The following is a 56,506-nucleotide window of genomic DNA, read 5'->3' on the forward strand; positions in this document are numbered from 1 at the left end:
CTGGGTGTCTCGCACGCCGTCGACTACCAGCCGGTCTACCACGAGGAGAGCGCGCTGGGCCGGTTGATCCGCTCCGCTGACGCCGTCGTGCTGCCCTACGACTCTCGGGAGCAGGTCACCTCCGGCGTACTCGTCGCGGCGGTCGCCGCCGGAGTCCCCGTCGTCGCGACGCCCTTCCCGCACGCCGTCGAGTTGCTCACCGACGGTCCCGGCCTGCTCGTACCCCACGAGGATCCGGCGGCACTGGCCGCCGCCATCCGACGGATCCTGACCGAACCCGGCCTGGCCAGCAGCCTCGCCGATCGCACCCGCACCAGGAGTTCGACACTCCGATGGCCTGCGGTGGCGGCCCGATACCACGCCCTCGCCGAGCGGCTCCTCACCGACAGGGTCCGCGCCGGTGGCTCGCCTGCCGTGACCGCCGCACCGGCATGACCGCAGCCGCATCCCGCGTGCCTGTGCCCGCGCCCAGTTTCGCGCACCTGGCCCGGCTGACCGACGACACCGGCCTGTTCGAACATGCCCGGAATGCCACCGTACGCCGCGAGCACGGCTACTGCACCGACGACGTCGCCCGTGGACTGGTCGTCACCAGCCGCGAACCCGATCCGCCCGACGCCGTACTGCAACTCGCCGAGTGCTACCTGACCTTCCTCACCCACGCCCAGGACGACAGCGGCGCCTTCCACAACCGGCTCGGTCACTCGGCGGTGGAGATCCGTCCGTAGAACGCGAACCGCAGGAGACCGACAGCAGGTGGTGATCGGTGCCCTCGCACTTTGGGCTGGGCTTGCGTGGTGTGCAGCCACCCGACCAGGAGATCGGGCTGATTGACGCTCGCCGCACCGCCCATGGCAATCACCTCGATGCAATACCTCACCCTGTCCAACGAACCAGGAAGATATCGATGACGTGGCCGGACCAACCAGACCGGGGGAACATCAGAAGCTCCATGAAGGCGGGGGTAGCTCATTGGGGCCCGTGACGATACGGCTGCCCCGTTTGATGAAGCCAAGCTCGCCGATCAGCACGCTGAGTTCTTCATGTCGGTTGCGCAGCACCCAGTCGCTGCGGACGTGCCGAACGAGCTCCATGGGCGTGTAGTGATCGTAGGCCGTGATGGGTTGGCCTGGCGTGAACGATGGACGTGAGTGGGTGCGCCTGTTGGTCGCAATGTCCAAGACGCCCTGTGCGGCTTCTCCTCGATCACGGTGGTCCTGGGTGGGGAGTCGGCAGCGAGGGCGGCTTCGTAGGCGGCGACGGCCGCGGCGGCTTGGCCTGCCGGGTCGTTGAAGCAGTCGGTCGACCAGATGCGATGGGACCTCCAGGTGCGAGACTCGGGCAGTCACTTGACGGCTCCTTGCATCAGCGCCTTGACGAAGTTGCGCTGGAAGATCAGGAAGATCACCAGCGAGGGCAGGATGATCAGCAGGGATCCGGCGCAGAGCAGCACGATGTCGGTGCCGTACTGGCCCTGGAAGGCGCCCAGCCCGCCGGCCGCGGTCCGCTTCGTCGGGTCGTCGACGAGGACGAGGGGCAGCAGGTACTGGTTCCAGCTGGCGAGGAAGAAGAGCACAGATAGTGCGGACCACGCCGAGGTGGCGAGTGGCAGGTGGATGCGGCGGAACGTCTGCCAGGTGTTGGCGCCGTCGACTTTCGCGGCTTCGGTGAGCGCGGGCTCGGCGCCGAGAAAGTGTGCGCGCATCCAGAAGACGCCGAACGGCATGAGCAGTCCGATGAGCGGCAGGACGATCGCCAGCCGCGTCCCGAGCAGTCCCATGCTGCGCAGGTCGTAGTACAACGGGGTGATCAGCGCCTCGAACGGCAGGGTGAGTCCGACGAGGAGAAGACCGTATATCGCCTTACCGAAGGGCACGTTCAGCTGAGCGAGGGCGTAGCCCGCGGCGGTGGCCATCGCGACCGTGGCCGGTACGACGCCAAGCACGATGAGGGTGCTCGAGCGGAACAGCGCGACGAAGTTCGCCGCGCTCCACGCGTCGACGAAGTTGTGCCAGTGCGGGTCGCTCGGCCAACTGAGGCCTTGTGGCGTGCTGCCCGGCGCCGCCAGTGCCGTGGTGAACATACTCAGCAGCGGCACCACGGCGAACAGCATCAGCGCGAGCAGGATCCCAGTGCGCGTTACTCGATGGGCGAAACCTGATGTGGTCATTTCTCCCTCCCGAGACGCTGGATCGGCCAGATGACCACCAGCACGACGACGGCCAGGAACACCGCGAGCGCCGAGGCCTGGCCGACGTGCTGCTGCAGGAACGTCAACCGGTAGATCTGCACGCCGGGCACCATCGTCTGGTAGCCGGGACCGCCTTGCGTCGCGATCTGGACGACGTCGAAGCTCGCCAGCGCGGCGATGATCGTGAACGTCGTGCACACGACGAGTTCGCGCCGCAACCCGGGCAGCGTCACGGCGAAGAACTCACTGACCGGCCCGGCCCCGTCCAGCCGGGCCGCCTCGTACAGCGCCGGGTCGATCTTGCCGATGCCCGCGAGCAGCAGCACCGTGCAGAAGCCGAGCATGACCCAGACCCCGATCACACCGACCGCGGGCAGAGCGAAAGTGAAGTCACCGAGCCAGGCCCGCGTGTACTGATCGAGGCCGACCGCGCGCATGACCTGATTGACCAGGCCGTCCGAGGAGTACATCCACGTCCACGCGACACCGGCCGCGACCAGCGGAAGCACCTGCGGGACGAACAGTACAACCCGGGCGGTGGTGCTGAACGCGCCGGGCTTCAGTTCGCGAATGAACGACGCGGCGACTAGACCGAGCCCGACCGGCAAGACCGTGTAGAACACGACGAGGACGAACGCGTGCACCACGGATTGCAGCAGCTCCGGCTGGGTGAAGATCGCTTTCCAGTTGTCCAGTCCGGCTGGCGTCGCCGGCCCGATGCCGTCCCAGTCGTAGAACGAGTACTGCACGGACTGGAGCATCGGGAACAGCACGAAAACGCCGTACATACCGAACGCTGGCGCAACCCAGAAAAGCGCGCTCCAACTCCGCCGCCGGCGTGCGGATGGGCGCCGTACGGCGGGTTGTCGTGCCGCAGGAACGCTCGACGGGTCGGTCGTAGTCGAAGCCTGCCGCATCGCCTCCGGGGTCGGGACGCACGGCACCACACCACCCCTGGGTCGGCTCGCCGCGATCATCGCCCGAGATCGCGCTCGTAGTCGGACTGCACCTTGGTCGCGAACGCCTCGGGCGTCGTCCTGCCGGCCAGCAGCAGCTGCGTTTGCGGTATGAGGCTGTTGACGTGGATCGAAACCGTCGCATCAGCCATGAAGCCGACCAGCCTGTTGCTCTTCAGCAACTCCTGGAACGCGCTGACGGTGGCGGCGACCGCCGACCCCTCGGGCGCGGTCGGAGCTGGCGCGTCCGACGGGCCCGCCGGCACCAGCCCGCCGAGGGTGACCGTCTCCTGCCGCGCCTGCTGGTCCGTCTGCACGAAGTCCAGGAACGCGGCCGCCACGTCTGCGTTGGGTGACTTCGCCGGGATCCCCAGGTTGGCGGCGGCGGTCATCGCGTACGACGGCCCACCGGCAACGCCGGGCGGGAACAGGAAAAACCCGAACTGACCGGGTCCGGTCTTGTCGAGTCCCGGAGCCTGCCAGTTGCCGCTCGGGAAGAACACGCCGTTGCCCTTGACGAACTCGGCCGGTGCCCGGGTCTGGTCGATGTCGTTCACGTCGGCCGGCAGATACCCCGCCTGTCCCCAGCGTTGCAATGTCGTGCCGGCCTTGACCGTCGCCGCGGTGTCGATACTCGCGCCGGGCTTGGTGTAGTTCCAGTCCTGGACGGCTTGCGCGTCACCGGCGTACGACATCACCAGGTTCTGCAGCGGATAGACGCTGCCGCCGTCCTTGCCGTTGGTCATGATCGGCTGCAGCCCGGCGTCCTTCGCGGTGGCGAGCAACTGCTCGAACTCGGCGACGGTCGCCGGTGGCCGCGTCATACCAATCCGCTGCGCAAGCGCCTTGTTGTAATACACCCCGGTCAGGCCAAAGCCAGCGCCCGCAGCGTACAACGAGCCTGTCCCCCGCTGTGTGCCGTCCGGGCCGACACGGGTGGAGTCGAACTGCGACTGCGGCCACTCGTTCCACCCATACGCCTCCGCATACGGGTCAAGGCTGATCAGCAGGTGGTCCTTGGTCAGGTTGCCGAGCTGCGGCACGCGGACGAGGTCGGGCACGTTGTTCCCGGCGAGAGTACGCGCAATGGTCGTGGTCAAGGTGGCGTAGTCCTGGTTCTCCACCTTGACGGTCACGTTGCTGTACTTGGCGCGAAACAGCTTGCCGAGAGCGGTGTAGAACGGGACGTCGACGCCGCTGGTGACGAGCAGCTTCAGGGTGACCGGTTCGCTGCCGAGACCGGTGGAGACCGGCTTGGACGGCACCGGGCCGGCGTCGGAGTTGCCGCCGGGCGCACAGGCGGCCAGCAGCAGGGCAGCCGCCGCGGCGACGCCGGCCGCCCGTAAGGTTCCGCGGCAATGGGTGAGCGATCGCACGAGAAGTCCTTAAGGCTCGATGGTGTGGGTTGACTGGAACGCGCGGCGTACGGCGTCGCCAGCCTTGCCAACGGCGTGATGCGCGTCGGTCATCACGGCGAACATCTCGAAGAAGCCATGGATCTGCCCCGCGTACTCGGTCAACTCGACCGGCACGCCGGCCGCCTCCAGACGCCGGGCATAGTCCTCGGCCTCGCGGCGGAGGAAATCGTGTTCGGCCGTGATGATCGTCGCAGGAGCGACACCGCGCACGGATTCAGCGTGCAGCGGGGATACATACGACGCCTTGCGGTGTGCTGGGTCGGGAACGTACGTCGCCCAGATGTACTGGAGCCGACGGTAGCTGTTGGAGCCGAGACCCGACTGGCCCGCGAAGGTCTCGTACCGCCGCCGGAACGCGACCTTGTAGTCGGTGTTCTCGACGCTGTCGAGTGCCGGGTAGACGAGGAGTTGGGCGGCTAACCGAACGCCTTCGTCACGCGCTTTGAGCGCGGCCGCCGCGGCGAGATTGCCGCCCGAACTGTCCCCACCGACGGCCACGCTGCCGAAGCGGTGGCGTGCCCAGGTGACGGCCGTCCACGTGTCGTCGAAGCCGGCGGGAAACGGGTGCTCGGGCGCGAGCCGGTAGTCGATGGACAGGACCCCGCACGCGGCCCGGTTCGCGAGTGCCCGGGCGACACCATCGGCGGTGTCAAGGTCTCCGTGAATCCAGCCGCCGCCGTGCGCCCAGACCAGCACCTCCTGTTCCGCGCCCGTGGGCAGGTAGAGCCGAGCCGGTACGCCGTCCGCGTCAACCGGCTCGACAGCGGCCACCGGCGCCGGCTCGCCAGTCACGGCCAGGACCTTCGCGCGTGCGTCCGCCCGCACGGCCGCGATGTCGGCGGCCCACGGGTCGGGTGATGATCCGGAGCTGTCCAGGAAGGCCTGAACCTGCTCGTGCGGCCGCAGCGGAGTGTCTTCCTCGCGGACGACCGGGGTTCCCCGCTGGAAAGCTGCACTCATTCGATCGCGCCTCTCGCCACAGTTCAGACTGAGCACTCAGTCTGTTTCGCAGAGGTTACCGAGTACTCAGTCTGTTGTCTATGCTTGACGGCGCCCCGTCCCCACCATCGCGAGGAGATCAACCGTGTCCCCTGCCCAGAAGCCCAAGACCTCAGCGAAGGGCCTAGAGACACGGGACCGCATCGTCGACGTCGCCGTACGATTCATCGCCCGCAACGGAGCGCGCGGCACCAGCCTCGCCGACATCGCGGCCGAGGCCGGCGTGTCACAGACCGGGCTGCTCTATCACTTCCGCAGCAAGGAGGCCCTGCTCAACGCCGTCATGGATCGCCACCTGGCCTTCTCCGAGGAGTGGCTGTGGGGCGACGGACCCGACCCCGGCGTCAAGATCGTCGACATCATCGCCAAGCACGTGGCCAACTGGCCCAGCCAGCACGACGGCAAGGTGGCCAGCCTGCTCGGCATGAACATCGTCGTCCTCGGCGAAAGCGTCAGCCCCGACACCGACCTCCACCCACGGCTGGTCGATGGCTACCGAACAACGATCGACCGCGTGGCAGCGACCCTGCGGTCCGCACAAGAGCGCGGCGAGATGCGGAAGGACATCGACCCGCAGCTCAAGGCAATGGAGATCATCGCTTTCTGCTACGGCCTCGAGGCCGCGTGGTTGGTGGACCCGACGATCCCGGTCGCCGCGGCGGCCGCCCAATGGGCGGCACAGCAGACCAGGCAGTTGGCGACCGGGTCGGCGACGTCCTGACGGCACGCCCCCGGAGTCCGGCACTCATCGAAATGTTCACGGGTCCGCGCTGCCGGCGAGCAATGTCCCCCTCTGCCCTCCCCGGCTGCGGCCCGTGCAGACTAGTCCGGTCATCTGTGCAGGCGGATTCGGACATCGACATCGCCTGTTCGTACCGCCTGGACCGGCTGTCTCACGAGTTCGTCTCGGAACCTTACTTCCGAGACGCACCTGAGACGCCCGGCGGCTGGACGACGACCGAGATCGTCTCGTCATCGGTTCCCCGAGGTTCCTCGTCATCGGTTCCCGAGGTTCGCGGTGTTTGCTGAGGTGCATGAGCCAGCCAGCCGACGAACCGTGCGACGAGGTCGACGAGCGCCCCGAGGGCGATGACGATGCTGTCTGGGAGACCATCGCGAGCGACATGACGTCCGAAGACTGGTGACGCCGCTCAGCCGAGGTCGGTCCGGCCCATGGCGACGGCACCAGGCAGGAAGGATGCCAGGATACCGGCGCCGAACAGGTAGGCACCCCTCTGCGTCAAACGGCCGCGGCGGGGGTTGTTCTAGGCCGGGGTGTGGCGGGTCCGGGAAGTGACTTTCCGAAGTGTCGATCTCGGGGTTCGGGTCGGCCGCGCTGGATTGCAGAGTCGTCCCCACGTGTCCTCCCGGACCCGTCCCGAGCTGCTTGGCGTCGGCGACCATCTGCCGGTAGACGATGTCGGACAGACGCCGCTTGAGTGCCCGTAGGGCCTCCATCGGGGTCTTGCCCGCAGCGAGTCTGCGGCGGTAGTAGCGGCGGCCTTCGGTGTCACGGCGAAGCTGGACGATGGCCATGATGTGCAGCGCCCGGTTGATGCGCCGGTTCCCGGCACGAGACAGACGATGGCGTTGCTGGTCGCCGGACGAGGCGTCGATTGGTGCGGTGCCGTTCCAGGAGGCGAAGTGGGCCCGGCTGGTGAACCGGGCGATGTCGCCGATGTCGCCGAGCAGGCGGGCGGCGTCGGACGGTCCGATGCCGGTCAGGTCCATCAGCCGGCTTGCGGTGCTGTTGACCAGGTCGGTGAGTTCCTGTTTCGCGATTTTGATCTTCTTGTCGATGACGACGAGTTTGCCGATCAGCTCGGAGGCCAGCCGTCGGCGGGTCTTGCCGACCACGTCGCGCGGACGAACCGGGCCCAGCAGGGCGCGGGCCTGCTGGGCGGAGAGGAACGCGAATGGGCGGTACTGCAATGGTCGGCCGAGTTCGCCGACCACGGCAGCGCACTGCAACACGCCGAACGCATGGCCACCCTATGGCTGGGCATCAAGCACGACTGCAACCAGGCCATCAACGCCGAGGTCAGGCAAGAACTCGGCCACAACGACCTCGCGACGCGGTGCCGTGCGCTCGAACTGCCCGTGCTGATCATCGACGGAACCGACGACATCCGTCCCCGTTGGGCCGTCGACTCGCTGCATCAAGCGTTGGCCGACAGCCAACGCATGAGCCTCGCCGGATCCGGTCACTTGCCATGCGTTCTGCACCGCGTCGAAGCCAATCGCTACGCAGGGTGAAAAGGCTCAATGGCATGTTCGGGCGACTGCGCCGGACCGGCTGACCTTCTCGACCGGCCGTACTCGCCGACCAAGCCGCCGTGCCGGAACCCGCCTCCGGCACGGCGGCTGCCTGCCGGCAACGGTAGCCCGGCTCGGCCGCCCTGGCTGACCGGCGGCTCAGCCGAGCGAGCAGGGCGTCCCGTTGAGGGTGAACGAGGACGGGCTGCCGGTGCCACCGGTGTGGGTGGCCACGAACCCGATGGCGATCGCGGCGCCCGGCCCGATGATGACGTGGTCGTCGAGGCCACGGGCCGTGACCTCGCCGCTGAACGGCGCGTACACCGCGTTCCAGCCGCTGGTGATGCGTTGTCCGGCGGGCAGCGGGAAGTTCAGCACCCAGGAGGTGATCGTGGTCGCGCCGGTGTTGGTGATGGTGATGCTGCTCGTCAGGCCGGTGTCCCAGGTGTAGACCGAGTAGCGGACGTTGCATGCGGTCCCGGTCGGCGCGGCGGTCCCGGTCGGCGCGGCGGTCCCGGTCGGCGCGGCGGTCCCGGTCGGCGCGGCGGTGCTGGCCGGCGGAGCCGTGCTGGCCGGCACGGTGGCCGGCGCGCTGGCACCGTCCAGGGCGGCGGTCAGCGTTACGGCCGCTGCGGCGACACCGAGAAGGCTGCTCTTCAGTCTCATGGTGGCTGCGATTCCTCCGGAGATCGGCGTACAGCAGCGCGGCGGAACGAGGGGCGCCAGTCGCCGCTGATCGTCCGGTTCGCCTCGCGAGCACCAACGCTAATCGATCATCTTCGATTGTCAAGCCTTGCGACCCCCGCCTACCCGTGCTGACCTGCAAGATCAGGTTGGAAAAGGCTCACTGCTGGCACCGTTTCGTGTGGGCTTACGGTATCGATTCGGACACATTAACCCCCATCAAGGGGTTTCACGTTTGGTCAGGTGTTCGCCTCCTGCCTTGTGAGCATTCCTTTTGGCATGCAGATGATCGCCCAGTGGGTGGCGCGGAGCTGGTTACAGTAACCGACGCGCCGTGTCCGGGACCCTGTCGAAGCTTCGTGAGGATGACGGCGATAGCCCTTCGGGTGGGGAGGCTCGAGCAGGTTCAGGTGCTGACATCAATGGTCGCGCTGGCGCCGGTCTACGTACAGGTCGACCGAGTCCGAAGGGCCGTGCGAGAAGCAGATCGCGCCGTCCGTAGCGCGCTACCGGTCGCTCCTGCCTGGTTCACCTTGGCGCACATGCCTGCTCCTCCTCGACGTCGTCATCGGACCGGCCGTCCCGGTCGGGTTCCATCGACTGCGTGCCGACGACGGTCAGCAGCGCCAGCTTGTCGGCGGCGTCGGTGCCGGCGGTCGGGGTGAACCAGAGCAGCCGCTGCCGGCCGTCCTCGCTGAACAGGTTGAGACAGTTGAGGTTGAGCAACCCGACCGCCGGGTGCAGAATCCGTTTGCGCTCATCCCGCCTGACCGCCACGTCGTGCTCGGCCCACAGCGCCGAGAACTCCGGTGATCGCTGGAGCAGCTCGTCGATCAGGTGCGTCGCCTCGGCGTCGCTGGGACTGCGGCGCCCGATCGCTGCGCGCAGGTCAGCGACGAAGGAACGGGACTGTCGCGCGTGGTCCTCCTCCGGATAGACCTGCCTCGACCCTGCGTCGATGAACCAGCGGTAGACGAAGCTGGCCGAGCGTCCCCGATGCACCGATCGTCACGGTCGCCGTCTCGAGCAGCTCGAGCGGGTCGCCATCACACATCCCGGCGAACCTGCTCGGTCCGATCTGGATGGTCGGAGAACGTCGTGCAGCTGCTGCCACGCAGTGATTCCGGGACTCTGCTCGCGGCAATGGACCGGGCCTGTCCGACGGCGTACGCCGTCAGCTGCACGACGCGCCCGGCAACCCGCTCGACCTGATCGAGGAGCCATCCGCCGAAGCGCCGGTGGGCGCTCGGCGCCGCCGCCGGATGCCTTCGTCGATGCCCACGGCCGCCGTCTGTGGCCGGGGTTCATCCGCCGTCGAGATGCCCCTCGACCGGCGGCGACTGCCGGGCATGACGGCCCTGACTCGCGACCAGCACGTCTTGATCACGCGACCGCAGGCGCCCGGCATGGCTGCTGGTTCGCACGCGGCGGGATGGACCTGGTCGCGACGGGAGCGAAGGAGGGGATGTCATCCCCTCCTTCGGGAGCAACTGTTACCGCATGCGGCCACACCGCAGCGTTGATGGCATGACCGCATCACAGACCAGTTCAGGCGGCGCCCAGCGCCTCGCCGTCATCACGAGCGGTCTAGAGAGGAACGGCCGCCGTGCCGTCGCCCCGCGCCGTGGTGAACAACAGACCTCGTGACCGGCAGCTCCGGCGGCGTCGGCCCGGTCCCGCTACGAAAGGCGAGTCATGGAAACCCCCAGTGACGAGAATGCCTCAGCCCTGACAGACGGGGAAGCCGGCCGCGAAAACGGGGACCTCAGCCGCCGCACGTTTCTCATGTCCGTCACGGCGGCCGCAGCGGGTACGGTGGGGGCAACAGTGGGACCCATCGCGAGTCCGGCTGTCGCCGGAACATCGCACGCCACAGCCGCCCGGGCGTACCCCGTCGCCGCCGGCGCGTCGGCCGAGATCACCCTGTCGGTCAACGGGCAGCGCCACACGGTCACAGTGGAGCCGAGAGTGACCCTGCTGGACGCGCTCCGTGAACGCCTCCACATGACCGGCACGAAGAAGGGCTGTGACCGGGGCGAGTGCGGCGCGTGCACGGTGCTGTTGGACGGTGAGCGAATCAAGTCCTGCCTGACCCTGGCGGTCATGACGCAGGGCGCCGAGGTCACCACCGTGGAAGGACTGGCGCGAGGCGACGACCTGCACCCGGTACAGGAGGCGTTCATCCGTCACGACGCGCTTCAGTGCGGTGCGTGCACTCCCGGTCAGATCATGTCCGCCGTGGCCTGTATCGACGAAGATCACACGGGTTCCGAGGCCGAGATCCGGGAGTGGATGAGCGGAAACCTGTGCCGGTGCGCGGCTTACCAGAACATCGTCGCGGCTGTCGCCGACGCGGCAAAGGAGATCGGGCGGTGAGGGCATTCGGGTACACGGTCGCGGAAGATCCGGCCGACGCGGTACGAATCGCCGCCAGAACACCGAACTCGACGTTCATCGCCGGCGGCACCGACCTGCTCAACCTTATGCGGGACGGAGCGGAGGTTCACGACCACTTGGTGGATGTGAGCCACCTGGACATCAACCGGATCACTCTCGACTCCCGGTGGCTGCGCGTTGGTGGCCTGGCCCGGATGCGGGAGGCCGCCGAGCATTCCGGGCTGAGGGGGGGCGTTCCCGGTGTTGTCGGAGGCGCTGCTGGCCTCGGCTTCCCCACAGGTACGCAACATGGCCACGATCGGCGGGAACCTGTTGCAACGCACCAGGTGCGGGTACTTCCGTGACCCGGCCTCACCGTGCAACAAGCGTGCTCCCGGCAGTGGCTGCCCGGCGGTCATCGGGTATAGCCGCGGGCATGCGATTCTCGGTTGCAGTGACCACTGCATCGCTACGCATCCCTCCGATCTGGCGGTGGCGCTGACGGCGCTGGACGCGTGGGTACGTCTGCTCGGCCCTGACGGAGCCCGGGCCGTCCCCATTTCCGACTTCTACCTCCTGCCCGGGTCGACCCCGACGAAGGAGACGGTGATGCGCAGCGAAGACCTCATCACCGGGGTGGACGTTCCACGCACGTCCCTGGCCACCCACTCGCGCTACCTGAAGCTGCGCGACCGGGCGACCTTCGAGTTCGCTGTGGTGTCCGTGGCGGCCGCGCTCCAGTTGAGAGGCGGTGTCGTGCAGGACGTGCGACTGGCGTTCGGCGGGATAGGCACGCGTCCGTGGCGGGATCCGCGCGTCGAGGCCGCGCTACGAGGCCGTCCGCTCACGGAGGCGGCGATCGACAACGCGGGTCGGGCCCTCGTCCGGGAGGCCAGGCCGTACGAGGACAACAGGTTCAAGGTCCAACTCGTTCAGCGGGCGCTGGCGAGCATCCTCAGCGATCTCGGAGGCATGCGATGACCGAGCTGGTCGGTCAGGGCGTGGAGCGGGTGGACGGCCGGGTGAAGGTCACCGGCGCGGCCCGTTACGCCGCGGACAACGAGTTGACCGACGCGCTGCACGGGTTCATGGTGATGAGCACGATCGCCCGGGGGGAGATCCTCGAGATCGACACCCGTGCGGCGCTGGCCCACCCCGGAGTCGTGGCGGTCCACACCCACCGCGACATGCGGAGGTTCACGGTGCCGGCATTCCCGTACACCAAGGGCTTCGTGCCGATGCAGGATACCCGTATCCACCACAACGGGCAGCCGGTCGCTTACGTCGTGGCCGAAACCCTGGAGCAGGCACAGGAGGCCGCCAATCTCGTGCGCGTGCGCTACCGCGCCGAGGAGGCCGTCGTACGGCTGGCAGACGCGATGGACGAAGCGTTCCTGCCGCCCGCGTTCCGTGAAAGGGAGAACGAGTACGTCCGCGGTGACGCCGAGGCAGCTTTCGGGCAGGCGCCGGTCCGGATCGAGCGGTCCTACAGCAGCCCGATGCAGCATCACAATCCGATCGAGCCCACACCACCACCGCCGTCTGGAAGGACGACGAGCTGACTCTCTACGAGAGCGCACAGGGCGTCGTCTTCACCCGCATGATCGTGTCTCAAGCGTTCAACATCATCGATCTGACCAAGGTCCGGGTGGTCTCGCCCTACCTCGGCGGAGGCTTCGGCGCCAAGGGGCCCGTCTATCCCCACACCCTGCTCACCGCGGAGGTGGCGAGGCTCGTCGGACGCCCGGTAAAGCTGGTGCTGTCCCGGGCGCAGATGTACACCTCGAACGGCCACCGTTCCGAGTTCAGTCGCCGGCTGCAGGTCGGCGCGACCCGGCAGGGTGTTCTGACCGCGATCGTCGACACCTCGACGCAGCAGCTGAGCCGCACCGAGAACGGGGTCTACAACTCCAGTGATTCCACGATCAACCTTTACACCTGCCCGAATGTCCACGTACGGCAGATGGGCGTCAAGCTGGATCTGCACACGTCCAGCTACATGCGCTCACCCGAGACGACTGCTCACTTCGCTCTTGAGACCGCCTTTGACGAGCTCAGCTACGAGGTCGGCATCGGCCCCGTGGAGGTGCGGGTACGCAACCACACCACGATCGACCCGAGCGACCACCTGCTGGAGTGCTACCGGATGGGGGCCGAGGCGTTCGGCTGGGAGCGGCGCGATCCCCGGCCGGGGTCCATGAGGGTTGGCGACGAGTACGTGGGCTGGGGCATGGCTACCGCGTTCCACAGCTTCAACTCGATCGAGTCCTTAGCCTCGCTCACCGTCGGGCTGGACGGGCGGGCGACCCTGCGGACCGCGAGCCAGGAGATCGGCACCGGCACCTACACCGTGCTGACTCAGGTCGCTGCCGATGGGCTCGGCGTACCGCTCAACCACGTCACGACGCTGCTCGGCGACACCGAGTTTCCCCGTGCGTCGATCTCGGCGGGTTCGTCCACGATGCCGAGCGTGGTCGGTCCGGTGGATCAGGCAGCGAGGACCGCGCGAGACACCGTGGTACGTCTCGCCGTCGCCGACCCCCATTCCGATCTGTATGGCGTGCCGGCCGAGGAGGTCGTCGTGGAGGACGGTCGACTGTACGCCCGAGGCGACCGCCGTCGCCGTGACACCTTCCGTGGCGTCATGCGTCGCCGTGGCAGTGTGCTCGAGGTGCAGGGCGAAAGGCGGAACGTACCCGGACACACGTCTGGAGCAGTGTTCGTGGAGGTCCGGATACGGCCACGGGTCGGCGCGTTGCGGGTGAGCCGCGTCGTGGCCGCCTACGACGTAGGGCGGGTGCTCAACCGCCGGACCGCGCGCGGACAGGTGATCGGCGGCGTGACATGGGGCCTGGGCTTCGCGCTGATGGAGCAGACGATGGTGGATCCTCACACGGCCCGGGTCGTCAACCCCAACCTGTCCGCCTATCTGGTCCCGGTCTGCGCCGATGTCCCGTCGGTGGAAGCCCTGTTCGTCGATCGCGCGGACGACAACCACAAACCCTCACTTGGCGCACGCGGCTTTGGTGAGACTCCTGGAACAGGGGTGCCCGCGGCGATCGGCAACGCGATCTACCACGCCACCGGCCTCCGCCTCCGGGATGTCCCGTTCACCCAGGACAAACTCCTGTGACCGACCCTCATATCAACGGAGTGGCCATGTCTCTCGGCTCTACGCCGATCCTTTTCCTGCCCGGTTCCTGGCATGGGGCCTGGTGCTGGAACGAGGTCATCGCCCACCTCGTGCCGGATGGACGGCCGGCTCTGGCGGTTGACATGGCTGGACACGGGTTGCGTGCCCGCCGGCCCGAATGCCTGACCATGCGTCCGTTCGACCCGGCGGCGCTGGCCACCGAAGTCTCGCCAGTAGCCACTGTGGACCTCGACCACGCGGCCGATCTGCTGGGTCTCCAGATGAAACAGCTCGGACGTGGCGGTCCGGTCACGGTGGTGGCCCACAGCATGGGCGGCCCAGTCCTGACCCGGGTGGCGCAGCAGGTTCCCGAGTTGGTGGCGCACGCGGTGTACGTCGCCGCGGTCATGCCAGCGTCGGGCAATGCGCCCGGCCCGTACTTCACGCTGCCAGAGAACGCGGAGGCGCTGGTCCTGTCCGCGCTTCGAGGCGATCCCGACCTGATCGGGGCGCTGCGACTCGACCTCGCCTCGAACGACCTCGCCTATCGTCAGCAGCTTCGCGACGCGTTCTACGGCGATGTCGCCCCGATCGTCGCCGACGCCGCCCTGGGCCTGCTGACCCCGGACGCCCCGGCCAGCATGATGCGCGGCACCACCGAGCTGACCCGTGACGGCTGGGGTTCCGTACCCCGTACCTACGTCCTCTGTGCGCGTGACATGGCGATCCGCCCGGCCCTCCAGCGGCTGTTCATCGCGGAAGCCGACGCCGCCTTCCCGCAGAATCCGACCTCCGTCGTGACGCTGGATTCCTCACACGCGCCGTTCCTGTCCATGCCTGCCGAAGTAGCGAAGATCGTCGGAAAACTGGGCTGAGCCCTGGGAGCGATTGGGGAAGCGTTCAAGCGTGCGGGTGGTGGTGCAGCAATGGTTGTCACCCGCCTCACCACCCGCCGCCTCACGAACTGGCTCGTATCACTGGGCTTACTTGGAGTCGACCCGTCCGATCGCGTTGGCTCCGGTCGTCAGCGCGTCACGCGCCTGCTGCCAGGCGGGATCCCGGCGGTCGAACGCGGTGCGCAGGTAGGTCGAGGTCAGCCGCCCGACCGCGGCGACCCGCTGTGGGTTCTCGTCGGTGGTCAGGACGGAGTCGTATCCGCAGATTCCGCCGAGTTGGTGCTCCCCGTCGAACACGGTGAGCAGCGACTTGGGACCCGGCGAGAGGAAGTACGCGTCCATCCGCCAGCTCGCGCCCAGGTCGGTGAAGGTGGTGGAGAGGTCCCTGTCGCCCGCGACGACGAGTGCCGGCGTCCGCATCGTGGAGAAGTCTGGGGCGTTCAGAGCGGGGTAGAGCTCGGCCACCTGGTCGTGCAGCGCATCGCCGCCCCGGCCGGGCGGGGCGATCAGAACACCCGTTCTGATGCGGCGGTCGGCGAGACTCACCCTCCGGCCGCCCTGGGACGGATCGTCGAACTGCATGCCCAGCAGCAGGGCGGCCGTGTGCCCGCCCAGCGAGTGGCCCACCGCGGCGACCTTGTTTCGGTCCAGGCGCCCGGCAAGCTGCGGCACGGCCTTCTCGATCGCGTGCAGCTGGTCCAGGATGCGGGACATGTCTTCGGCCCGCGCCCGCGCGTACAGGGGCGCATCTGGGTCATCGGCGTCACGCAGGCCCAGCGACATCGCGTCCAGGAAGGTGGGCTGGACAACCACGAAGCCGTGCGAGGAGAAGTAGTCGACGATCGGACCGTAGCCGAGGTGGGAGTTGAGGAAGTTCACCTGACCGTGGCCGTGGGCGAAGAGGATGATCGGCAGGTTGCGTCCGGTCACCGGGGCGGAGACCCGCACCTCCAGAGGCGCGGCACGGCGGGGCGCTGGCAGCGTTACCGGGCTGACCGAGATGATCCGACCGGGCCCGCCGGGATGACCGGCGCCGAACCGATCGGTGCCTACCGTCGCCTCGGCCACATCGGCCCCGACCGCAGCTACCCCACCGACCGTGACCAGACCCATCCCGGCCGACAGCACCGTTCGCCGCGACATCCCGGCCGGCCCGCCGACGGAGTCGGCCGGATAACTCGATTCACTCATGATGGTGTTCCTTTCACAGTTCTAGGCCGCAATGTCGCAAGTCGGTCAGGCTCGAACGCTGGTCAGCGAGAGGCTGTCGTTCCACAGGTCGTCCGCGCGCACGGTGTCGTAGGACTCGTCCGACGAGCGGATTGCCGTGCGCCCGGCGAAGTACTGACCCGTGGTGCCGGCCAGTTCCGGCGCGGTCGCGAGCCAGGCAAGCGCACTGCCCGACTCCGGCGCGGAGTAGATGTGCGGGGTCACCGCCCGGCGCAGTAGCCACGTCAGGTGGGGCAGGACGTGCCGGGAGACGAACCGCACCGGGGTGGGCAGCGAGCGTCCCAGACTCGTGCCCAGGACCATGCCGGGGTCGAAGGCGTTGGCGGTGACGCCGTCGGGCAGGCGGCGGGCCAGGGCGTAGGTGAAGTAGATGTTGGCCAGTTTGGAGGTGCTGTAGCGGCGCTGACCGGCGATGAACGCGTTGTCGCCGGCGGCCGACGGCGCGAGGATGCCGCGGGCCAGGGCTTCCGCGTTGCTCCACGCGGGGGCCGGGCCGACCTTCAGGGCGGCCGGGTCGTGGGTGCCGCTGGAGACCACGACAACCCGTGCGGGCGCCTGCAGCACCGGCAGCAGCTCGTTGACCAGCACGAAGTGGCCCAGGTGGTTGACCCCGAAGGCGGATTCGAAGCCGTCGGCGGTCAGGGTCAGGCGGGTCCCCATCTGTACGCCGGCGTTGCACACCACAGCGTGCACCCGGGGGATCTCGCCTGACTCCACGCGGGCGGTCAGCCCGCTGGCGAACGCCCGGACCGAGGCGAGCGACGACAGATCCATCGCCATCGCCTCGACCGTGTTGCCCGCTGCGGCGCCGGCGGTCAGCGTCTCGACGGCGACCTGGCCCCGGCCCGCGTCCCGGACCGGCAGCACGATGTGCCACGGCCCGTTCGCCGACCTCAGGATCGCGGTGGCGGCTGCGACGCCGATACCGCTGGTTGCGCCGGTGATGACAGTCGTCCGGGATCCGTCCATGAACTGATGTGACATTCGAACCGACTCCTCGGTCTGCCGACGCGGCGTGGTTCCAGTCTGGGCAACCGTTGCTGGACGCTGAATACTTGTCCGTCCATACTTTTTGCGCGAGAGTGTCACCATGCGGAATGACCAGCTGTCCGAGGTGTTCGACCTCGTCGAGATCCGAGGTGTCGTGGCCGGCGGGTTCGCGGCGCGTGGCCCGTGGGTGGCGCGGTCGCCCTGCGTGGACTCGCTGAAGCTCATCGCCATGGTGTCCGGGCACGGCCGGCTGCTCACCGACGGCGTCGACGAGCCGATCGAACTCGCGCCGGGCGACGTCGCCATTCTCACCAACCGGTCATGGCTGCAGCACGAGGGCGGCACCGGCACCGGACCACCCCGGCAGATCGGGCCCGAGGAGAACTTCACCGGCCTCACCGAGGCCGACCGCAGCACCGACGACATCGTCATCGGCACCGCCGTGGACATCAACCCGGCCGGCCGCGAGCTGCTGCTGCAGACAATGCCGCCGGTGGGACACGTCCGGGCGTCGGCCGCGACCAGCATGCGTGGCCTCCTGGACCAGCTGTTCGACGAGATCGCCGGCAACCGCACCGGCTCCGCGTTCGCCATCCGGCAATACGCCCAGCTCCTCGTGCTCTCAGCCCTCCGCGCCTACCTCGACCAGGCCGAGGCACCGCCCGGATGGCTCCGGGTGCTGACCGACGAACGGCTGCGCCCCGCCCTCGAACTCATGCACTCCGAGCCCGGAAAGCCGTGGGGCCTGGAGGACCTGGCGCGCGCCGCCGTGATGTCACGCTCCTCGTTCGCCCGGCATTTCCGGACGGTGGCCGGCGTCCCGCCGCTGACCTACCTCAGCCGCTACCGGATGCTCCTGGCCCAGCGCGCCCTGCGCGGCGCCGACGTGCGCGTCGGTTCCCTCGCGGTCGACCTGGGCTACGCCTCCGAGGCCGCATTCAGCAACGCGTTCAAACGAGAGACCGGAGAATCGCCCCTGCGCTACCGGCACCGCGCACGCACCGAGCGCCCCATCCCCCACGGCGCAGCCGTGTAATCAATCACTCGGCGCACGGGTCACCATGCGCCGCTCGGCGGAAGGACCTCTCGCTCCGACGTTGACAGCTACGTACGTCATCGCAAGATTTGCGCCTCGCCGGCTGACCGGTCATGCGGCGGGCCTCGGCGTGCCGGCGGTGTGCCGGACCGTGCTGATCGGCGTGCGATTGGTCCGGCTCTGCCCTATGGAGCGGCAAGCCGGCCGGAGCGCCAGGTACCGGGCTGGGCAAACTCGATGATGTTGTTGCATAGCTGTGGCACCGATCTTGGTGATGGCGGCATCCCAGCGCCCGATCAGAGCATTGTCGGCCTTGCGGCAGTGACCGTACCGACGGTCGTAGGACTTACCGCGCGGTGCATAGGGATCTGATCCCTACGGACAGCTTGCGGCTCCAGCCGCAGCCGCCATCACGCCAGATCAGTCACGACAGCCGCCTGTCTATCGGTCCGATGGGAAATCAACCTCGCTGCTCGCGCCAGCGGCAACGACGTCATCCTCGACGCCCTGCTGCTGCGTCTGCACACCGAGACCGCCTGCCGCCGTGGCGGCGCACTCGGGCTACGGCCGGCTCAACCCAGCCTTCGGGATCTTCAGCCTTGGCAGACGGTATCGTCGACGTCCGCAACGTGAACACCGTGACTCTCCACGGGCACGGGCACGGGCACGGGCACGGGCTATTGTCATCGAAGATCAGGTTTGTGGCGGCAGCCCAGGAGTAGGAGGATCATGACGGAATCCACGACTTCCGGTAAGGCCGACTTCAGTGGAATTTACAACGAGATGGATGCCCTCGGGTACTACCCGGCTCTGCAGGCGGTGCAGTACGAGATCCCGCAGCATGGCGCCGATCTCTTCAGCCGGTTGGTCGACGTCCGCCACCACGACGACGGACGCCCGCCCACCATCCTCGACGTGTGCTGCTCGTACGGGATCGGGGGAATGCTGGCGAAGACCGATCTCACCCTGGACGAGGTCTACCAGCACTATCAGGAGGCAGCTGGCAAGGGCCTGACCGGCGACCAGCTGATCAGAGAAGATATCGAACTGTTGAGCCGGCGCGGGCGCCCCGGCGCGCCGCGGGTGATCGGGCTGGACGTGGCCGAGAACGCGACCCGATACGCCAAGGCGATCGGAGCAGTCGACGAGGCGTACGCCGAGAACCTGGAGACATCCGAGCCCTCGGCCGACCTCGCTCGACAGATGCGCGACGTGGACATGATCACGACTACTGGCGGTGTAGGCTACGTCACGGAGCAGACGTTTGGGCGCCTTCTCGACTCCTCCGAGCAGACGCCGTGGGTCGCCGCGTTCTGCCTGCGTGCGTACGACTACGAGCCCATCGCGCACGCCCTCGCCGAGCGCGGCCTGGCAACCGAGAAGGCCAGCCAGAGCTTCCCACAGCGACGGTTCGTCGACGAGGCGGAGCAGCAGTGGGCGACTACGGAGGTCGCCTCACGCGGCCTCGATCCGGCCTCAATGGAATCCGACGGACGCTACTATGCGGACTTCTATCTCTCCCGCCCAGAGCGCGACGTGGCTCAGTATCCGCTACGCAAGCTGGTCCCCCGGACAGCGGATCCGTTTCCTGACTGAACAGGACAAGGCCCTGGCAACGTCGTGAGGCGTCCGGATTAATCGGGTTGGTGTGGACCCACCCTCGTTGGTGACGGCAAGGCGGGCATGACCGGTTCAGAAGATCATCGAGGTTCCGACGCCTTGTGATCTGTCCGAAGTGAGTCATGCCCGCGCTGCCGCCATCGCTGATCTCATCGTTGTCGGCCACACCGATCGACTGTCACGTCCCCGAAAACTGCCGCTGGGCTGCTGGCTGCTCCGGAGAAGATGCCCGATCCTCATGCGCGCCCGCCGGGTTGGCAGCGCGGACGGTGGTGGTGACCGTGGCGGCGTGCCGTGGTCGCCGGGGTGCCGCTCGTACGCCCGCTCGCTGAGTGGGCCGGCGATGGCCCAGCGCGACCACGCTCGCGCTGGGCATCGCCCCACACCCGCGCCCATCGGAAGTCGTGATCCGTCGATTGCCGCGAGCCGTGGACCCGGACCTGCGGACCATGTTCTCGTACACGTCGTGGCAGAGTTGTCAGCCGATGTAGCCGTTCTGTGTCAACCAGGTCTTGGCGACATCCGCCGGATCCTCACCATCCACGTCGACCTTCGCGTTGAGCCCGACCATCGTGGCGTCGTCGAGCGCCCCGGCGATCGGAGCGAGGATCTCCTTGATCTCAGGGTGCTCGCCGAGCACCTCGGCCCGGACGTTCACCGAGCCGTTGAAGGGCGGGAAGAACTTCTTGTCGTCGGTCAACACGGTGAGACCGAGAGAACTCACCCGGCCGTCGGTGGCGAAGATCGAACCGAAAGCGCAGTCGCCCTTGTCAACCTGGGTGTAGACAAGGGCGTCCTGCACGTTGGAGACGTTGGCCGGCGGGAGTGTGAAGCCATATGCCGTCGCGAGCCCGGGAAGGGCGTCGGGCCGGGTGGCGAACTCGCCACCCGCGCAGAAGGTCGCGTCCGCGGGGTTACGTGCGATCAGCGCGGCGAGGTCGGAAATCGAGGCGACACCGAGCCGCTCGGCGGTCTCGCTGCTCGCCGCGATCGCGTAGGTGTTGTTGAACGGGGCCGGCTCAAGCCAGACGACACCGTTGACGGCGTCGGCGTCGCGGACCGCCTCGAACTGTGCTTGGACCCCGGGGATGCCTTTCTCGTTCTGCAGGTACGTGACCCAGCCGGTGCCGAGATACTCCCAGTACAGGTCGATCTCGCCGGAGGTCAGAGCCTTGCGGACAGTCGTGCTGCCCTGCAGTCCGATCTGGTCCTCCACCTCGGCACCGGCGGCGGTGAGCGCGAGCTTGGTCAGGTTTCCGAGGATGAGTTGCTCGGTGAACTCCTTGGAACCGACTGTGAGCGTCGTGCCCGCGAGGTCGAACTTCTCCCCGATGCTTCCGGTCCCCGCGACGTCGCCGTCGTTGCCGTCGCTACTGCACGAGACGACAAGCATCACCAGCGCGAGCGCGCTGGCGAGCACCGGCCATCGGCCTCGCTTCTTCGCGTTCCCCATGCTTTCCTCCTAGATAAACGGTGACATCAGACGAAGCCGCAAAGGTCAAAGACCCTTGGGGCGCAGAACGTCCTCGACAATGCCGGCCACCCAGTCAAGGAGCAGCGCCAGAACTGCGGTGAGGACACTTCCGGTGATGAGAACGGGCATTCGGTCGAAACGGATCCCCTGGTCAATGAGGAAGCCGAGGCCGCCGGCACCGACGAAAGTTGCCAGGGTGGCGGTGCCGACATTGATGATGAGTGCCGTACGGATGCCGGCGAGCACGACTGGCACGCTCAGTGGTAGCTCGACGCGGCGGAGCACCTGCCAGCCACTCAGACCCATTCCCCGGCCCGCCTCGATCAGCGTGCGATCGACCTGGTTCAGACCGACCATGGTATTGCGGAGGACCGGCAGCGCGGCGTAAATGACCAGGGCGTAGACGGCCTGGTCGAAGCCGATGCCGGCGGTGATCGCCATCAACACCAGTACCCCGATCGACGGCGTCGCCTGACCGATGTTGGCGACGGCGAGCACTGCCGGGGAGAACCTGCGGATCCCTGGCCGGGTCAGTACCACCCCCAGCGGCACTGCCAAGAGGACGACGATCAGCGTCGAGACGAAGGTGAGCTGCACATGCTCGATCAGCTTCTCGCGAATCGTGTCGGCGTTGAGGCTCGCCTGGGAGATCCTGTCGAGCTCCTGGGTCCGCCCGTAGAGATACAGCGCCACGCAGACGGCGGTGAGCAGCGCCGGGGTGCCCAACCAGCGCCAGAACCGGGACGGTCCGCCCAGTTCGGCGAGGAGGTCGTTGGCGTTGGGTGCGGCCGCGTCGGTCCTGCCCCCGAATCCTGGAACGGCCACCTAAGCCGCCTCCGCCGGCCGGCCCGCCGCGTCCCGGTCCCGGGCTTGGGCACTCTCCCGCATCTCGTCGACGGCCCGCATGACCGTGCGCATGTCGACGACGCCCCGGTACCGCCGCTGGCCGTCAACGACGATGGCGCACCCGACCCGCGAGGTGACCATCTCGTTCAGCGCGTCGTGCAGCGTGGCGTGCGGCTCCACGGTAGCCGCCGCAGGGAGCCCCACCCGGTCAAGGGATTCGTCCGTCCGAGCCAGGTCGTGGCCGGTGACCCAGCGCACCGGCCGCTGGTTCTCGTCGAGCAACAACAGCGACCCGTGATCACTGTCGGTGAGCGCCTGGCGCAGGTGCGCTCGATCGTCGCCGAGCCGACCGACCGCCCACTGGTTGAGCTCCACGTCCCGGACCCGGCTCAAACTCAGGCGCTTGAGCGACGCGCCCGAGCCGATGAAGTCCGCGACAAAGTCGTCGGCCGGAGCCGTCAGGATCGTCTCGGGTGTGTCGTACTGTGCGATCTTCGACCCCTTCGTGAGGATCGCGATCCGGTCACCGAGCTTGATCGCCTCATCGATGTCGTGGGTCACGAAGACGATGGTCTTCCGAATGTCGCTCTGTAGCCGGAGGAACTCGTTCTGGAGGCGCTCACGGGCGATCGGGTCGATGGCGCCGAACGGCTCGTCCATCAGCAGCACCGGAGGATCGGCGCCCATCGCACGGGCGACCCCGACCCGTTGGGCCTGACCGCCTGACAACTCCTTCGGATAACGCCCGCGGTAGGCCAACGGTTCCATACCCACCAGATCCAGCAGTTCGTCGACACGCCGGGCGATCCGGGGCCGGCTCCAGCCGAGCAGCTTGGGCACCAGGCCGATGTTCTCGGCGATCGTCATGTGCGGGAAAAGGCCGATCTGTTGGATGACATAGCCGATCCGGCGGCGTAGCTGATCCGCGTTGACGTCGGTTACGTCCTCACCGTCGATGAAGATGCGTCCCGCGGTCGGCTCGATGATCCGGTTGATCATCTTCAGGCTGGTGGTCTTGCCGCAACCGGAGGGTCCAACCAGAACCACGATCTCGCCAGCCGCTATATCCATGGTGAGGCCGTCTACGGCCGGTTCGGCCTGCCCCGGGTAGCGTTTGGTCAACGACTCGAGGCGGATGGATGCCGCGACGGTCCGCTGTTTGTGCTCGGTCATCACAGCCCCTTCGATGTCGTCAACCTGGCGACCACGCCGAGGACGCCGTCCAGCAGCAGCGCCAGCATCGCGACAAATAGAGTTCCGCTGAAGGCAAGGTTGAATCCGCGCTGGGTGCCGATCGCCGAGAGCCCCTGGAAGATCGGACCACCGAGGCCGGGGCCGTTGACGATCGCCGCGATGGCGGCGATCCCGACGATCATCAGTGTCGACACGCGTATGCCGACCATAATGACTGGCCAGGCGAGCGGCAACTCGATGCGGAGCAAGCGCTGGCGGTGGGAGAGCCCCATGCCCTGTGCCGATTCGACGACAGCCGGATCGACCGAACGCAGTCCGGTGATCGTGTTGCCCGCGATGGGAAGCAGCGCGTACAGCACCAACGCGACGACCGTGGGCACGGCACCGAGACCGAAAATAGGTATGAAAAGTCCAAACAGGGCAAACGACGGGATAGTCAAGAAGGTGCCAGTCACCGTAAGTACAGCCCTGACTCCGTTCGGATTGCGATAGGTTGCCAACCCGAGCCCGAGCCCGATAACGGTCGCCAGCACGATAGTGACAAGGACCACCAATACATGCTCGAAGGTGAGCCCGAGCAGGTCAGGCCACTCTCGTTCCAGGTATGCGGGCAGGCCGGAGATGTAGTCAAGGAAGGTCATTGGGGCGTCAGTATAACGGGTGGCGTTTCACGCTTTGACGAGCCCCCTGGCCAACGGCCAGATCGATGATCACCCAACTGGCGACGGTGCTCCCGGTTTAATGGCAGCAGTAACTGATTTTTTACAAAATCAATCAGTGGTCCACAGGTCTTTGTTTGGCAAAGTTCGTACTCGACTGTTGGTAACAGCCGCACGGCAATCGTGTTTGCGGTCCGGATTTCCCGTGAGCTTGTGATTAACCCGCGCGTTGTTTCCCAGCGGTGATACTCAAGGCATCGCGCTACCGGTCCTCGACGCCGACGTCGGCGCCGTCAAGCAGTCGAAGCCTGAGCGGTCAGATTGCCCGGGCCGAACGCACCACGCCGGTTTGGTGCCGGATGCGGATCCGCCGACCGCGCTGGTCGGGCTCTGCGGGTGGCAGGGGGCGCGGCACTGGACGGGGTGCAGGTCGATGCTCCGCCAGCGGGGCGGAAAGCCAACCGCACGGTGATGCACAGGCTGCTCGCATTCCAGGCAGTGATCGTTGAGGTAGCAGTGGTGAACGGGGAAAGTCAACCAAACCGACTCCACCAAACCCGGGGAACATCACTTCCATGCAGAACCTACGACGCGGCCACTACGAACTCACCGTCGATGCCCCGCCAGCCAAAAGGGTCGCTGCCGCGTTTACCGAGCTGGCCCACGCGATCTGACCGCCGGACCCGTAAGGTGTTCGGCATTCCCCTTGATCCCGTAACGCAACAGCGCCCTACGAACTCACCGCCGGCAATCCGGCCGAGGCTGCCAGGCTCTACACGGAGCTGCTCGACCGACCCCAGCAGGTCAACGGCAGCGAGACGGTGACCGCCCTCGCCAGGCTGAGCGACGCGCTGCAACGGATCCGCCGCATCGACGAAGCCATCGAATGGCAGCGCAAAGCGGCAGAGCGCTACGAGGCGGACGGCAACTATCGGCGGGCTGCCAAGTCCTGGCGCAAGATCGAAGCCTTACGCCAGCAGGCCCCTGCACAGGGCTGAGCCGCACCCCACGCTGTGCCGCCTGCTCTCCGGCCCGCTCGCTGTCAGGTGAGTCGTGATAACCGGGGCGTCCGTGTACCCCTACGACGACGCGGGTGGCCCGACGAGGCTGGTGTGGTGCTGGTAGCGGGCACCGGCACCGGTGTCGCCGCTGCCCACCTGTTCGAGGATCGGCTCGATCACCTCGGCGATGTGGGACACCGCTTCCTCCTCGGAGGCCCACTCGGACAGCAAGAAGACGCTGGTGCCGTCGACACTGATGTGGAAGTTTGCGGCGATGGCTCCGGGATAGTCCCGTTCCTCGCCCTCGGTCGCCTCCTCCGAGGCGAGCAGGCCGTCGACCCATCCACGCGCCGCCTCGTGGTTCTCCATCTTGAAGATGGCGGCCGGGAAGCACCGGGCCACGGGGGCCGGGCCGGTGATGGCGCCGCCACGCACCACCCGGTATAACCGGTACCGCTGCGGCTCGGGGGACCGGACGCCGGGGATGCCCCATCCCGGTGCGGGCGGCCGCGAGACACTCCCCTCGTCCCGCAGCGATGCGCTCAACGCCTCGTCCGACGACCACTGGGCGTAAGTCAGCACCGACTCGCCGTCGGTGCTGACGAAGCAGTTGAGCGAGATTAGGCGGGACGGCCACTGAATGGCCTGCCAGTGCGCGACGATCGCCTCGGCCAGGGCCCGCTGACGTTCGGGCCCCCCCGTGATCACCTCGGCGACGAGCACGGTGGTGACATCGGGGCGGTTGATGACCGGCTGTACGGCGGGCGGGTTGGACATCCTCGACTCCTCGGGTGTGGTGGCCGGATTCCTCGCGGTGCACGACGTACGACGACCCTGGCGGTCAGCGGTCCTTGTGGCCCACGACCAGCACGTCGTCCGGCGTGTTCGTGAGCCCGACCGTCTCCGGGCGGAAACCCGCCTTGGCCAGCCAGCCGTGGCACTCCTCAACCGAGTACTCGCGGCCGCCCGCAGACCAGACCAGCATGCTCAGGCTCGCCAGCACCGCGTTGAGCGGTGGGTTGTCCCCGCCGACCATCGGGTCGTAGACGAATACCGCTCCCCCGGGCTTCACCGCCTGGTACGCGTTGTGCAACAGCCGAATCCGGTCCTCCTCGCCCCAGTTGTGCAGGATGTGACCGAAGATCAGCACATCGGCCTCGGGCAGCGGGTCGGTGAAGAAGTCCCCGCCGACGAACGAGACCACGTCCGCGGCGCCGAGCCCGGCCATGTGCCTGGTGAACGCCGGCTCCAGCGGCGGCAGGTCGAAGACGGTGGCGGTGAGGTGCGGGTTCCTGGCCACCAGTGTCCGGGCGAAGTTGCCCCGGGCACCTCCGACGTCGACGACCGAGTGGTACGGGCTCCAGTCGAGGTCGCTGATGCACAGCCCGATCGGGGTGTTGAACATGTCCATACTGTCCAGGAAGGCTTCGGTGGCCGCCTCGTCCCGGTACAGCGAGTCGTACGGGTTCCCCTCGACGGCGGCGCGGTTCTGCGGCTGTCCGGTACGCAGCGCGGTGGCGAGGCCGTCCCAGGCGGGGTTCAACTCGCTGGCGCAGAACCGCAGGTAGCCGCCGATGTATCCGGGCCGGCCACGAACCAGGTATCCCTCGGCGGCGGGAGAGTTCCGCAGTCGCTCGTCCTCATGTTCGAGCAATCCCAGGTTCGCCAGGGCGAGGAGGAAGTCCCGGGCACCCGGCATCCGGAATCCGAGGCGTTCGGCGAGCTGCTCCGGGGTCGCCGAGGTACCCGACAGCTCGCTGAACAGGTCGGCCTCCACGGCGGTGACCAGGATCTTCGTCTGCCAGTGGCCGGTCACGATCGCCATCACCGGCCCGGGGCCGACGGACATAGGCGGCTCGGTGTGCGCGGAGTTCATGTGGTTGACGCCTCCTCGGGACAGGTCGGGGCCATGCGGAAGATGCGGGAACCTGGCGACGGCTTCGCCTACCAGGGGTACGGGGTGCCGTCGTAGTTGCGAAACGTCCCGGTAACGCCGTCGCCGGACAGCGCCAGCCGGACGATGCCGGCCGCTCCCTCGGCGGGATCGGCGGCGCCGGGTGGGGGTGGGCCGCCGCCGAACCCTGTGGCGCGCAGTCCGGGGCAAACCACGTTGACGGTCACGCCGGTGTCGCGCAGCTCGGTCGCGTAGAGCACGGTGACGGCGTTCAGCGCCGCCTTCGACGAGCGGTACGCCAGCGGAGTGAGGGCGGCCCAGGGCGCTGCGGGGTCCGTCATCGTGTGCATCGCGCCGAGCACGCTGGTGACGTTCACGATCCGGGCCGACGGGGCACGCCGCAGCAGCGGCAGCATCGCGTTCGTGGTCGCGATGACGCCGAAGACGTTCGTCTCGTAGGTGGCGCGGACGTCGTCGACGCCCGCCTGGGACGGCGGCGCGAACCCGGCCGCGATGCCCGCGTTGTTGACCAGGATGTCCAGCCGGCCGGTGGCGGTCTCGATCGTCTTCGCCGCCGCGGCCACGGAGTTCGCGTCGGTGACGTCAAGCTGTACCAGTTGGACGGTCACGCCGTCGGCGGCCAGCGTGTCGACTGCGGCCTGTCCGCGTCGGCTGTCCCGGGAGCCGAGCAGGACGTGCACGCCGGCCTCGGCGAGCTGCTTGGCGACGTGGTACCCGATTCCCGTGTTGGCGCCGGTGACCAGCGCCACCTTCGCCGCTACCACTGCACGGACGACGTGAGCAGGGCACGCGGAGCACACCTGGTCCGGAGGCGCACCTCACCGCTGGCGAGGATGAGTCGCGGTTCCGGCAACCGCCGGTCCCTCCGTACCTGCCGGGATTCCACCTGCGGGGACTTCATGTGGTGCGAGCCTCCTCGGGATCATCGCCACCGGGGCAACGAGAAGAGCCCTTCCTGGGACGCGAAGGGAGTGGTGAGTTCGGCGGAAAAGCCCTACGTCCGACCCGGACGCCTTCGATGCTATGTGTTCGAGAGGTCGGGCCCGGTCAGGACACATAAAGGGACTCGTCAATTCTTTGTGAAGCGTCCCGCGTCAGCGGGACAGCAACTCCTTGGTGATGCGGTCCAGCCGCAGCGCCTTGTCCCGATCGAAGCCGCCGCCCTCGATGCCGATCCGCCGACCCTCGACGATGGCGCTCAACGGTTCCGGCGGCGGCTCGTCCAGTGCCGCGACGATGGGCACGATGCTCTTCGCCACCGGCTTGCCGAGCCGCCTCATCGACTCGATCTGCGCCGCGGTCGGCGGGTCGTACTCACCGGCGAAGCTGGTCGCCGTGCTGCCGGGGTGGAGCAGCACGTACCGGATGGGGCTGCCCGGGTGCCGCTCGGCGAAGGCGACCCCGAGCAGGTCGTTGAGCCTTCCGCCCTGCATCAACGCGTTGACGCCCTGATAGCCCCGGGTCATTTCGAGGTCGTCCCACTGGATCTCGACGGGGTTCGGGCCGGGCCCGGCCACGTTCATGATGACGGGACTGCTCGTCTCCGCCAGGGTGTCGGCCAGGCCGTGTCCGAGCAGGAACCGGCTCAGGTAGAAGAGCGCGAACGTGTGCTCGAATCCGTCGGCGGTCACCGTGCGCCTCGAATTGAAGTAGCGCGCGCAGAGCACCAGCGCGTCCACCGTCGGGAACTTCGCCTTGATCTCTTTGACGACCCGATCATTTTCGCCGATCAGGCTCAGGTCCGCAGGGACCACGAGCCCCTCCCCGCCGATATCTCCGGCGGCGTCGAGAACTTCCACCCCCTTCGCCGCGTCCCGGCCGACGATGACGACGTTGTCGCCGCGGCGTCGATAGGTGACCGCGAGCGCGGCACCGATTCCGTCGGTCCCACCAGTTATCACGATGGTCTTCACGGACGATCTCCTTGAACGGCCTGAGTACGCAACCCGGTCGGTACGTGCACGGGCATCCTGGCCGCCGGCCGCGAACGTCCACACGCCAGCATCGTACCGGAAGGCTCAGAAAACTGTACTAATAAGTTCAATGTTTCCGGTCTATCCGCGTCCCGTCACGCTTCCGTGCAGGTGGTACCGCTTGAAGCCGATCGGGCGCACGCCCGGCGTGGCGTTGCTGATCCGCAGCGTCGTCGCCCGGGTGGACCCGGCGAGGAACACCTCATGTGCCTCGTCCGAGGTCCACTCCGCATAGTTGAGCACCCGACTGCCGTCGGTACTGACGTGGAAGTTGGCGGCGAGCAGGCCCCGGTTCCGGTCGGGCGGCGCCTGCTCGATCGAATCGGCGATGGAGTCGATGATGTGCTCCTGCCGGTCGGGGCCGTCGACGTCGAACGTCGCGATGACCACACAGGTGGGCGGGGTGCCGTCCCGGACGACGCTGCGCCCGAGTCGGTACTCGACCGGGCCCGCCCCCGACGCGCCGTGCAGCGACCGGATCGTCCTCCGGTCCGACCCGTCCAGGCAGCGGGTGTACGCCAGTACGGTGTCCCCCCGCACGTCGAGGAAGCAGCTCGACGAACGGATCTCCGCCGGCCACGTGGTACCGGACCACCGTCGCCCGAGGCTGTCGAGCAGGCGGCGAGCCGCCTCGGCGTCCGGCACGTACCAGGTACTGACGAAGGCAACCGGCGCGTCGGTCCGGCGTACGTCGGGCATGGCGGTCGAGATCGGCAGAGTCACAGGTTCTCCCGGTTCGGTGGAGGGCGGCCGGCGTGGTGTCCGGCCCGGTGTCAGCGCCGGTACGGGCGCCTCGTCCGTGCGTCGCGCAGTGTCACGGCCCACCAGTGCACCTGGTCCAGCAGGGCCTTCGCTGCGGCCTCGCACTCCTCGGTCCGGTACGGGCGGCCGTGCCCGTCGAACCGCGTCCACGCGTCGTGGAAGCTGACCGACTCGCGCACGGTCACCGCGTGCAGTTCGGCAAAGACCTGTCGCAGGTGTTCGACGGCGCGCAGACCACCCGACATGCCGCCGTAGGAGACAAAGCCGACCGCCTTCGCCGCCCACTCGTCGAGGAACCAGTCGAGGAGGTTCTTGAGCGCGGCCGGGAAGCTGTGGTTGTACTCGGGTGTGACCACGACGAACGCGTCACCGGCGGAGAGCCGGGCGGAGAGTGCGTCCCGTGCCGTCGCGACACCGGTGGCCGGCCGCTGGCCACTTGCCGGCATCACCAGCGGCAGCGGGTGGTCGAGCAGATCGACCACGTCGACGGCCATGTCCGCGCGCGACATGACCTGGCCGACGAACCAGTCGGCCACGGTCGGGCCGAGCCGACCGTCCCGGACGCTGGCGATGACGACGACGAGCTTGATCGGGTTGTCCGTCACAGTGGGACCTTTCGTCGGATCGGAAGGGGTCGTCGATGCCGGATCCCGGTCAGCGCGACGAGCAGACCTGCCGCGCCGACCACGGTGATGAGCAGCAGCGCCGGCCGGTCGCTGCCGAAGGCCGTCCGCAGCAGCGCGACGAGTGGCAGCACGACGACGGCCCCGATCTGGACAGCGGCCTGGTACAACGACACCGCCCGCGCCCGGTTCTCGACCGCGACACCGGCCGTGGCCTGCATGTTCAACGCGGCGAAGGAGAGTACGAACCCCGCCTCGACCAGCAGCAGGGCCGGCAGGGTCGTGGTCGGGTACGCGTCCACCCACGGCCGCCAGAGGTAGTAGACCGGGGCGAGGAATGCCGCGAGCGCACCGAGGGCGATCAGTCGGGCGGCGCCGAACCGGGCGACCATCCGTCCGGCGAACGGAACGGTCAGCACCAGGGGTACGCAGGCCGGAAGCAGTGCCAGCGCGGTCTGCCAGGGCCGCCAGCCCAGTTCGTCCCAGATCTGGAAGGTGACGAGCAGCAGCAGGCTCTGGTACGTGCCGTTGAGCGTGGCCGCGCCGAGTGCGGACCGCACCAGCGCACCGTCCCGGACCGCAACCGTCCGGGGTACGACGTCGCGGGGCGGGTCGGGTGGGAGTACCCGCAGGCCGAACAGCAGAAGCACCAGCGCCACCGGGGCGGGGAAGAGGAACGTCCAGTGCCAGCCCGCCTCCAGGAGCACCGCGGACAGCAGCAGGCCGACGGTGAACCCGGCCGCGCCGAACAGACCGTAGATCGACACCGCGCGGCGGTGCTGCGGCCCGCCGGCGAAGGTGGTACCGATGATGGCCAGCCCGGTCGGGGCGGTCAGTGCGACACAGAATCCCTTGACCACCCGGGTGGCGATCAGTATCGCGATGTCGTCGGAGAGACCGCCGATCACCGAGGCAGCGGCGAAGACGAGCATCGCGGCCAGATAGGCGCGGCGGGCACCCCAGTGGGCGGTGATCCGCCGGCCGAGCGGGAGCAGCGTCGCGAAACCGACCGCGAAACCGCTCATCAGCCACTGCACGGTCGGCAGCGACAGGCCGAGATCGGCGCCGATCGACGGCAGCGCGACGAGCACCACCGACACCTCGATCGAGTCCAGCACCATGTTGCCGGAGAGGATGACAAGGATCGCCCACGCGCGCCGGTCCCAGCGGACCGGTCGCGTGCCGGTGCCCGGGGCCGGGATGGCCGTACTCATGTCGGTGGACACCTCCCTCGCTCGTCGGTACCGGTACCTGTTCCCTCAGACCCTCCAGTTCGGTCAGGTGGTCGAACACCACGTCGCTGGTCACCGTGTCCTCCTCTTCGGCCCCTCACCAGGCCAGCCGCAGACCGGTTGCGGTGCCGTCCTCGCTGACGAACGTGGCCGTCGGGCCGTCGTCGCCGAGGGTCGCCAGCAGTACCGGGATGCGCGCGCCCTGCTCGGGCGTGAGGATGCCCCGGTGCTCGTTGATATCGGTGGCGACGAAACCCGGGGAGACCGCGTTGACCAGGATCCCGGTGTCGCGCAGCTCGTTGGCGTAGGTGATGGTGACGGCGTTCAGGGCCGCCTTCGAGGTGTTGTAGTCCAGCACCACCGGGAAGACACCGGGCGGGAACAGGCCTGTCGGATCGGTCCGTTCGGCGGCGTACGCCAGCGATCCGAGCAGGCTGCTGACGTTCACGATCCGGCCGGACGGGGAGCGCCGCAGCAACGGCAGCATCGCGTTGGTCACCGTGACCACGCCGAACACGTTCGTCTCGAACGTACGCCGCACCTGGTCGGTCGAGGTCTGGCTGGGCGGCGTCGGTGGACCGCCGGTACCGGCGTTGTTCACCAGCACGTCGAGCCGCCCCGCCTCCTCGTCGATGCGTTTGGCGGCGAGGGCCACGGACGACTCGTCGGTGACGTCGAGCCGTACGAAACGGGCGTCGAGGCCCTCGGCGCACAGCTCGCGCTCGGCCGCCCGTCCCCGGCTCTCGTTGCGCGCCCCGAGGTAGACGCACATCCCCCGGGCTCCGAGTTGTCGGGCAACCGCGCGGCCGATCCCCTTGTTCGCCCCGGTGACCAGCGCGACGCGGGTGCTGCTGGAGGTCATGGCTTCCTCTCGACTCCGGTGGATGGATGGGTCACTGACCGAGCAGGGTCCCGCCGCTGGCGTCGATGAACGCGCCGGTGATCCAGCGGGCCTCGTCGGTGGCGAGGAAGGTGACGACGTCGGCGACGTCCCCCGCGTCGCCGACCCGGTTGAACGCGGAGAGCCGCGCCATCTGCTCCACCACCTCGGGCATGCCGAAGACCGCGCTGCCGTTGTCGGTGATGCCGGGTGCCACCGTGTTGACGGTGATTCCGCGCGGGGCCAGGTGCCGGGCGAAGTGCAGCGAGATCTGCTCGATCGCGCCCTTGGTCATCGCGTACACGGCCTGGTCGGGGTTTGCGCAGCGGGTGAGACCCGAGGAGATGTTGATGATCCGCCCGCCCTGCGGCAGCAGGCTCGACGCGCGTTGCACGATGAAGAACGGCGCCCTCGCGTTCACCGCGAAGTACCGGTCGAACTGCTCCGGCGTAATGTCCTCCGGTGGGATGCCGGCCGGCGCGGTCTCGGCCGCGTTGTTCACCACGATGTCGAGCGTGGTGTCGCCGGTACGCTCCTTGAGTCCCTCCTCCAGCGCCAAGAACAGATTGTGGACGTCACCCGGTACGCCCAGTTCGGCGCGGACCGGGAAGGCCCACCCGCCGTCCGACTCGATCGAGGTCACGGTCTCCAGCGCCGCGTCCTCGTTGGCCGCGTAGTGCACGGCGACCAGGGCACCCTCCCGGGCGAGCCGCTGGGCCGTCGCCCGGCCGATACCCCGGCTGGAGCCGGTGACGAGCGCGGTCTTGCCGTTGAGCCTGTCCATGGTGGAACTCCTGTCAGTCGAAGCGGATCGGTTCGTCCGGTCGCCCGGGGCCGGAGTTCCCGACCCGGTGCGGACATCGGTCACCGGGGTCGTCTCCTGGATGTCGAGGCCGCTGATCATCCGAGCGAGGTGGCTCCGGACGGCGTCGATGCCCATCAGCTCGGCGACGGTGTCCCGCAGCGCGTCCGTCTCTGGGCCCCCGAACAGCAGGAGTGCCTGTGCCCGGATGTTGGTCAGGACTCGCGTCCCGACCGGGTGCCGGTCGTCGTGGTACGAGTCGAGGACCTCCTCGCCCGCGCCGCCGGTCACCCGGGCGGTGAGCTTGCCGCCGAGGTTGATCGCGTCCTGGAGGCCGAGGTTGAGCGCCTGTCCGCCGATCGGCATCTGAACGTGCGCGGCGTCACCGGCGAGCAGGATCCGGCCGCAGCGGTACCGGCTCACCTGGCGGCTGGTGTCGTCGAAGCGGTTGAGCCACCGGGGTACGCCGTGGCCGATGTCCTCGCCGGTCACCTCCGCCCAGGCGGTGACCACCTCGGCGAAGTCGGGGACACCGGCACCGGCCCTCGGGTGGCGACCGTGACGACGCACCATGAGTCGGGTGGTGCCGTCGGCACGGCGGTACGCGGTGACGACGCCGTTGGGCAGGCGCTGGAGCCGTCGGTCGGGAATGTCGATCCCGGTGACGTCGGCCCGCAACATCTGTCGGGTGGCGTCCACGCCGGCCAGGTCGTACCCGGCCAGTCGCCGCACCGTGCTCCGTTCCCCATCGCAGCCGACCAGGTACGCGGCGCGCAGCCGGCACGGTCTTCCACCGGGCACCCGCACGTTGACCTGCACCCAGTCGGCGTGCCGGGTCAGTCCGGTCACCGCGTGCCCGCGTCGTACCTCGGCGCCGAGGTCGGTGACCCATTCCTGGAGCACCGCCTCGACCCGGGTCTGCGGACACTCCCATTGACCGGCGAACGGGTGGCCGGAGGTGGCCGCCGCCAGGTCGAGCCGGATCCCGCCGAAGTGGCCGGACCCGCCGCCGGGCAGCGGGCCCAGCCTGTCCAGCACCCCGCGCTCGGCGAGCAGGGCCATCGTCCGGGCGTGCAGGATCGACGCCCGGGATTCGGTGGTCGGCGCGGTGAGCCGCTCCAGAGTCACGGTCCGGACGCCGCCGGTACGCAGCTCGCCCGTGAGTGTCAACCCGACCGGCCCCGCCCCGACGACGATGACGTCGGTGTCCAGTGCGCCGTCCACCGGCTCAGCGCCTAGCTTCCGCGTACTCTCTGGCGTGGTTGAGGGTGGCACCGCTGTTGTTGCCGAGCGCCTCCCGGACGAACGTCCGAGCCTCGGCCAGGCCGGCGTCGGGTCCGAGGATCCGGCCGATGTTCTCGGTGTTGATCATCACGGTGTGCTGCGAGGTGGCGGTGGTGATCCCCGGTTCGTCCTCGGTGAACTCCCAGTAGCCCGTGTGCAGCGTCATCAGCGCGGGCAGCGTGATCTGCTTGTACGCGATGCGCCGGTGTGGAAAGCACACCCGCACGGATTTCGTGGTGTGCGTGGACCCGTCCCGGGTACGGGTGTCCATCTGCAGGACCTGCAGGCCGAGGGTCGCCTCGGTCAGCTCCACCCGGGCAACGTGCGGCAACCGGTCGGCCCAGAGCTGGGCTTCGTTGATGAAGTCGTAGAGGTCCTTGGCCGATCCCTTGACCTGGACGCTGTCCTCGAACGAGAGGAGCCGGTCCGCCGCACCCGCGGCCAGTTCCAGGTTGGTCTTCAGCGAACCCAGCTCCGCCCGGCTGTTACTGTCCACCGCCTGGGAGATCCAGGCCACCCCGTCCGGGTCGTCGTCGATCGCCCGGTACCGGTGCAGCAGCCGCAGCCGGGTGTCCTCCTCGCCGAGCGGCTCGATGATCCAGGTACCGCTCATCTCGGCCACCGGCGGTGCCGACACCTCTTGGCGGAACTCGATTCGCATCGCCCCGGGGTCGAGTATCCGGCGCGAGGACCAGCTCTTGACGTCGTCGTTGGCCGTGGCCCAGATCCGGATCCGCTCCTCGTTACCGTCGCGCTCCAGGTAGTCCACGTACACCGAGGGCGGGAACAGCCGGGGCCAGTTCTCCACCTCGGCAAGCAGCCGGTACACCTCGGTGCCGGCGGCGTGCACGGTGACCTCGTGCTCGACCTCGCGCGCCTCGTTTCGGGTCACATCGGTCTCCTCTCGTCAGAAGCCGTGGCGGGCACGGCGGAAGTCAGCGACCCGGCCAGAGGTAGCGGGGCACGGACGGGTGTCGACGGCACGATCAGAAGTTGCCCAGGCCGCCGCAGACGTTCAGCGCCTGCGAGGTGATCGACGCCGCCGTGTCCGAGGCGAGATAGCCGACCAGGCCCGCGACCTCCTCCGGAGTGGAGTACCGGCCGAGCGGGATCTTCGCCGTGAACCGCCGCATGATCTCGTCGGTAGTGGTGCCGTGCGCCGCGGCGTACCCCTGCCGGACCCGCTCGGCCATCGGCGTCTCGACGTAGCCGGGGCAGACGGCGTTGACGGTGATGCCGGTCGGCGCCAGCTCGTTGCCGAGCGCCTTGGTGAAACCGACCACCCCGTGCTTGGAGGCGGAGTACGGCGCCCCGAGGACGACACCCTGCTTGCCTGCGGTGGACGCGATGTTGATGATCCGGCCGGAGGCCCTGGCCCGCATCCCGCCGGTGGTCAGCACCTCGCGTGTCATCAGGAAGACGCTGTTCAGATTGGTGTTGATCACGTCGAGCCACAGCTCGTCGGTGATCTCGGCGGTCACGCCGCCGCCGCTGCGGCCGGCGTTGTTGACAAGCACGTCGATCGGCCCGAACCGGTGCACGGCGGCCCGCACCATGCTCCGGATGTCCTCCGGGGACCGCACGTCGGCAGCAGCGCCGTCCACGTCGTACCCCTCGTTCTGGAGTTCCTTGACGGTGCCCGCCACCCGGTCCGCGGTCCGGGCGCAGAGAAAGACCCGCTCTCCCCGCCCGGCGAAGAGCCTCGTCACGGCCAGGCCGATTCCGCTGGTCGCGCCGGTGACGAGCACGACCTTCGACGCCTGTTGATTCATGTCCACTCCTCGATGTGGGTTGGCCGGCGAGTGCGACCGTCGGCTCAGCCCGCGCTAGCAAGCCGGCCGCGCACCAGCTCCACCAGTGCGCGGGGGGTGTGTTCGCCGGAGAGCCCGTCGTCGTCGAGCCTGATGCCGTACTCGCGCTCGATCCGACCACCGGTCTCCAGCAGTGCCAGCGAGTCGTAGCCCAGCTCCTCGAACGAGATGTCGAGAATGTCGCCGTCGAGGTCGATGCTCTCGTCCGAGCCGGCTCCCTCGCGCAGGATCCGCTTGAGGTCCTCGTCGTCGAACGAGCCGGCGGGTACCGTGGCCATCTCCACACTTCCTTTCGTCACGTCGATTCCGGTTGCCCGGGTTCCGGATCTCTCACCGGTCGACCTGGCGCACCACCATCGCGGAGTTGAACCCGCCGTGCCCGCGCGCCAGAACCAGCGCCGCGCGCACCGGGAGCGCGCGCGGGCCCTCCTGGACCAGGTCGATGTCGTACTCGTCGGCGACGTGTACGTGGACGGTCGGCGGGATCACGCCGTCGCGGATGCTCAACAGCGCCGCGGCCAGATCGAGTGGCGCCGCGCCGGAGTACAGCCGTCCGGTCATCGTCTTCGGCGCGGTGACGGGTACCCCCCGGGGCCCGAAGACGCCGGTGATCGCCCCCGCCTCGACCCGGTCCGGTTCCGGTGCCCCGGCGGCGTCGGCGAAGACCACGTCGATGTCGCCCGGTGACGCGTCCGCGTCCCGCAGCGCCAGTTCGATCGCCTTCCGCAGTCCGCCGGCCCGGCCGCTGCCCGGTCGGGGGTCGAAGGTCGCGGCGTACCCGGAGACCTCGCCGTAGATGTTGACGGCAGCACGCTGCCGGGCATGGTCGGCGTCCTCCAAGACCAGCAGCGCACCGCCCTCGCCGGGCACGTACCCGCAGGCGGCGGCGTCGAACGGCAGATACGCCCGATCCGGGTCCCCGCTCAGGCTCAGCCGCCCGCTGGCGAGCTGCGCCACCCAGCCCCACGGGCAGATCGAGGCGTCCATCGCACCGGTCACCATCAGCGGAGTGCCCTTGCGCACCTGGCGGCGGGCCTGCGCGACGGCGTCCAGTCCGCCGGCCTGGTCGCTGACCACGACACTGCACGGTCCCCGCATACCGTTGCGGATGGAGATCTGCCCGCTGTTGACCGCATAGAACCAGGCGAAGGACTGGTACGCACTGACGTACTGGCCACCCTTGCTCCAGAGCGCCTTCAGCTCGTTCTGCCCGAACTCGAACCCGCCGGAGTGGCTGGCGGTGGCCACACCCATCTCGAACTCGGACACCTCGTGCGGCACGATCCCCGCGTCGGCGAACGCCCAGTCGGCGCCGACGAGCGCGAGCCGCGTCATCCGATCCGTCTGCGGCAGCAGCCGGTTCGGCAGGTGCCGCTCTGCCTCGAACCCGGCGATCTCCCCGGCGAGCCGGGCCGGGTACGACGACGGGTCGAACCGGCTCACCCGGCCGATGCCACTGCGACCCGCGAGCGTCGCCGACCAGTACTCCTCCAGCCCGAGGCCGTTGGGTGCGGCGATACCGAGCCCGGTGACGACGGTGGAGACGCTCACCGCGGATCCCGATCAGGTCGGGCGAGCACCATCGCGCTCTGGAATCCGCCGAACCCGCTGCCGACGGAGAGCACCGTGTCGGTCCGCCAGTCGCGGGCGACCAGCGGTACGTAGTCGAGGTCGCATTCCGGGTCGGGAGTGTGCAGGTTGGCCGTGGGCGGTACGGCGTGGTGGGTCATCGCCAGGACTGAGGCGGCGATCTCGATCGAGCCGATAGCGCCGAGCGAGTGCCCGACCATCGACTTGATCGAGCTGACCGGCACCGCGCGGGCGTGCTCGCCCAGGCTCCGCTTGAACGCGGCGGTCTCGTGGCGGTCGTTCTGCTTGGTGCCGGAGCCGTGCGCGTTGACGTAGTCGATGTCCTCCGGGTTGATCCGTGCCTCGGCCATGGCCAGTCGAATCGCCTCGGCCATCTCCCGGCCGTCCGGCCGCAGCCCGGTCATGTGGAACGCGTTGGAGCGGGTGGCGTAGCCGGCCACTTCGGCGTAGACGGTGGTGCCGCGTGCACGGGCACTGCCCAGTTCCTCCAGCACGAACACGGCCGCCCCCTCGCCAAGTACGAACCCGTTCCGGCTCGCGTCGAACGGTCGGGACGCGTGCTCGGGGTCGTCGTTGCACGGCGTGGTCGCCTTGATCGCGTCGAAGCAGGCGACCGTGATCGGCGAGATCGGTGCGTCCGTGGCGCCGGCGATCATCACGTCGGCGGCGCCGTCCCTGATTACCTCGGTCGCGTACCCGATCGCGTCCAGCCCTGACGTGCAGCCGGTCGACACCACCGTGCTCGGCCCCTCGGCACCCACCGTCCAGGCCACCTCGGCCGCGAACGAACTGGGTACCAGGTAGTTGTAGAGGTGCGGCACGGCGTACTCGTGGTCGACCAGGTCCAGCCGGCCACCGTCGCTGACGGTGCGGTACTCCTGATCAAGGCCCATCGTCGCGCCGACCGCGCTGCCGATGGTCACGCCGGTGCGGTGCGGGTCGAGGCGGTCGAACTCCAGTCCGCTGTCGATAATCGCGTGCCGCGCGGTCACCACCGCGAACTGTGCCGCCCGATCCATCCGACGAATCTCCTGCGGACGCAGGCCGGACAGTTCAGCGTCGAAATCCACCTCGGCGGCGACCTGTGACCGGAACGGCGACGGGTCGAAGAACGAGATCCGCCGGGTCGCGGTACGCCCGTCGGTGAGCAACTGCCAGAAGTCCTTCACGCCCGACCCGCCCGGGGCGGTCACGCCGATGCCGGTGATGACGACCCGCCGGTCGCCGGCCGGGGTCACGCCGCCTCCCAGTGGTAGAAGCGCCGGGCCATCGCGTCTGCGGGCGATCGCCAGGTGGCCGGGTCGTACGCCGCGACGAAAGGCTTCAGGTCCTCGCTGATCGAGATGAACTGAGGCTCGGTCTTCGCCTTCTCGATCCGTTCACCGCCGGTGGCGTCGTCGAAGTCCTGAAGGTGGAAGTAGAGGCCCCGGTAGGAGAAGAGCTGACGGCGGCGGGTGCCCATCAGGTGCGGCATCGAGGTGTCGTCGAACGCGCCGAAGAGGCGGGCGACCTCATCGGCCGAGTCGGGTGCCATCCTGGCCACGATCAGGGTGCTGTGCATGATGTCCTCTCGTGAAGGGTCAGCGGGCATGCCCGAACCAGCGGTCCAGTGCCGTGGGCAGGTCGTGGTGGCTGCCGGGGGCGAGCCACGCGATGTGGCCGTCGGGTCGTACGAGTACCGCCGTGGTACCGGCGAGCGTGGGGTGTTGAGCGACGGTCGGCGCGGTCGCGGTGACGATGTCGACCCGCCGGCGCCAGCGCGACGCGCGGGACCGCAGCACCGCGTTGTCGTTGAGGTCCAGCAGTAGGCCGCGGCCCCGGCGGAGCAGTTCGGTACTGCTGGTCCGACGGATGCCGGCGATCAGGTCTAGGTGCGGCATCCGCATTCCCAGCAGGGGATTGGCGCCGTCACCGACGTCGTACCGGATGTCCAGCCCGCTCACCTTCGCGGCCAGATGCCGGCTGACCTCCTCATACCCGATCAGCTCGGAGAGCACGTCCCGCAGCGGCTGCACCTCGGCGCCGCCGAGGATGAGCTGCCCCTGCGCCCGGGTGTTGGCGAGCAGCCGCCGGCCGACCTCGTGGCGTTCGCTGTGGTACGTGTCCAGCAGCGATTCCGGCGCGGTGCCGTCGACCACGGCGGCCAGTTTCCAGCCCAGATTGACCGCGTCCTGGACGCCGGTGTTCATCCCCTGACCACCGGCCGGGAGGTGCACGTGTGCGGCGTCCCCGGCGAGCAGCACCCGGCCGCGCTGGTACTCGGTGACCAGGTGGGTGGCGTCACCGAAGGCGCTGACCCAGACCGGCTCAGCGTGCGAGATGTCCAGGCCGGTGAGCCGCTTCCAGGTGTCGGCCACCTCCTCGAAGGCCGGTGGGGCGGTTCGACGCTGTGGCGGGGCGCCGCGTTCGCCGACGATGATGCGGTGAATCCCGTCCGACAGCCGGGCGACCATAACCATTCCACCGGCGAACTGCTGCCCGCTCATCCTCGGCTCCAGCTCGACGCCGCGCAGGTCGGCGAGGAACAGTTCGGTGGTGGCGGCGGTACCCGGGAAATCGAATCCGGCGGCGCGGCGAACCGTGCTCCGGCCGCCGTCGCAGCCGACCAGGTACGAGGCACGTAGGACCTGCTCACCTCCGTCGCTCCGGACGTTGACCGCGACACCGGTCCGGTCGTCAGTCAGCCCGACGAGCTCGTACCCGCGCCGGATGTCGACGCCGAGCTGGACAGCCCATCCCTCCAGGACCCGCTCGGTCTCCGACTGCGGGACGGTCCGGGCTGCCTCGTGGACGTTGCCGAGGATGCCGATGTCCAGCGGGAGCCCACCGAAGTGGCCGCCCGTCGTGGTCTGAAAGTCACCGAAGCGGCGCAGCAGCCCGCGCTGGTCGAAGACCTCCATCGTCCGGACGGTGAAACCGATTCCTCGCGACTCCCCGGTACGCTCACAAAGGCGCTCCAGGACGATGACGTCGATCCCGGCCAGGCGCAGTTCGCCAGCCAACATAAGACCGGTGGGCCCTGCTCCAACAATGATGACCGAAGCGTCCATAAGCCTCTCCCGACTCACATGGAGGTACGCGTGCAGTTCCCGGGTGTGACGGCTCGCGATAGATGCACAATTTCCTGTAGGGGGCGGACACTGGCGGACGTGGTCCGGAAAACAGCTCCAGGAGATGCTTTTATCCTGTTGGATTTCGGGGTTCGAGGCAAGCGGCCGATGTCAAAAACATGCGCAGAGGAATGTCAGGGGATTGTCAAATCCATGCGATCTCGATCTGACAGATCATGGCGCCGTGCCGTCCCGTCCGACGAGGAACTCGCAGGTACCCGCGCCGGCGTCCCCGCCTCCCGCGGGATCGCCTTCGACGCGGCGTAGAGCTACGCGGTCTGTGTCGGGGTCAGGAACGGCGCGGGTGCCTCCTCGACCAGCTTTTGGTTCCGGTGTTGGAGCGTGCGGTCCCGGGTGGACACGACCAGCACGTTGCCGTGCCGGTCGGTCAGGCACCGCGTCTCCACGTGCCGGGGCCGGTCGAGGTAGCGCTCGACGAAGCAGTCGCTCCGGCCGAACGCGGTGACCCCCTCGCGGACCGCAGACTCACAGCATCCCGGGATCTCGTCGACCGCACGGGTCACCCTGAGTCCACGTCCGCCGCCGCCGAAGGCGGTCTTGACCGCGGCCAAGACCTTGTCGATGTCGAGATAGCCCGCCTCGGCGGTGTCGCCGCCGAGGCGTTCGCTGCGGCCAGTGGCACGTACGGGGCTCCCGGTCCGAGTCCGCGTGGACGGCCACGCTGGCGATCACCTCATCCCGGCAGGCGCGGACGGTCCGGACCGCGATCTTCCCCGGTTGGCAATAGGTACCTTGCGCACGCTGGTCCCCTTTCCCGGGTCCCCTGTTCAGGCAGCGGAAGCGGTTCAGCGGATCCGATCGGCGCCGCTGAACCGGAAACCGATCCCGTGGACGGTACGGATCCAGTTGCTGCCGATCTTGCTGCGCAGTGAGCTGACGTGGGTGTCGATGGTGCGGCTGCCCCGGGAACTGCGCGCGTGCAGCGTCGAGTCGCCCCAGACCTCGGCCATCAGTCGCTCCCGGCTGAGCACGTTGTCCGGGTTGCTCGCCAGGTGGTAGAGGAGGTCAAACTCCTTGCGGGTCAGGTCCACCGGCTCGCCGTGCATCCGTACGTCCCGGGACGCGGGGTTGATGCACAGCCCGTCGATCGAGAGGTGGCCCAGCCGGGCTCGGGGCTGTCCGGGACGGTGGGACCGGCGCATGACCGCCTCGATGCGGGCCAGCAGTTCCCGGAACTCGTAAGGCTTGTCCAGGCAGTCGTCGGCACCGGCCTGTAGCACCAGTACCCGGTCGACACCGGCGTCGCCGTCGGTCAGGGCGATCACGGGCGTCTGGCTGTGTGCCCGGATCCGCCGACATACCTCAAGCCCGTCAATGTCCGGCAAATCGACGTCGAGAACGACCAGTTCGGCGTCCTCGTACGCCTCGAGCGCCGTCGCCCCGGTGCTGGCGGTCCTCGTCCGGTAACCATTGCGCGCCAGATCATCGCCGAGCGGCTTGATGGTTCGCGTCTGCTTTTCGACAACGAGAATTTGCATGAGTTCCCCCGTCCGATTCGCCTTGCCCACAGAAGCGATCCAAGCTCGGAGCGGCCACCGCCCTGGTGAGTGTCGGAGCCGCTGGGCCGTCCGCCCCTGCGCCGCATCCCAGTTGCAGCGCCGGAATGGGTTCCGAAACTTGCTAATCGATCTATACACGTCTTTTTATGTATCTAGCAACCCTTTTATGAAAGATCTCACATATACCTATACGGGGGCTAAATATGTCCAAAGTGTTACGACGCCCTCTCGGTGCGAGGTCACGGCATTGGTTTCATCCCCGGCGACCGCGGATCGATCGCAAGATTGGCCACGCCGGGCCGGCCGTCTCGACCGTGCCCGCAGGCGGCCGGAGCGGGCCAGATGGGATCCGGCCCGCTCCGCGTCACTGATGATCACTACGCGTCCGTGGACACCCTGGCCGAATCGGACGGACCAACTATTGTGGCGGCCTGTTCCTCCGGCCGACCGGGCAGCAACGTGCTGCCGGCGAGGATGACCAGGACTGCGGCAAAGACCCACCAGTACACGCCCTGGAAGCCGCGCATGGCATCCTCGCCCGCCGTGTCCACGATGACCGCGACCACGGCAATGCCGATCGAGGCGCCGAGCTGGTTCAGCATGTAGAGCACCGAGCTGCCCTGCGGTACCTGGTGACCGGGGAGTGTCCGGTAGAGCGATCCCATTGTCGGCGCGGCGACGAAGCCGAGCCCGACGCCGATGACGAACGCGGTTACTCCGGACCAGACCGGATCGGTGTCCGCCCCGATCCGGGTGAAGGCAAAGGCGCTCAGGGCCGCCACGACCGCTCCACCCTGGGCCAGGCCCCGCGCACCGAGCCGGTCGCTGAGTCGCCCCGCCACCGGCATGGCCAGGACGGAGCCCAGGCCCATGGGCGCCACCAGCAGCCCGGCCACGAGCGCGCCGTCCCCCTGGCCGTGCATCTGCTGGTAGTAGAGCGGCAGCACGAACAGCACCGAGAACGTCACCACCCCGACGAGCCCCTGCACGCTGACGCTGGCGGAGAAGCTCCGGCTCCGGAACAGGCGTACGTCGATCAGTGGTGGCCTGTCGCGTACCCGCAGCGCGTGCACCACGTACCCGGTGAGCAGAACGATGCCGAGCACCAGCGGTACGAGCACCGGACCGGACGCGAACTCACCGGTATGGGCCACCTGGGTCAGGGCCAGGATCAGCGCCGCCACAGCCGGACCGCTCAACGTCAGCCCGATGAGGTCGAGTCGGTTCCGCGGCTGTTCAGCGTCCGGCGCGTCGACCGGGATCACCCGCAGGGCGAGCAGGAACGCGACCACACCGATCGGGAGGTTGACCAGGAACATCCAGCGCCAGCCGAAGCCGTCGAGGACGACGCCGCCGAGCACCGGGCCGAGCACCGGGCCGAGCGGCAGGACCGCACCCATCAGGCCCATGACCCGCCCCGCCCGGCGCGGGCCGGCGGCCCGGGCCAGCAGCGTGAGCACCAGCGGGTCGAGAATGCCCGCGCCGACACCCTGCAACAGCCGGAACACGATCAGGCTCTCGATGTTCCAGGCCAGCCCGGAGGTGAGCGAGCCGAACAGGAACAACAGCAGGCCGAACAGCCACAGTCGGCGGGCACCGAACCGGTCGACCGCCCAGGTGGTGACGGGGATCGTGACGGTCAGGGCGAGCAGGTAGCCGGTGGAGACCCAACCGATCGTGCTCACCGAGGTGACGAACCTGTCGGTGAGGGTGTCGACCGCGACCGCGACCATCGTGCCGTCGAGGATGCCCATGATCCCGCCGAGCAGGACCACGCTGATGAGTCGCAGCAGTGCGGGGTCCAGCTTGTCGTCACGCGCTTGCGTCATCGAGGTCTCCGGGTAGGTGAGCATGATTGAACTAACAAGTTCAAGTTAATGCTCCACCGGGTACCAAACAAGCTCGTTCACACAACTGAACCAGATTGTTCAGTACGAAAGCTGCAGGTACGCTACCCGCGTGACCGACGCGAGGGCCCTGGCGACTTCCGAACGGAAGGCTCCACGTGGACGCATCGACAAACGGCGAGCCATCCTGGACGCCGCCTTCACCGTGTTCTCCCGTCAGGGCTACGCGCAGGCGTGCGTCAACGAGATCGCCAACGAGGCCGGTGTCGCCAAGCCCACGGTCTACAACCACCTGACCGACAAGGCCAACCTGTTCCGGCACGCGATCGAGGCGGCGGCCGAGAGCCTGACGGCGGAGAACCTGGCCGCGGTCGAACGGCTCGCCGAGCGCCACGAGGACCTGCGCACGACGCTCGAAGACGTGGCCCACGAACTGCTGCGGGTCTACTGTGACGAGCGGTCGTGGTCGCTGCGCCGGCTGCTCTACGCCGAGATCGCCCGTTTCCCCGACCTCGTCGACCTCGAGCCGGTGGACGGCTCAGCCACCGTCGCCCGGGCACTCGCCGACCGGTTCGCCCGGCTCTCACTCGCCGGCCGGCTGCGCCTGACCGATCCGGACCAGGCCGCGAGACAGTTCTTCGGCCTGCTGACCGGCCCGGTGGAGATCCGCGCGCGGTTCGGCACCCGCCCGGTGCCGGACAGCGAATCGCGGGAAATCGTCGTGGCCGCAGTCGACACCTTCCTCCGGGCCTTCGCCGCTCCGACGGCATAGGTCGGCATCCGGTGATCCCGCAAGTTGCGGCTCGACACCATCCGGCCGAGCACCCAGGGCGTCGTGGCCTGGTAGCGTTCGGCGCTTCCCGGCCCGCCCGTACCTCCGCCGAGGACGCTCGGCGACAACCTGGATCTGCGTCATCGCCCGGTGCGATCCCCGCTTCCTCGGCCGGCCGTCCTCCTGCTGGTCGCTGAAGAGGCTGCGCGACTACCTCGATCAGCTGTCTGGCGTTGTTTTGGCCGGAAGCTCCGGCTGGGCCTTCTCGGTGTGGTCGGTCAAGACAGGATCTCGACGTACCCGTCGGTCCCATGCACGCGGATCCGCTGCCCGTCCCGGATCAGCCTGTGGGGTTCAAAACCCTGTCACTTGGCCTGAGCAGCGCTGTTGCGTTACGGGATCAAGGGGAATGCCGAACACCTTACGGGTCCGGCGGTCAGATCGCGTGGGCCAGCTCGGTAAACGCGGCAGCGACCCTTTTGGCTGGCGGGGCATCGACGGTGAGTTCGTAGTGGCCGCGTCGTAGGTTCTGCATGAAGCGTGTCCTGCGATGATCACTTGTGCTGTCTGGTCGATGCGCAACCCGCGCATCGGTCGTAACCGGTGTTTCAGCTGGCTGTGATCAGCCTCGATCGGATTGTTGGCGTACCGCTCGACGTGATGCCAGGCCGACGGGACGAGGTCATCGAGCACCGCCGGGTAGACCGGGGCGGCGTCAGTGACGACCTCGATGGGAGTCACCCGCAGCGCCTGTTGAAAGAACCGCCGAGCCGCAGCGGCATCACGGCGAGCCGAGACGAGCACGTCGATCACCTGCCCGTGCTGGTCAACAGCCCGGTAGACGTACCGCCACATCCCGTTGACCCTGACGTACGTCTCGTCGACAAACCACCGATCACCAGGCGAGTGCCGGCAGCAGGTTCGCCAGGACACGTTTGCCGATGCCACCGACCAGGTCGATGACGGTGTCGGTGATGACACCGGCGGCGTTCACGACCTGGTCGCGGGCGGTGGTGAGGGCGGTGGTGAAGCTGGCCCGGTCCGGATCGAGACCGGGCTGGCTGTCGGTGGCGTCGACCATGGCGGTGCGCAATAGCTGACAGGTGATCAGTAGGGCGTGGATCTCCTGGTCAATGCCGTCGGGCGAGCTCGCGGAGCTTCGCCTCCGCCGCGGAACCGGGCGGCGCCGAGTAGACGATGACCAGTTGGTCCTGGTCGTCCGGGTGGTACAGGGACTCGTAGTCGAGTTCGAACTGGCCGACCACCGGATGGTCGAACCGCTTGACCCCGTACCGCTTCCGGCTCACCGTGTGGAGCTGCCACTGCTCGCGGAACTCCGGACTGTGCTGGCACAGGTCGTCGACGAGCGCGGCCAACCGTGGGTCGTCCGGGTGGCGGCCGAGGTCGAGGCGGAGGAAACCGACACTGTTGCGGACCACCAGCTCCCGGTCCGGATAGAGCCGGCTGACCTTGTCGTCGAGCAGGACGAGCCGCGCCAGGTTCCGCTCGGACGGCGCGAGTGCGGCGAAGTCGGTGATGAGGGCAGACGCCAGCTCGTTCCAGGCCAGGATGTCCATCCGCCTGCCCAGCACGAACGCGGGGGTGGCGGCGCCGACCGCCGTGACCAGTTGGCGCAACCCCGGGCGGACCTGTTGGGGTACGGGTGGACGGGGCCGGAGCTGGCCCGGCCGGGCGAGCCGGTACAGATGGTCGCGCTCGTCCTCGGTCAGCCGGAGCGCGGCCGCGATCGCGTCCAGCACGCTCTCCGAGACGCTGCCGCAGCGACCCTGCTCCAGCCGGACGTAGTAGTCGACGCTGATCCCCGCGAGCAGGGCCAGCTCCTCCCGGCGCAGCCCGACGACCCGTCGTTGCCCAGAACCGGGGGGCAGCCCCACCTCCACCGGTCCGAGCCGTGCCCGGCACGACTTGAGAAACCCGCCGAGATCGGCACGGTGCGGCATATCGCCGATTGTACGGACATCCGCTCCGCTTGATCGTCAACTCCGTCCGCCGGTGCCGTGCGCGGCACCGCTCCGGGTGGTACCGCGGAACCCAGGGTCGCAGTGTCCGACGGACGAACCTGGCCTGGGCGGCAGTCGTGGACCGAACGAACATGATCGGTATGACGGAAAACCGGTTTTCGCGGCGGCATGCCCTACTCGGTACGGCGGCGGTAGCGGGCGCGGTGGGTACCGGGAGCGCCGCCTCCGCCGACGCCATCGGTCGGCCGGGCGGCGGCTACGCCCGCAACGTCGAGGTCGTCGGCTACAGCGACCTCAACCATCGACCCGGTTTCAAGATGGCCGTACGACAGAAGCGCGGACGCTGGTACCTCTACCTGGGCCACGTCTGGCACTCCGGCTGGACCGTCCTCGACGTCACCCGGCCGGCCCGGCCCGAGGTGGCCGCCTTCGTGCCGGGGCCGGAGAACACCTGGACCCTCCAGGTCGATCTCTCCGGGGACCTCATGGTAACGGCGCTGGAGCAGATCTTCCCCAATTTCGGCGGCGACCCGGAGGCGCCGTTCGCGGACGGGGTCTACCTCTGGGACATCGCCGACCCGGTACGACCCCGGCGGCTCGGCCACTACCGCACCGGCGGCGCCGGCACCCACCGCAACCTCTACCCCGGCGGCCGGTACGTGCACCTGGCCGCCGGCATGCCGGGCTATCGCGGCAACATCTACGTCATCCTCGACATCGCCAACCCGACAAATCCGGTCGAGGCCGGCCGCTGGTGGGTCCCGGGGCAGCACGAGACCGAGACCCCGAGCACGCCGCGGGCGGCCCAGGACGGCCACCTGACCAGCCCGAACCCCTGCTGCGCCTCGGGCCACCAGGTCTCGCTGCACGGGCCGCCCTACGTGGTCGGCAACCATGCCTACCTGCCCTACGGCGGGGCCGGGCTCGTCGTCCTGGACATCGCCGACGTGTCCCGGCCACGCCAGGTCGGCCACCTGTCCTTCAGCCCGCCGTTCCACGCCCAGTTCGGCGTGCACGGGGTGCTGCCGGTGCCGGACCGGGGAATCGCCTTCGCCAACTCCGAGAACGTCACCTACGCCGAGGGGCCGGCCCACCACGCGTCGATCGTCGACATCTCCGACCCGGCGAACCCGTACCTGCTGTCGCTCTTCCCCGAGCCGGTGCCGCCGCCCGGGGCGCCGTACGCCGACTTCGCCACCCGAGGCGGCTGGCGCGGGCCGCACAACATGAACCACCACCAGCACCACCCCGACGTGCAGCCGCAGGGCGGCCTGTTCTACCTGGCGCACTTCAACGCCGGGCTGCGCGTCTACGACGTCTCCAACAACCGGCTGGTCCGCGAGGTCGGCTACTTCCTGCCGCCGGAGCCGACCCGCCGGTACGGGCCGCTGCCCGCCGACCAGCTCGTACTCCAGACCGAGGATGTCGTGGTGGACCGCCGCGGCTACATCTACATCACCGACAAGAACCAGGGGGTGTGGATTCTGCGCTACACCGGGCCCAAGCCGACAGGCGCCTGACCTGTCCCGCCGGAACGCTCTCTACCCCGGCCGTGCCGAGGGGAAAGAAATTCGCCCCTGGGAAACCTATGAGCGGATCGACGGGCGGCTCCGGTCCTTCATCCGAGGCCCAGAGGATTCTCTTCGTGGCCACCGCACTGCTGGGCCCGGACAGCCACGTCAACCCCTCCCCGAAGGGCCTCTCCGGTTCGCTGGCAATGCTGGACGAGCGGACCGGTGGCCTACCTCGACCTCGGCGGCACGGCGCGGAACCGTGGCGCACCTGCGGGAGAACGTCGTCGAACACCGCAGTGAGCTGGCGGATCTGCTCGTCGGTGAGCTTGCACGCCGGCGCACCAGCCCCGGCCGACGCCAGCGCCCCGCCGCGACGCCTATCCCGTGACCCGGTCGGGGAACGTGATCCGTAGCGGCGTTCCGGCACGGGTGGCTGCCGCCGGCTCGGCGAACGCCGCGAGTAGCAGGTCCGCCAGCGGCCCGTCGAGGTCGCCGTCACCCCAGGGGTTGATGGAAACGGTCAGTTGCCGGCGGCCGTCCGCAGTGCTCATGGCGAATGTCAGGTTTCGGTCGGTCCCGGCCGGCCGCGCCCGGCGGCCGCTGCCGGCGGACGCGGCCGGGCCTCAGGTGCCGAGGGACGTGCCGCGGCTGCGTTCGGAACCCGCGGACCTCGGCGCCCGGTCCCCGCCCACCTCCGCCGGGCCGGCGCCGCACCCGACGTCCCGGGACTTCCCGGACAGAGTCGTCCGGATCTCGGTGACGATCCGCTCGGCGTCGGCGGCCGTTTCCGCCGCGGCGAGCACGCCGATGTTGGGACGGGCCTGGGACAGCCCGCGCACGGTCGTCGGGTACGCGCGCACGCCCGCGTCCCACAGCCGCCGGAACAGCGGCCTGATGTCGGCGCGGTACGACAACGACCGCCCTGGGCCGACGCCGATCGGCAGCGCGAGGCTGAGGTGCATGCCGAGCCCCGCCATCCCCGGGCGATCGGCCAGCGTGATCGCGCCCATCGCGCCGCTGCGCCGGGCGTTGAACTCGGTGACGTAGACCTCGCCGTCGGCGCCGACCAGGTAGTCCACGCAGAACCAGCCGCGGAAGCCGAGGTCGATCGCGGCCCGGCCGATCCGTTCGGCGAGCCGCGCGATACGGGTGGCGGGCGCCGCCGCGACCGCCCCGGTGCCGACGTTGACGCTGCCGCACCGCAACCCGTCGACGATCATCGCGCTGGTGACGATCCGCTCGACCCCGTCGGCGGTGAGCAGCATGTCCACCGCCGGGCAGCTCTGCTCGGCGGCGTGGTCGACGAACTCCTGGACCAGCAGCGGGAAGGAGCGGAAGAAGGGGTCCCGGTGTGCGGTGGACCAGAACCGCGCGAGCGCGCGTCGCTCGGCGGGCACCCGGACCGAGCCCTCGCCGCCGGCGCCGTACATGCTCCGGACGACGGCGGGCCGCCCGGTGGCGTGTACGGCGTGGATCGCGCCCCGCAGCTCCACCCAGTCGTTGACCGTGATGGGGCGGGGCACCCGGAGCTCGGGCAGGAATCCGGCGAGGTCGACGCAGCTCGCCTTGGAGTCGAGGTACAGGCTCGACCAGTAGTCGGCCTCCTCTGGAATGTCGAGTTCGACCTCGTTGCCCCAACCGGTCAGCGTCGCGGCCAGAATGTACAGCTCGGGCGTGGCGCCCCAGGACACCAGCCGGACCAGCCGGCGCGGAGCAACCGCCGCCCGCAGCGCGGCCAGCGCGGCACCGTCGTGCAGCAGGTCCCTGACCAGGAGCCCGCTGCGGTGGGCGGGGCTGACCACCGGCGGCAGGGCCGTACCCAACGCCGTGTGCACGTCGGCGAACCAGGTCTCGTCGTAGCCCGGCGGCAGGACCACGATCCGGCGCCCGGCGCTCCAGAACACCGCCGGGTCGGCAAGCGTCGCGGCGGTCCCGGCGAACCCCTGCGCAGCCGCGGGGTCGAAGCGCAGTGACGGGTGCCGGAGGTTGAACTCGGCGATGTTCGGCAGGACAAGATCGACCGCGTCAGCCATCGACCCTCCGGGGCACCCGGCGCGCGCTCACGGCAGCGGCGCCAGCGCGACGAGGTCCCGGGCGGCGAGAAAGTCCGGCCGTGGGTCACTCGCCCGGGGCGGGTTCCGCACCGTGTTGTAGACCAGCAGCAGTACCCCCCGCGTGAACGGTGAGATGTTCGGTGCGGAGGCGTGCAGGACGTTGGGGTGGAACAGCAGGACGGAGCCCGCCGGCCCCTTCGCGTTCACCAGTCCGCCACGGTTGGCCAGGTCCGCGATGACGTCGTGCCGGATCTGGTATTTCTCGGTGGCGGTCAACGTGGCCGTCCAGGACGGTGCTTCCTCGTAGCCGGCCGGCATCCCGTCGTTGTCGCTGCCGGCGAGGATGCCTTCGGTGTGCGATGCCCGGATGAACGTCAGCGGCCCGTTGAACTCGTTCACCTCGTCCAGGAAGACGGCGACGTTGACCAGGTCCGGTCGGTCGATGCCGTCACAGCGCAGCCAGTTGATGTAGTCCTGGTGCCACTCCCACTGGTCGCCGGCGAAGGGCGCCTTCACGTTGACCTTCGACTGGTGCACGTAGACGCCGTCGCCGATGAGCTGTTGGACGGCGCCCAGCAGCCGGGGCAGCCGGCTGACCCGCGCCACGACGTCGTTGGTCTGGTGCACGCCGTACACCGACCGCACGGTGCGACCGTCCCGCTCAAGCACCCGGCGCGGCCCGTCCTCCGCGAGCATCATCGGGACCGCCCCCTTGACCTCCGCCAGCACGTCCGGCGCCAGGAACTCGGACCCGAGCAGGAGATACCCGTCCCGGGCGTACGCCCGGACCTGTTCTCCGGTCAGCGGAGCAACTGCGTTCATCGAAGTAATCCCTCCGCGTTCAGGACAAGCCGTCTCGCTTCGCCAACGACACCAGACAGTCTTCACCGCGGCCGGCCGGGACCGGACCCCGTCGGGCTATGTCCAATTGGCCAGCCCAATTGTGCCGCGCCGTCTGAGCATTGTCCGAAGCCGGCACCCTCCCGAAAAGTCTCCTTCGAGCCCATCGCAACCGCGCCGGGCGAACCCCGGGTGGAGGACGCGTTGACGTCTTTCGAAGCAGGGTCACGCCCATCGGTCGGCCCCGACGATCCGCCGGTTGACGCCGGCGGACACCAGGGTCGGCACCGCCGCCCGGGCCGGCGGCAGAACGAAGAAAGCGGGCCCGACCAGCGGTGACGTTCACATCGGCGTACGTCAGCCCGGCCGGTGGAGCACCGGCGGGACCCGATGGGAATTCGTCGAATTTCCGAACGCGGCAGCCTATCCGCTCTGACGGCTGCCCAGTAACGTTGCTTCGCATACCGAAAGGTGGAGATCGGAGGATGCCATGGCTGGAGCGGCTGTTTTCGCCTCCGCGCTGACGAAGCACTTCGGTGACCTGATCGCGGTCGACGGCGTGCATTTCGAGGTGGCGCGGGGCGAGACCTTTGGCCTACTCGGACCCAACGGCGCGGGAAAAACGTCAATAATGCACATCATCAGCTGCATCTCGCCGCCGACCTCGGGCGAGTTGCGGGTGTTAGGAATGGATCCGGTCGCCGACGAGGTGCGCATACGAGGCCGGCTCGGAATATGTCCGCAGTCCGATCGGCTCGACCACGACCTGACCGTCCGGGAAAATCTGGTCACGTACGCGCGGTATTTCGGCATATCCCGGGTCGACGCGCGTCAGCGGGCGACCGAACTGCTGGAGTTCGCACAGCTGTCGGAGCGCATGAACGACCGGGTGGAAACGCTGTCCGGCGGCATGAAGAGGCGCCTGACCATTGCCCGGACGATGGTGAACGACCCGGAAATGATCATACTGGACGAGCCGACGACCGGGCTCGACCCCCAGGCCCGGCACCTGCTCTGGGAACGACTGTTCCGGCTCAAGCAGCGCGGCATCACCCTGCTGCTGAGCACCCACTACATGGACGAGGCGGAACAGCTCTGCGACCGCCTCATCATCCTCGACCGCGGCACCATCGTCGCCGAGGGCGCGCCCCGGGCGCTGATCGCCCAGCACACCAGCCCGGTCGTGGTGGAGCTGCGGTTCGGCACCGAGGCGGCCAACACCTACAGCGGCAAGCTCGAGGGCATCGGCGACCACCTGGACGCGCTGCCGGACCGGCTGCTCATCTACGGCTCGGACGAGGACGGGATCATCACCGAGGTGCACCGGCGCGGGCTGACCCCGTCGAGCGTCCTGACGCGCCGGTCCACCCTGGAGGACGTCTTCCTCCGGCTGACCGGCCGGACCCTGGTGGAGTAACCGATGGCACACCCGACAATCGCGGTCCTCGAGCGGCACCTGCTGCTGTACAGGCGGCTCTGGCGGGCGACCGTCTTCTCGTTCTTCGTCGTGCCGACCCTCTTCCTGGTCAGCATCGGCCTCGGCGTCGGCGCCTATGTGGGCGACTTCGACGGGATCCGGTACACGCACTGGATCCTGCCCGGGCTGATGGCCATGCTGGCCTTCCAGATCGGCGTCAGCGAGTCCACCTACGGCATCCTCACCGAGTTCGAGTGGTCGGGTGGATTCCTCACCATGCGCAACACCAGGGTCAGGATCCGCGACATGATCGCCTCCTGGCTGCTGTACGTGCTCTTCGTGCTGGCGATAGCCGTGACGGTGTTCCTGATCGTCGGCCTGCTGTTCGGCGGCCTGAAATCCGTCTGGACGATCCTCACCCCGTTCATCTGCGGCCTCGTCGCGGTGAGCGTGGCGGCGCCGACCACCGCCTTTTCCGCGCACGTCAGAAACGACAGCTACTTCCCGCTGTTGTTTCGGTTGGCCGTCGTCCCGGCGACGCTCTTCTCCGGGGTCTTCTTTCCGGTCGAGCAGATGCCCGCCGTCGTGCGACCGCTGGCCTACCTGTCGCCGCTGTGGCACGGCGTGGAGCTGAACCGGGCGGCGATTTTGGGTACGCCGACGGCGTGGCCGGGCGTGGCCCACATCGGAGTCCTGCTGAGCTGGTTGGTGCTCGGTTGGGCAGTGGCACAGACGACCTTCCGCCGGCGCCTGATGATCTGAGACCGCAGGGAGCGAAATGGTTACTCTCATGATTCCGACCAGAATGGCGTTCCCGCGCCGGGTGGGAGCGGTGGTCGAGCGGAACGTGAAGGCGATGCGGGTGGGCCCGTCGTACTGGGTCCTCCTGTTCTCCGGGATCGTGGAACCGCTGCTGTACCTCCTGTCGATCGGCGTCGGGGTGGGTGCGCTGATCGAACGGCCGATGTCGTACCGGGGCGAGGCCATCCGCTACGCCGAGTTCGTCGGGCCGGGCATGCTCGCCTTCTCGGCGATGTCCGGCGCCCTCTCCGAGGCGATATTCACGTTCTTCGGCAAGATGAAGTACGCGCGGGTCTTCGACCTGACGTTCGCGGCCACTGTCCGCCCGTCGGAGATCGCCACGGCGGAACTCGTCTGGGCCGCCGTGCGGGCCGCCTTCTACAGCGCGCTCTTCCTGGGCGTGATGGTGGCGCTGGACCTGACGACCATCGGGTGGGCGCTCGCCGCCCTGCCGGCCACCGTGCTGGTCGGCCTGTCGTTCAGCGCGATGGGGCTGGCGGTGGCGGCGCTGCTGCGCGGCTGGCAGGACCTGGAGCTGGTCACCACCGCCCAGGTCACGCTGTTCCTGTTCTCCGGCACGTTCTCGCCGGTCGACCAGTACCCGCTCGTCGTCCAGGGCCTCGTCGAGCTGACGCCGCTCTACCACGCGGTCGAGCTGGTACGAGCCATGACACTCGGTGCGCCGCACCCGGGGTTGCTGATCCACGTCGGGTACCTGCTCGCGATGGTGCCGCTCGGGCTGTACTTCGCGACCCGCCGGATCGACCGGGTGCTGCGGCACTGACCGCACCCGGGCCGGAACTCGATGCCCAGGGTCTCAACCCGTTCACGTCGAGAAGCGCGAGGATTGGGATGGAAGCGACGACGATAGACCGAGAAGCCATGTCCACGGTGACGATCGAGCTCACGGCAGCCGAGTCAGCCCGGATGCGCCGCACCTGCCTCGGCTCCGCGGGCGAGGTCGGCGACGCACCGCTGGACAGCGAACGGCTGCTGACCGACGTGGAGGTGGCCGCCGGGGCGCTTCCGGAGCGCCTGTTGCGCGCGCTGAGCCGATTCCGGCGCTCCGGCAACCCGTTCGGCACCCTCCGCATCCGGAACGTGCCCATAGACGACAGCCTGGTGCCGACGCCGGACGGCGGTGACGTGTCGGACTGGCGGTGCGTGCCGGTGGCCACCATCGCGCAGCTCATGGTCGTGTCCCGGCTCGGTGAGGTCATCGCGTACGCCGACGAGAAGGGCGGCCGGGTCGTCCAGGACGTCGTGCCGGTCAAGGGGGCCGAGCAACGGCAGGAGAACTGCGGCAGCACGTTCCTCGAACTGCACACCGAGGACGGCTTCCACCCGTTCAAGCCGGACTTCCTCACCCTGCTGTGCATGCGCGGCGATCCCGCGTCGTCGCCGTACACCATCACGTGTGCTGCTCAACGGGTGCTCCCCTGGCTGGCCGAGGAAACGGTGGCGACGCTCCGGCAACCGCTGTTCCGGATCCGGCACAGCATCTCGTTCACCGGATCCGGTCGGGCCAGACACTCGGCGGCGATGCCCGTCCTCTCCGGCCCCGCAACCTCGCCGGAGCTCGTGACCGACATGTACGCGACGGAGCCGCTGACCGCGGAGGCGCAGCGGGCGTTCGACGAGCTGCGCGAGGCGATGGCCCACTGCCTGACCGGCACCGTGCTCATGCCGGGCGACATGCTCCTGGTGGACAACCGGGCTGCGGTGCACGGCCGCACGGGTTTCACCGCCCGGTACGACGGCACCGACCGGTGGTTGCGCCGGTGCTTCGCGGTCGCCGACCTGCACCCCTCGCGGGGCCTGCGGGCGGCCGGCTCGCCGGTGTGCGCCCCGCTGGCGACGATGGCCGGCGAGACCTCGGGGTGGCCTCCGGCGGCGACGGCGGCTCCCGCCCGGGTGGAGACGCGGTCCTGATGGGTCGCTTCGTCACCACTCTCGACGACCTGGCCGGCACGCCACCGCGACACCTGCTGCTGCTCTATTCCGGCGGCGTCGACGGCACCTACCTGTTGCGCTGGCTCCGGCAACAGCGGATCCGCGTCACCGCGCTGCACGTCGGATTCGGTGACGAGCCCGACGCGGATCAGGCGACGCGGCATGCCGCGTCGATGGGCGTGGCTATACGTTGGGCCGACGCCACGGCCGAGTTCTTCGCCGAGTTCGTGCCCGCCGCGATCCACGCCGACGCCTACTACCAGGGCCAGTTTCCCGTGGGATCCACGCTGTCCCGGCCGCTGATGGCGCGCACCGCGGTGCGGGTCGCCCGGAAGCTGGGTTGCGACTGCGTCGCCCACACGGCGACCTACATGCAGAACAGCGCCGCCCGGCTGACCCGCTCGATCGCCGCGCTGGCCCCGGGGCTGGACGTGGCCGCACCGTTCCTGGGCACCGACGTCCCCCGGGAGGAGAAGGTCCGGAGCCTGCGCGAGGCAGGCATCGAGTACGCCACCGGGATCCACAGCATCGACGCGAACCCGTGGGCCCGGGTGATCGAGTGCGGGCCGCTGGAGAGTCCGGAGAACGTCCTCACCGAGTCGGTGTTCACGCTGACCCGGAACGTCGCGGACTGTCCGGCCGTCCCGGCCGAGTTCGACCTGGAGTTCCGGGCCGGTCTGCCGATCCGCCTCGACGGCGCCGCGCTGGGCCTCGCCGAGCTGGTGACCCGGCTCAACGAGCTGGGCGGCGAGCATGGGGTCGGTCGGTTCAGCGGTCTGGAGGACACCGCGTTCGGAGTGAAGAACCACGAGGTCCGGGAGTCACCCGCGGCCGCCGTCATCACCGCCGCGCACCGCGCCCTGGC

The 56,506-nt window shown here is 68.7% G+C and carries 55 protein-coding genes and 4 pseudogenes (1 of these 59 cut by a window edge); 20 read left to right on the forward strand and 39 right to left on the reverse strand.

The genetic code is table 11. The annotated features are described in order from the left end of the window. The coding region (locus R6Y94_RS37375) for a glycosyltransferase (RefSeq protein WP_318398322.1) at nucleotides 1–435 on the forward strand (435 nt) is incomplete at its 5' end. A 23-nt stretch (nucleotides 436–458) separates the two neighbouring features. Continuing rightward, nucleotides 459–728 carry a hypothetical protein gene (locus tag R6Y94_RS37380; RefSeq protein ID WP_318401268.1) on the forward strand — a complete coding sequence of 90 codons (270 nt, stop codon included), beginning with the start codon at nucleotides 459–461 and terminating at the stop codon, nucleotides 726–728. A 213-nt stretch (nucleotides 729–941) separates the two neighbouring features. On the opposite strand, the gene R6Y94_RS37385 is transcribed toward R6Y94_RS37380, so the two are convergent. The 5 genes from R6Y94_RS37385 to R6Y94_RS37405 form a co-directional block, all read right to left on the reverse strand. Further along, nucleotides 942–1,094 (reverse strand): hypothetical protein, encoded by a 153-nt coding sequence (locus tag R6Y94_RS37385; RefSeq protein WP_318401269.1) that lies wholly within the window; start codon nucleotides 1,092–1,094, stop codon nucleotides 942–944. Nucleotides 1,095–1,345: 251 nt separating this feature from the next. Further along, entirely contained in the window at nucleotides 1,346–2,170 is an 825-nt protein-coding gene (locus tag R6Y94_RS37390; RefSeq protein ID WP_318401271.1) for a carbohydrate ABC transporter permease, read from the reverse strand. After that, entirely contained in the window at nucleotides 2,167–2,964 is a 798-nt protein-coding gene (locus R6Y94_RS37395) for a sugar ABC transporter permease (RefSeq protein ID WP_318401273.1), read from the reverse strand. The genes R6Y94_RS37390 and R6Y94_RS37395 overlap by 4 nt, the downstream gene beginning before the upstream one ends. Nucleotides 2,965–3,164: 200 nt before the next feature. After that, nucleotides 3,165–4,523, reverse strand: a complete 1,359-nt coding sequence (locus R6Y94_RS37400; protein WP_318401275.1) for an ABC transporter substrate-binding protein — start codon at nucleotides 4,521–4,523, stop codon at nucleotides 3,165–3,167. A gap of 9 nt (nucleotides 4,524–4,532) precedes the next feature. Further along, on the reverse strand, nucleotides 4,533–5,525 hold the full coding sequence (locus tag R6Y94_RS37405; protein ID WP_318401277.1) for an alpha/beta hydrolase: 993 nt from the start codon (nucleotides 5,523–5,525) through the stop codon (nucleotides 4,533–4,535). Nucleotides 5,526–5,649: 124 nt separating this feature from the next. Here R6Y94_RS37405 and R6Y94_RS37410 point away from each other — a divergent pair, with 124 nt between their 5' ends. Continuing rightward, a complete protein-coding gene (locus tag R6Y94_RS37410; RefSeq protein ID WP_318401279.1) occupies nucleotides 5,650–6,285 on the forward strand; it encodes a TetR/AcrR family transcriptional regulator in 636 nt (211 codons plus the stop codon). Nucleotides 6,286–7,109: 824 nt separating this feature from the next. Here R6Y94_RS37410 and R6Y94_RS37415 read toward each other — a convergent pair. Further along, nucleotides 7,110–7,295 (reverse strand): annotated as a pseudogene (locus R6Y94_RS37415) (transposase); the annotation flags it as partial. Here R6Y94_RS37415 and R6Y94_RS37420 point away from each other — a divergent pair. Next, a complete protein-coding gene (locus R6Y94_RS37420; RefSeq protein WP_318401281.1) occupies nucleotides 7,209–7,820 on the forward strand; it encodes a hypothetical protein in 612 nt (203 codons plus the stop codon). The pseudogene R6Y94_RS37415 and the gene R6Y94_RS37420 sit on opposite strands and share 87 nt — an antisense overlap. Nucleotides 7,821–7,979: 159 nt before the next feature. Here R6Y94_RS37420 and R6Y94_RS37425 read toward each other — a convergent pair whose 3' ends face one another. Beyond that, the gene (locus R6Y94_RS37425; RefSeq protein ID WP_318401283.1) at nucleotides 7,980–8,486 is read right to left on the reverse strand and encodes a cellulose binding domain-containing protein; all 507 of its coding nucleotides are present in this window, start codon (nucleotides 8,484–8,486) and stop codon (nucleotides 7,980–7,982) included. A gap of 546 nt (nucleotides 8,487–9,032) precedes the next feature. Next, on the reverse strand, nucleotides 9,033–9,506 hold the full coding sequence (locus tag R6Y94_RS37430; protein ID WP_318401285.1) for a hypothetical protein: 474 nt from the start codon (nucleotides 9,504–9,506) through the stop codon (nucleotides 9,033–9,035). 915 nt (nucleotides 9,507–10,421) lie between these two features. Between R6Y94_RS37430 and R6Y94_RS37435 the strand changes: the two genes are divergently transcribed. The 6 genes and pseudogenes from R6Y94_RS37435 to R6Y94_RS37460 all read left to right on the forward strand — a co-directional run bounded on the left by R6Y94_RS37435 (nucleotide 10,422) and on the right by R6Y94_RS37460 (nucleotide 14,888). After that, nucleotides 10,422–10,880: a (2Fe-2S)-binding protein gene (locus tag R6Y94_RS37435; protein ID WP_318401494.1), complete on the forward strand. Its 459-nt coding sequence runs from the start codon at nucleotides 10,422–10,424 to the stop codon at nucleotides 10,878–10,880. Beyond that, nucleotides 10,877–11,471 (forward strand): annotated as a pseudogene (locus R6Y94_RS37440) (FAD binding domain-containing protein); the annotation flags it as partial. The gene R6Y94_RS37435 and the pseudogene R6Y94_RS37440, both read left to right, overlap by 4 nt. A gap of 18 nt (nucleotides 11,472–11,489) precedes the next feature. After that, the gene (locus tag R6Y94_RS37445; protein ID WP_318401496.1) at nucleotides 11,490–11,861 is read left to right on the forward strand and encodes a hypothetical protein; all 372 of its coding nucleotides are present in this window, start codon (nucleotides 11,490–11,492) and stop codon (nucleotides 11,859–11,861) included. Next, entirely contained in the window at nucleotides 11,858–12,442 is a 585-nt protein-coding gene (locus tag R6Y94_RS37450) for a hypothetical protein (RefSeq protein WP_318401288.1), read from the forward strand. The genes R6Y94_RS37445 and R6Y94_RS37450 overlap by 4 nt, the downstream gene beginning before the upstream one ends. Continuing rightward, nucleotides 12,439–14,013: a xanthine dehydrogenase family protein molybdopterin-binding subunit gene (locus tag R6Y94_RS37455; RefSeq protein ID WP_318401497.1), complete on the forward strand. Its 1,575-nt coding sequence runs from the start codon at nucleotides 12,439–12,441 to the stop codon at nucleotides 14,011–14,013. The genes R6Y94_RS37450 and R6Y94_RS37455 overlap by 4 nt, the downstream gene beginning before the upstream one ends. A 26-nt stretch (nucleotides 14,014–14,039) precedes the next feature. Then, nucleotides 14,040–14,888, forward strand: coding sequence for an alpha/beta fold hydrolase (locus tag R6Y94_RS37460; RefSeq protein ID WP_318401290.1), 849 nt, complete (start codon nucleotides 14,040–14,042; stop codon nucleotides 14,886–14,888). A gap of 108 nt (nucleotides 14,889–14,996) precedes the next feature. Here the strand turns inward: R6Y94_RS37460 and R6Y94_RS37465 are convergent, their stop codons facing one another. After that, nucleotides 14,997–15,977 (reverse strand): alpha/beta hydrolase family protein, encoded by a 981-nt coding sequence (locus R6Y94_RS37465; protein WP_412102972.1) that lies wholly within the window; start codon nucleotides 15,975–15,977, stop codon nucleotides 14,997–14,999. Between the two features lie 168 nt (nucleotides 15,978–16,145). Next, complete coding sequence (locus R6Y94_RS37470; RefSeq protein ID WP_318401294.1) at nucleotides 16,146–17,123, reverse strand: SDR family NAD(P)-dependent oxidoreductase; 978 nt, start codon at nucleotides 17,121–17,123, stop codon at nucleotides 16,146–16,148. A gap of 106 nt (nucleotides 17,124–17,229) precedes the next feature. On the opposite strand from R6Y94_RS37470, the gene R6Y94_RS37475 reads away from it, so the two are divergent. Together R6Y94_RS37475 and R6Y94_RS37480 are read left to right on the forward strand one after the other, a co-directional pair. Then, a complete protein-coding gene (locus R6Y94_RS37475) occupies nucleotides 17,230–18,165 on the forward strand; it encodes an AraC family transcriptional regulator (RefSeq protein ID WP_318401295.1) in 936 nt (311 codons plus the stop codon). Between the two features lie 729 nt (nucleotides 18,166–18,894). Next, complete coding sequence (locus R6Y94_RS37480) at nucleotides 18,895–19,761, forward strand: hypothetical protein (RefSeq protein WP_318401297.1); 867 nt, start codon at nucleotides 18,895–18,897, stop codon at nucleotides 19,759–19,761. Nucleotides 19,762–20,263: 502 nt separating this feature from the next. Here the strand turns inward: R6Y94_RS37480 and R6Y94_RS37485 are convergent. Genes R6Y94_RS37485 through R6Y94_RS37500 form a run of 4 tightly spaced genes read right to left on the reverse strand, consistent with a single transcriptional unit; the run spans nucleotide 20,264 to nucleotide 23,940 of the window. Next, a complete protein-coding gene (locus R6Y94_RS37485; protein ID WP_318401299.1) occupies nucleotides 20,264–21,238 on the reverse strand; it encodes a glycine betaine ABC transporter substrate-binding protein in 975 nt (324 codons plus the stop codon). Between the two features lie 45 nt (nucleotides 21,239–21,283). Next, nucleotides 21,284–22,084: an ABC transporter permease gene (locus R6Y94_RS37490; protein WP_318401301.1), complete on the reverse strand. Its 801-nt coding sequence runs from the start codon at nucleotides 22,082–22,084 to the stop codon at nucleotides 21,284–21,286. Beyond that, nucleotides 22,085–23,278: a betaine/proline/choline family ABC transporter ATP-binding protein gene (locus tag R6Y94_RS37495; RefSeq protein WP_318401500.1), complete on the reverse strand. Its 1,194-nt coding sequence runs from the start codon at nucleotides 23,276–23,278 to the stop codon at nucleotides 22,085–22,087. It lies immediately after the preceding gene. Beyond that, nucleotides 23,278–23,940, reverse strand: coding sequence for an ABC transporter permease (locus R6Y94_RS37500; protein WP_318401303.1), 663 nt, complete (start codon nucleotides 23,938–23,940; stop codon nucleotides 23,278–23,280). Before R6Y94_RS37500 ends, R6Y94_RS37495 begins: the two co-directional genes overlap by 1 nt. Before the next feature lie 839 nt (nucleotides 23,941–24,779). Here R6Y94_RS37500 and R6Y94_RS37510 point away from each other — a divergent pair. After that, nucleotides 24,780–24,956: a hypothetical protein gene (locus R6Y94_RS37510; RefSeq protein WP_318401305.1), complete on the forward strand. Its 177-nt coding sequence runs from the start codon at nucleotides 24,780–24,782 to the stop codon at nucleotides 24,954–24,956. Nucleotides 24,957–25,037: 81 nt separating this feature from the next. On the opposite strand, the gene R6Y94_RS37515 is transcribed toward R6Y94_RS37510, so the two are convergent. The 19 genes and pseudogenes from R6Y94_RS37515 to R6Y94_RS37605 all read right to left on the reverse strand — a co-directional run bounded on the left by R6Y94_RS37515 (nucleotide 25,038) and on the right by R6Y94_RS37605 (nucleotide 44,290). Beyond that, complete coding sequence (locus R6Y94_RS37515) at nucleotides 25,038–25,736, reverse strand: hypothetical protein (protein WP_318401307.1); 699 nt, start codon at nucleotides 25,734–25,736, stop codon at nucleotides 25,038–25,040. A gap of 64 nt (nucleotides 25,737–25,800) precedes the next feature. Continuing rightward, nucleotides 25,801–26,835 (reverse strand): methyltransferase, encoded by a 1,035-nt coding sequence (locus R6Y94_RS37520; protein WP_318401309.1) that lies wholly within the window; start codon nucleotides 26,833–26,835, stop codon nucleotides 25,801–25,803. Between the two features lie 68 nt (nucleotides 26,836–26,903). Next, nucleotides 26,904–27,638 (reverse strand): SDR family NAD(P)-dependent oxidoreductase, encoded by a 735-nt coding sequence (locus R6Y94_RS37525; protein ID WP_318401311.1) that lies wholly within the window; start codon nucleotides 27,636–27,638, stop codon nucleotides 26,904–26,906. Nucleotides 27,639–27,968: 330 nt separating this feature from the next. Next, nucleotides 27,969–28,787: an SDR family NAD(P)-dependent oxidoreductase gene (locus R6Y94_RS37530; protein ID WP_318401313.1), complete on the reverse strand. Its 819-nt coding sequence runs from the start codon at nucleotides 28,785–28,787 to the stop codon at nucleotides 27,969–27,971. 141 nt (nucleotides 28,788–28,928) lie between these two features. After that, a complete protein-coding gene (locus R6Y94_RS37535) occupies nucleotides 28,929–29,570 on the reverse strand; it encodes an antibiotic biosynthesis monooxygenase (protein ID WP_318401315.1) in 642 nt (213 codons plus the stop codon). 50 nt (nucleotides 29,571–29,620) lie between these two features. Further along, complete coding sequence (locus R6Y94_RS37540; RefSeq protein ID WP_318401317.1) at nucleotides 29,621–30,214, reverse strand: NAD(P)H-dependent oxidoreductase; 594 nt, start codon at nucleotides 30,212–30,214, stop codon at nucleotides 29,621–29,623. Beyond that, complete coding sequence (locus R6Y94_RS37545) at nucleotides 30,211–31,446, reverse strand: MFS transporter (protein WP_318401319.1); 1,236 nt, start codon at nucleotides 31,444–31,446, stop codon at nucleotides 30,211–30,213. The genes R6Y94_RS37540 and R6Y94_RS37545 overlap by 4 nt, the downstream gene beginning before the upstream one ends. 115 nt (nucleotides 31,447–31,561) lie before the next feature. After that, entirely contained in the window at nucleotides 31,562–32,326 is a 765-nt protein-coding gene (locus R6Y94_RS37550) for an SDR family oxidoreductase (RefSeq protein WP_318401321.1), read from the reverse strand. Between the two features lie 31 nt (nucleotides 32,327–32,357). Further along, on the reverse strand, nucleotides 32,358–34,370 hold the full coding sequence (locus tag R6Y94_RS37555) for an SDR family oxidoreductase (RefSeq protein WP_318401323.1): 2,013 nt from the start codon (nucleotides 34,368–34,370) through the stop codon (nucleotides 32,358–32,360). A 4-nt stretch (nucleotides 34,371–34,374) separates the two neighbouring features. Next, a complete protein-coding gene (locus R6Y94_RS37560) occupies nucleotides 34,375–35,322 on the reverse strand; it encodes an aromatase/cyclase (RefSeq protein ID WP_318401325.1) in 948 nt (315 codons plus the stop codon). Nucleotides 35,323–35,416: 94 nt separating this feature from the next. Next, nucleotides 35,417–36,202 carry a 3-oxoacyl-ACP reductase FabG gene (gene fabG, locus R6Y94_RS37565; RefSeq protein WP_318401327.1) on the reverse strand — a complete coding sequence of 262 codons (786 nt, stop codon included), beginning with the start codon at nucleotides 36,200–36,202 and terminating at the stop codon, nucleotides 35,417–35,419. A 44-nt stretch (nucleotides 36,203–36,246) separates the two neighbouring features. Next, nucleotides 36,247–36,519, reverse strand: a complete 273-nt coding sequence (locus R6Y94_RS37570; RefSeq protein ID WP_318401329.1) for an acyl carrier protein — start codon at nucleotides 36,517–36,519, stop codon at nucleotides 36,247–36,249. Between the two features lie 52 nt (nucleotides 36,520–36,571). Beyond that, nucleotides 36,572–37,792 carry a ketosynthase chain-length factor gene (locus R6Y94_RS37575; RefSeq protein WP_318401331.1) on the reverse strand — a complete coding sequence of 407 codons (1,221 nt, stop codon included), beginning with the start codon at nucleotides 37,790–37,792 and terminating at the stop codon, nucleotides 36,572–36,574. After that, nucleotides 37,789–39,069, reverse strand: coding sequence for a beta-ketoacyl-[acyl-carrier-protein] synthase family protein (locus R6Y94_RS37580; RefSeq protein WP_318401333.1), 1,281 nt, complete (start codon nucleotides 39,067–39,069; stop codon nucleotides 37,789–37,791). Before R6Y94_RS37580 ends, R6Y94_RS37575 begins: the two co-directional genes overlap by 4 nt. Continuing rightward, nucleotides 39,066–39,392: a TcmI family type II polyketide cyclase gene (locus tag R6Y94_RS37585; protein WP_318401335.1), complete on the reverse strand. Its 327-nt coding sequence runs from the start codon at nucleotides 39,390–39,392 to the stop codon at nucleotides 39,066–39,068. Before R6Y94_RS37585 ends, R6Y94_RS37580 begins: the two co-directional genes overlap by 4 nt. Before the next feature lie 19 nt (nucleotides 39,393–39,411). Beyond that, nucleotides 39,412–40,881, reverse strand: a complete 1,470-nt coding sequence (locus R6Y94_RS37590) for an FAD-dependent monooxygenase (protein WP_318401337.1) — start codon at nucleotides 40,879–40,881, stop codon at nucleotides 39,412–39,414. A 243-nt stretch (nucleotides 40,882–41,124) separates the two neighbouring features. Then, nucleotides 41,125–41,702, reverse strand: a pseudogene (locus tag R6Y94_RS37595) (biotin carboxylase N-terminal domain-containing protein); the annotation flags it as partial. 45 nt (nucleotides 41,703–41,747) lie between these two features. After that, nucleotides 41,748–42,440, reverse strand: coding sequence for a response regulator transcription factor (locus tag R6Y94_RS37600; protein WP_318401339.1), 693 nt, complete (start codon nucleotides 42,438–42,440; stop codon nucleotides 41,748–41,750). Nucleotides 42,441–42,838: 398 nt separating this feature from the next. Beyond that, a complete protein-coding gene (locus tag R6Y94_RS37605; RefSeq protein ID WP_318401341.1) occupies nucleotides 42,839–44,290 on the reverse strand; it encodes a DHA2 family efflux MFS transporter permease subunit in 1,452 nt (483 codons plus the stop codon). Between the two features lie 130 nt (nucleotides 44,291–44,420). Between R6Y94_RS37605 and R6Y94_RS37610 the strand changes: the two genes are divergently transcribed. Further along, on the forward strand, nucleotides 44,421–45,080 hold the full coding sequence (locus tag R6Y94_RS37610) for a TetR/AcrR family transcriptional regulator (protein WP_318401343.1): 660 nt from the start codon (nucleotides 44,421–44,423) through the stop codon (nucleotides 45,078–45,080). 436 nt (nucleotides 45,081–45,516) lie between these two features. On the opposite strand, the pseudogene R6Y94_RS37615 reads toward R6Y94_RS37610, so the two are convergent. The 3 genes and pseudogenes from R6Y94_RS37615 to R6Y94_RS37625 form a co-directional block, all read right to left on the reverse strand. Next, nucleotides 45,517–45,995, reverse strand: a pseudogene (locus R6Y94_RS37615) (DDE-type integrase/transposase/recombinase); the annotation flags it as partial. Continuing rightward, complete coding sequence (locus R6Y94_RS37620; RefSeq protein ID WP_318401344.1) at nucleotides 45,976–46,161, reverse strand: hypothetical protein; 186 nt, start codon at nucleotides 46,159–46,161, stop codon at nucleotides 45,976–45,978. The pseudogene R6Y94_RS37615 and the gene R6Y94_RS37620, both read right to left, overlap by 20 nt. A 49-nt stretch (nucleotides 46,162–46,210) precedes the next feature. Then, a complete protein-coding gene (locus R6Y94_RS37625; RefSeq protein ID WP_318401346.1) occupies nucleotides 46,211–47,041 on the reverse strand; it encodes a helix-turn-helix transcriptional regulator in 831 nt (276 codons plus the stop codon). 161 nt (nucleotides 47,042–47,202) lie between these two features. On the opposite strand from R6Y94_RS37625, the gene R6Y94_RS37630 reads away from it, so the two are divergent. Then, nucleotides 47,203–48,582: a hypothetical protein gene (locus R6Y94_RS37630; RefSeq protein ID WP_318401348.1), complete on the forward strand. Its 1,380-nt coding sequence runs from the start codon at nucleotides 47,203–47,205 to the stop codon at nucleotides 48,580–48,582. 371 nt (nucleotides 48,583–48,953) lie between these two features. Here R6Y94_RS37630 and R6Y94_RS37635 read toward each other — a convergent pair whose 3' ends face one another. The 3 genes from R6Y94_RS37635 to R6Y94_RS37645 all read right to left on the reverse strand — a co-directional run bounded on the left by R6Y94_RS37635 (nucleotide 48,954) and on the right by R6Y94_RS37645 (nucleotide 51,452). After that, nucleotides 48,954–49,127: a hypothetical protein gene (locus tag R6Y94_RS37635; RefSeq protein ID WP_318401350.1), complete on the reverse strand. Its 174-nt coding sequence runs from the start codon at nucleotides 49,125–49,127 to the stop codon at nucleotides 48,954–48,956. A 72-nt stretch (nucleotides 49,128–49,199) separates the two neighbouring features. Beyond that, nucleotides 49,200–50,609, reverse strand: a complete 1,410-nt coding sequence (locus R6Y94_RS37640) for a hypothetical protein (protein ID WP_318401351.1) — start codon at nucleotides 50,607–50,609, stop codon at nucleotides 49,200–49,202. 27 nt (nucleotides 50,610–50,636) lie between these two features. After that, the gene (locus R6Y94_RS37645) at nucleotides 50,637–51,452 is read right to left on the reverse strand and encodes a phytanoyl-CoA dioxygenase family protein (protein WP_318401353.1); all 816 of its coding nucleotides are present in this window, start codon (nucleotides 51,450–51,452) and stop codon (nucleotides 50,637–50,639) included. A 508-nt stretch (nucleotides 51,453–51,960) separates the two neighbouring features. Here R6Y94_RS37645 and R6Y94_RS37650 point away from each other — a divergent pair. The 5 genes from R6Y94_RS37650 to R6Y94_RS37670 form a co-directional block, all read left to right on the forward strand. Continuing rightward, a complete protein-coding gene (locus R6Y94_RS37650) occupies nucleotides 51,961–52,887 on the forward strand; it encodes an ABC transporter ATP-binding protein (RefSeq protein ID WP_318401355.1) in 927 nt (308 codons plus the stop codon). 3 nt (nucleotides 52,888–52,890) lie between these two features. Continuing rightward, nucleotides 52,891–53,649: an ABC transporter permease gene (locus R6Y94_RS37655; RefSeq protein ID WP_318401357.1), complete on the forward strand. Its 759-nt coding sequence runs from the start codon at nucleotides 52,891–52,893 to the stop codon at nucleotides 53,647–53,649. Between the two features lie 16 nt (nucleotides 53,650–53,665). Next, nucleotides 53,666–54,472 (forward strand): ABC transporter permease, encoded by an 807-nt coding sequence (locus R6Y94_RS37660; protein ID WP_318401359.1) that lies wholly within the window; start codon nucleotides 53,666–53,668, stop codon nucleotides 54,470–54,472. Between the two features lie 107 nt (nucleotides 54,473–54,579). Then, nucleotides 54,580–55,620, forward strand: coding sequence for a TauD/TfdA family dioxygenase (locus R6Y94_RS37665; protein WP_318401360.1), 1,041 nt, complete (start codon nucleotides 54,580–54,582; stop codon nucleotides 55,618–55,620). Continuing rightward, on the forward strand, nucleotides 55,620–56,506 hold the 5' portion of the coding sequence (locus tag R6Y94_RS37670; protein WP_318401362.1) for an argininosuccinate synthase domain-containing protein. Its footprint extends 337 nt past the window's final position; the window shows 887 of its 1,224 coding nt (coding positions 1–887); it begins with the start codon at nucleotides 55,620–55,622; the stop codon falls past the right edge of the window. Before R6Y94_RS37665 ends, R6Y94_RS37670 begins: the two co-directional genes overlap by 1 nt.

This window comes from Plantactinospora sp. KLBMP9567 (assembly GCF_033446045.1).
Taxonomy (GTDB): Bacteria; Actinomycetota; Actinomycetes; order Mycobacteriales; family Micromonosporaceae; genus Plantactinospora.

Coding starts and splice junctions, on each gene's coding strand:
- R6Y94_RS37570 (WP_318401329.1), bottom strand. CDS start 36,519: ATGGCCACGGTACCCGCCGGCTCGTTCGACGACGAGGACCTCAAGCGG.
- R6Y94_RS37620 (WP_318401344.1), bottom strand. CDS start 46,161: ATGGTCGACGCCACCGACAGCCAGCCCGGTCTCGATCCGGACCGGGCC.
- R6Y94_RS37445 (WP_318401496.1), top strand. CDS start 11,490: ATGCGCAGCGAAGACCTCATCACCGGGGTGGACGTTCCACGCACGTCC.
- R6Y94_RS37650 (WP_318401355.1), top strand. CDS start 51,961: ATGGCTGGAGCGGCTGTTTTCGCCTCCGCGCTGACGAAGCACTTCGGT.
- R6Y94_RS37545 (WP_318401319.1), bottom strand. CDS start 31,446: ATGAGTACGGCCATCCCGGCCCCGGGCACCGGCACGCGACCGGTCCGC.
- R6Y94_RS37450 (WP_318401288.1), top strand. CDS start 11,858: ATGACCGAGCTGGTCGGTCAGGGCGTGGAGCGGGTGGACGGCCGGGTG.
- fabG (WP_318401327.1), bottom strand. CDS start 36,202: ATGAATCAACAGGCGTCGAAGGTCGTGCTCGTCACCGGCGCGACCAGC.
- R6Y94_RS37385 (WP_318401269.1), bottom strand. CDS start 1,094: ATGGAGCTCGTTCGGCACGTCCGCAGCGACTGGGTGCTGCGCAACCGA.
- R6Y94_RS37495 (WP_318401500.1), bottom strand. CDS start 23,278: ATGACCGAGCACAAACAGCGGACCGTCGCGGCATCCATCCGCCTCGAG.
- R6Y94_RS37605 (WP_318401341.1), bottom strand. CDS start 44,290: ATGACGCAAGCGCGTGACGACAAGCTGGACCCCGCACTGCTGCGACTC.
- R6Y94_RS37590 (WP_318401337.1), bottom strand. CDS start 40,881: ATGGACGCTTCGGTCATCATTGTTGGAGCAGGGCCCACCGGTCTTATG.
- R6Y94_RS37630 (WP_318401348.1), top strand. CDS start 47,203: ATGACGGAAAACCGGTTTTCGCGGCGGCATGCCCTACTCGGTACGGCG.
- R6Y94_RS37645 (WP_318401353.1), bottom strand. CDS start 51,452: ATGAACGCAGTTGCTCCGCTGACCGGAGAACAGGTCCGGGCGTACGCC.
- R6Y94_RS37500 (WP_318401303.1), bottom strand. CDS start 23,940: ATGACCTTCCTTGACTACATCTCCGGCCTGCCCGCATACCTGGAACGA.
- R6Y94_RS37520 (WP_318401309.1), bottom strand. CDS start 26,835: ATGAACTCCGCGCACACCGAGCCGCCTATGTCCGTCGGCCCCGGGCCG.
- R6Y94_RS37425 (WP_318401283.1), bottom strand. CDS start 8,486: ATGAGACTGAAGAGCAGCCTTCTCGGTGTCGCCGCAGCGGCCGTAACG.
- R6Y94_RS37660 (WP_318401359.1), top strand. CDS start 53,666: ATGGTTACTCTCATGATTCCGACCAGAATGGCGTTCCCGCGCCGGGTG.
- R6Y94_RS37475 (WP_318401295.1), top strand. CDS start 17,230: ATGCGGAATGACCAGCTGTCCGAGGTGTTCGACCTCGTCGAGATCCGA.
- R6Y94_RS37460 (WP_318401290.1), top strand. CDS start 14,040: ATGTCTCTCGGCTCTACGCCGATCCTTTTCCTGCCCGGTTCCTGGCAT.
- R6Y94_RS37655 (WP_318401357.1), top strand. CDS start 52,891: ATGGCACACCCGACAATCGCGGTCCTCGAGCGGCACCTGCTGCTGTAC.
- R6Y94_RS37390 (WP_318401271.1), bottom strand. CDS start 2,170: ATGACCACATCAGGTTTCGCCCATCGAGTAACGCGCACTGGGATCCTG.
- R6Y94_RS37640 (WP_318401351.1), bottom strand. CDS start 50,609: ATGGCTGACGCGGTCGATCTTGTCCTGCCGAACATCGCCGAGTTCAAC.
- R6Y94_RS37470 (WP_318401294.1), bottom strand. CDS start 17,123: ATGTCACATCAGTTCATGGACGGATCCCGGACGACTGTCATCACCGGC.
- R6Y94_RS37550 (WP_318401321.1), bottom strand. CDS start 32,326: ATGACCTCCAGCAGCACCCGCGTCGCGCTGGTCACCGGGGCGAACAAG.
- R6Y94_RS37485 (WP_318401299.1), bottom strand. CDS start 21,238: ATGGGGAACGCGAAGAAGCGAGGCCGATGGCCGGTGCTCGCCAGCGCG.
- R6Y94_RS37625 (WP_318401346.1), bottom strand. CDS start 47,041: ATGCCGCACCGTGCCGATCTCGGCGGGTTTCTCAAGTCGTGCCGGGCA.
- R6Y94_RS37405 (WP_318401277.1), bottom strand. CDS start 5,525: ATGAGTGCAGCTTTCCAGCGGGGAACCCCGGTCGTCCGCGAGGAAGAC.
- R6Y94_RS37600 (WP_318401339.1), bottom strand. CDS start 42,440: ATGCAAATTCTCGTTGTCGAAAAGCAGACGCGAACCATCAAGCCGCTC.
- R6Y94_RS37480 (WP_318401297.1), top strand. CDS start 18,895: ATGACGGAATCCACGACTTCCGGTAAGGCCGACTTCAGTGGAATTTAC.
- R6Y94_RS37635 (WP_318401350.1), bottom strand. CDS start 49,127: ATGAGCACTGCGGACGGCCGCCGGCAACTGACCGTTTCCATCAACCCC.
- R6Y94_RS37515 (WP_318401307.1), bottom strand. CDS start 25,736: ATGTCCAACCCGCCCGCCGTACAGCCGGTCATCAACCGCCCCGATGTC.
- R6Y94_RS37585 (WP_318401335.1), bottom strand. CDS start 39,392: ATGCACAGCACCCTGATCGTGGCCAGGATGGCACCCGACTCGGCCGAT.